This window comes from Pseudonocardia sp. DxW, from assembly GCF_058448985.1.
Genome location: NZ_JBZFLK010000015.1, coordinates 1 through 57,171, shown reverse-complemented (window position 1 = coordinate 57,171; position 57,171 = coordinate 1). Strand labels below are relative to the sequence as shown.

The 57,171-nt window shown below is 74.1% G+C and carries 54 protein-coding genes and 3 pseudogenes (1 of these 57 only partly in view); 38 read left to right on the top strand and 19 right to left on the bottom strand.

What is annotated here, in order from left to right:
- The 4 genes from hpaD to ACVJO7_RS22590 all read left to right on the top strand — a co-directional run.
- A protein-coding gene (hpaD, locus tag ACVJO7_RS22605) for a 3,4-dihydroxyphenylacetate 2,3-dioxygenase (RefSeq protein ID WP_491674529.1) crosses the window boundary here: on the top strand, positions 1-209 show its 3' end. 841 nt of this gene lie to the left of the window's left edge; the window shows 209 of its 1,050 coding nt (coding positions 842-1,050); its start codon lies off the left edge, out of view; its stop codon occupies positions 207-209.
- Between the two features lie 49 nt (positions 210-258).
- A complete protein-coding gene (locus ACVJO7_RS22600) occupies positions 259-900 on the top strand; it encodes a DedA family protein (protein ID WP_491674528.1) in 642 nt (213 codons plus the stop codon).
- Positions 901-1,043: 143 nt separating this feature from the next.
- Complete coding sequence (locus tag ACVJO7_RS22595; RefSeq protein ID WP_491674527.1) at positions 1,044-2,105, top strand: ATP-binding cassette domain-containing protein; 1,062 nt, start codon at positions 1,044-1,046, stop codon at positions 2,103-2,105.
- A complete protein-coding gene (locus ACVJO7_RS22590) occupies positions 2,102-2,830 on the top strand; it encodes a hypothetical protein (protein ID WP_344018253.1) in 729 nt (242 codons plus the stop codon). The genes ACVJO7_RS22595 and ACVJO7_RS22590 overlap by 4 nt, the downstream gene beginning before the upstream one ends.
- Positions 2,831-2,845: 15 nt before the next feature.
- Here the strand turns inward: ACVJO7_RS22590 and ACVJO7_RS22585 are convergent, their stop codons facing one another.
- Positions 2,846-3,538, bottom strand: a complete 693-nt coding sequence (locus tag ACVJO7_RS22585; protein WP_491674526.1) for a TetR/AcrR family transcriptional regulator — start codon at positions 3,536-3,538, stop codon at positions 2,846-2,848.
- A gap of 596 nt (positions 3,539-4,134) precedes the next feature.
- Between ACVJO7_RS22585 and ACVJO7_RS22580 the strand changes: the two genes are divergently transcribed.
- Positions 4,135-4,287: a hypothetical protein gene (locus ACVJO7_RS22580; RefSeq protein ID WP_491674525.1), complete on the top strand. Its 153-nt coding sequence runs from the start codon at positions 4,135-4,137 to the stop codon at positions 4,285-4,287.
- A 66-nt stretch (positions 4,288-4,353) separates the two neighbouring features.
- Here ACVJO7_RS22580 and ACVJO7_RS22575 read toward each other — a convergent pair whose 3' ends face one another.
- The gene (locus ACVJO7_RS22575; RefSeq protein WP_491674524.1) at positions 4,354-5,820 is read right to left on the bottom strand and encodes an amidase; all 1,467 of its coding nucleotides are present in this window, start codon (positions 5,818-5,820) and stop codon (positions 4,354-4,356) included.
- 135 nt (positions 5,821-5,955) lie between these two features.
- Positions 5,956-6,474: an SRPBCC family protein gene (locus tag ACVJO7_RS22570; protein ID WP_491674523.1), complete on the bottom strand. Its 519-nt coding sequence runs from the start codon at positions 6,472-6,474 to the stop codon at positions 5,956-5,958.
- Between the two features lie 323 nt (positions 6,475-6,797).
- Here ACVJO7_RS22570 and ACVJO7_RS22565 point away from each other — a divergent pair, with 323 nt between their 5' ends.
- From ACVJO7_RS22565 to ACVJO7_RS22555, 3 genes are read left to right on the top strand one after another with little or no spacing between them, the layout of a single operon-like run.
- Positions 6,798-7,160, top strand: a complete 363-nt coding sequence (locus ACVJO7_RS22565) for a GntR family transcriptional regulator (protein ID WP_344018243.1) — start codon at positions 6,798-6,800, stop codon at positions 7,158-7,160.
- A complete protein-coding gene (locus ACVJO7_RS22560; RefSeq protein WP_344018240.1) occupies positions 7,157-8,047 on the top strand; it encodes an ABC transporter ATP-binding protein in 891 nt (296 codons plus the stop codon). The genes ACVJO7_RS22565 and ACVJO7_RS22560 overlap by 4 nt, the downstream gene beginning before the upstream one ends.
- On the top strand, positions 8,044-8,793 hold the full coding sequence (locus ACVJO7_RS22555) for a hypothetical protein (protein ID WP_491674522.1): 750 nt from the start codon (positions 8,044-8,046) through the stop codon (positions 8,791-8,793). The genes ACVJO7_RS22560 and ACVJO7_RS22555 overlap by 4 nt, the downstream gene beginning before the upstream one ends.
- 92 nt (positions 8,794-8,885) lie before the next feature.
- On the opposite strand, the gene ACVJO7_RS22550 is transcribed toward ACVJO7_RS22555, so the two are convergent.
- Entirely contained in the window at positions 8,886-9,902 is a 1,017-nt protein-coding gene (locus tag ACVJO7_RS22550) for an NAD(P)-dependent alcohol dehydrogenase (RefSeq protein ID WP_491674521.1), read from the bottom strand.
- A gap of 60 nt (positions 9,903-9,962) precedes the next feature.
- Between ACVJO7_RS22550 and ACVJO7_RS22545 the strand changes: the two genes are divergently transcribed.
- On the top strand, positions 9,963-10,484 hold the full coding sequence (locus ACVJO7_RS22545) for a GNAT family N-acetyltransferase (protein WP_491674520.1): 522 nt from the start codon (positions 9,963-9,965) through the stop codon (positions 10,482-10,484).
- A gap of 41 nt (positions 10,485-10,525) precedes the next feature.
- Entirely contained in the window at positions 10,526-10,981 is a 456-nt protein-coding gene (locus ACVJO7_RS22540) for a VOC family protein (protein ID WP_344018231.1), read from the top strand.
- A gap of 1 nt (position 10,982) precedes the next feature.
- On the opposite strand, the gene ACVJO7_RS22535 is transcribed toward ACVJO7_RS22540, so the two are convergent.
- The gene (locus ACVJO7_RS22535) at positions 10,983-12,170 is read right to left on the bottom strand and encodes a class I SAM-dependent methyltransferase (RefSeq protein WP_491674519.1); all 1,188 of its coding nucleotides are present in this window, start codon (positions 12,168-12,170) and stop codon (positions 10,983-10,985) included.
- A gap of 93 nt (positions 12,171-12,263) precedes the next feature.
- Between ACVJO7_RS22535 and ACVJO7_RS22530 the strand changes: the two genes are divergently transcribed.
- Both ACVJO7_RS22530 and ACVJO7_RS22525 read left to right on the top strand, forming a co-directional pair.
- Positions 12,264-13,487 carry an MFS transporter gene (locus ACVJO7_RS22530; RefSeq protein ID WP_491674518.1) on the top strand — a complete coding sequence of 408 codons (1,224 nt, stop codon included), beginning with the start codon at positions 12,264-12,266 and terminating at the stop codon, positions 13,485-13,487.
- Positions 13,488-13,823: 336 nt separating this feature from the next.
- Positions 13,824-15,194, top strand: coding sequence for a glycoside hydrolase family 16 protein (locus ACVJO7_RS22525; protein ID WP_491674517.1), 1,371 nt, complete (start codon positions 13,824-13,826; stop codon positions 15,192-15,194).
- A 154-nt stretch (positions 15,195-15,348) separates the two neighbouring features.
- Here the strand turns inward: ACVJO7_RS22525 and ACVJO7_RS22520 are convergent, their stop codons facing one another.
- Complete coding sequence (locus tag ACVJO7_RS22520) at positions 15,349-15,696, bottom strand: tetratricopeptide repeat protein (protein WP_344018221.1); 348 nt, start codon at positions 15,694-15,696, stop codon at positions 15,349-15,351.
- Between the two features lie 139 nt (positions 15,697-15,835).
- Here ACVJO7_RS22520 and ACVJO7_RS22515 point away from each other — a divergent pair, with 139 nt between their 5' ends.
- The gene (locus ACVJO7_RS22515) at positions 15,836-17,227 is read left to right on the top strand and encodes a glycosyltransferase family 2 protein (protein ID WP_491674516.1); all 1,392 of its coding nucleotides are present in this window, start codon (positions 15,836-15,838) and stop codon (positions 17,225-17,227) included.
- A 30-nt stretch (positions 17,228-17,257) separates the two neighbouring features.
- Entirely contained in the window at positions 17,258-17,674 is a 417-nt protein-coding gene (locus ACVJO7_RS22510; RefSeq protein WP_491674515.1) for a hypothetical protein, read from the top strand.
- On the opposite strand, the gene ACVJO7_RS22505 is transcribed toward ACVJO7_RS22510, so the two are convergent.
- A complete protein-coding gene (locus ACVJO7_RS22505; protein ID WP_491674514.1) occupies positions 17,659-17,949 on the bottom strand; it encodes a DUF1540 domain-containing protein in 291 nt (96 codons plus the stop codon). The two genes, ACVJO7_RS22510 and ACVJO7_RS22505, sit on opposite strands and share 16 nt — an antisense overlap.
- Positions 17,950-18,198: 249 nt before the next feature.
- On the opposite strand from ACVJO7_RS22505, the gene ACVJO7_RS22500 reads away from it, so the two are divergent.
- Complete coding sequence (locus tag ACVJO7_RS22500; RefSeq protein WP_344018212.1) at positions 18,199-19,005, top strand: SGNH/GDSL hydrolase family protein; 807 nt, start codon at positions 18,199-18,201, stop codon at positions 19,003-19,005.
- Positions 19,006-19,028: 23 nt separating this feature from the next.
- Here the strand turns inward: ACVJO7_RS22500 and bla are convergent, their stop codons facing one another.
- Complete coding sequence (gene bla / locus ACVJO7_RS22495) at positions 19,029-19,943, bottom strand: class A beta-lactamase (RefSeq protein ID WP_491674513.1); 915 nt, start codon at positions 19,941-19,943, stop codon at positions 19,029-19,031.
- Between the two features lie 98 nt (positions 19,944-20,041).
- Positions 20,042-20,767: an SDR family oxidoreductase gene (locus ACVJO7_RS22490; RefSeq protein WP_491674512.1), complete on the bottom strand. Its 726-nt coding sequence runs from the start codon at positions 20,765-20,767 to the stop codon at positions 20,042-20,044.
- Positions 20,768-20,869: 102 nt separating this feature from the next.
- Between ACVJO7_RS22490 and ACVJO7_RS22485 the strand changes: the two genes are divergently transcribed.
- The gene (locus ACVJO7_RS22485; protein ID WP_491674511.1) at positions 20,870-21,682 is read left to right on the top strand and encodes a helix-turn-helix domain-containing protein; all 813 of its coding nucleotides are present in this window, start codon (positions 20,870-20,872) and stop codon (positions 21,680-21,682) included.
- Between the two features lie 17 nt (positions 21,683-21,699).
- On the opposite strand, the gene ACVJO7_RS22480 is transcribed toward ACVJO7_RS22485, so the two are convergent.
- Complete coding sequence (locus tag ACVJO7_RS22480) at positions 21,700-22,926, bottom strand: amidohydrolase (protein ID WP_491674510.1); 1,227 nt, start codon at positions 22,924-22,926, stop codon at positions 21,700-21,702.
- An 89-nt stretch (positions 22,927-23,015) separates the two neighbouring features.
- Here ACVJO7_RS22480 and ACVJO7_RS22475 point away from each other — a divergent pair, with 89 nt between their 5' ends.
- The 6 genes and pseudogenes from ACVJO7_RS22475 to ACVJO7_RS22450 all read left to right on the top strand — a co-directional run.
- Positions 23,016-24,113 (top strand): hypothetical protein, encoded by a 1,098-nt coding sequence (locus ACVJO7_RS22475; RefSeq protein WP_491674509.1) that lies wholly within the window; start codon positions 23,016-23,018, stop codon positions 24,111-24,113.
- Positions 24,114-24,296: 183 nt separating this feature from the next.
- Positions 24,297-25,376: an ABC transporter substrate-binding protein gene (locus ACVJO7_RS22470; RefSeq protein ID WP_491674508.1), complete on the top strand. Its 1,080-nt coding sequence runs from the start codon at positions 24,297-24,299 to the stop codon at positions 25,374-25,376.
- Positions 25,373-26,200 (top strand): ABC transporter ATP-binding protein, encoded by an 828-nt coding sequence (locus ACVJO7_RS22465; RefSeq protein ID WP_344018197.1) that lies wholly within the window; start codon positions 25,373-25,375, stop codon positions 26,198-26,200. Before ACVJO7_RS22470 ends, ACVJO7_RS22465 begins: the two co-directional genes overlap by 4 nt.
- Complete coding sequence (locus ACVJO7_RS22460; protein WP_491674507.1) at positions 26,197-26,979, top strand: ABC transporter permease; 783 nt, start codon at positions 26,197-26,199, stop codon at positions 26,977-26,979. Before ACVJO7_RS22465 ends, ACVJO7_RS22460 begins: the two co-directional genes overlap by 4 nt.
- Positions 26,976-27,866: an ABC transporter permease gene (locus ACVJO7_RS22455; RefSeq protein ID WP_491674506.1), complete on the top strand. Its 891-nt coding sequence runs from the start codon at positions 26,976-26,978 to the stop codon at positions 27,864-27,866. The genes ACVJO7_RS22460 and ACVJO7_RS22455 overlap by 4 nt, the downstream gene beginning before the upstream one ends.
- Positions 27,867-27,996: 130 nt before the next feature.
- Positions 27,997-28,167, top strand: a pseudogene (locus ACVJO7_RS22450) (helix-turn-helix transcriptional regulator); the annotation flags it as partial.
- A gap of 609 nt (positions 28,168-28,776) precedes the next feature.
- On the opposite strand, the pseudogene ACVJO7_RS22445 reads toward ACVJO7_RS22450, so the two are convergent.
- The 3 genes and pseudogenes from ACVJO7_RS22445 to ACVJO7_RS22435 form a co-directional block, all read right to left on the bottom strand.
- A pseudogene (locus ACVJO7_RS22445) lies at positions 28,777-28,851 on the bottom strand (hypothetical protein); the annotation flags it as partial.
- Between the two features lie 376 nt (positions 28,852-29,227).
- Positions 29,228-29,716, bottom strand: coding sequence for a cupin domain-containing protein (locus ACVJO7_RS22440; RefSeq protein WP_491674505.1), 489 nt, complete (start codon positions 29,714-29,716; stop codon positions 29,228-29,230).
- Between the two features lie 25 nt (positions 29,717-29,741).
- Positions 29,742-30,302, bottom strand: coding sequence for a TetR/AcrR family transcriptional regulator (locus ACVJO7_RS22435; protein ID WP_491674504.1), 561 nt, complete (start codon positions 30,300-30,302; stop codon positions 29,742-29,744).
- A gap of 340 nt (positions 30,303-30,642) precedes the next feature.
- Between ACVJO7_RS22435 and urtA the strand changes: the two genes are divergently transcribed.
- The 8 genes from urtA to atzF all read left to right on the top strand — a co-directional run bounded on the left by urtA (position 30,643) and on the right by atzF (position 41,671).
- A complete protein-coding gene (gene urtA / locus ACVJO7_RS22430) occupies positions 30,643-31,902 on the top strand; it encodes an urea ABC transporter substrate-binding protein (protein ID WP_344018181.1) in 1,260 nt (419 codons plus the stop codon).
- A gap of 86 nt (positions 31,903-31,988) precedes the next feature.
- On the top strand, positions 31,989-32,873 hold the full coding sequence (gene urtB / locus ACVJO7_RS22425; protein WP_344018179.1) for an urea ABC transporter permease subunit UrtB: 885 nt from the start codon (positions 31,989-31,991) through the stop codon (positions 32,871-32,873).
- Positions 32,870-33,976 (top strand): urea ABC transporter permease subunit UrtC, encoded by a 1,107-nt coding sequence (gene urtC / locus ACVJO7_RS22420; protein WP_491674503.1) that lies wholly within the window; start codon positions 32,870-32,872, stop codon positions 33,974-33,976. Before urtB ends, urtC begins: the two co-directional genes overlap by 4 nt.
- Entirely contained in the window at positions 33,973-34,752 is a 780-nt protein-coding gene (gene urtD, locus ACVJO7_RS22415; protein WP_344018176.1) for an urea ABC transporter ATP-binding protein UrtD, read from the top strand. The genes urtC and urtD overlap by 4 nt, the downstream gene beginning before the upstream one ends.
- Positions 34,749-35,453, top strand: coding sequence for an urea ABC transporter ATP-binding subunit UrtE (urtE, locus tag ACVJO7_RS22410; RefSeq protein WP_344018175.1), 705 nt, complete (start codon positions 34,749-34,751; stop codon positions 35,451-35,453). Before urtD ends, urtE begins: the two co-directional genes overlap by 4 nt.
- 106 nt (positions 35,454-35,559) lie before the next feature.
- The gene (locus tag ACVJO7_RS22405; protein WP_344018174.1) at positions 35,560-36,306 is read left to right on the top strand and encodes a GntR family transcriptional regulator; all 747 of its coding nucleotides are present in this window, start codon (positions 35,560-35,562) and stop codon (positions 36,304-36,306) included.
- A 23-nt stretch (positions 36,307-36,329) separates the two neighbouring features.
- Complete coding sequence (uca, locus tag ACVJO7_RS22400; protein WP_491674502.1) at positions 36,330-39,935, top strand: urea carboxylase; 3,606 nt, start codon at positions 36,330-36,332, stop codon at positions 39,933-39,935.
- Positions 39,932-41,671 (top strand): allophanate hydrolase, encoded by a 1,740-nt coding sequence (gene atzF, locus ACVJO7_RS22395; protein WP_491674501.1) that lies wholly within the window; start codon positions 39,932-39,934, stop codon positions 41,669-41,671. The genes uca and atzF overlap by 4 nt, the downstream gene beginning before the upstream one ends.
- On the opposite strand, the gene ACVJO7_RS22390 is transcribed toward atzF, so the two are convergent.
- From ACVJO7_RS22390 to ACVJO7_RS22370, 5 genes are all read right to left on the bottom strand, one after another.
- Entirely contained in the window at positions 41,644-42,657 is a 1,014-nt protein-coding gene (locus ACVJO7_RS22390) for a DUF808 domain-containing protein (protein ID WP_491674500.1), read from the bottom strand. The two genes, atzF and ACVJO7_RS22390, sit on opposite strands and share 28 nt — an antisense overlap.
- A gap of 124 nt (positions 42,658-42,781) precedes the next feature.
- Entirely contained in the window at positions 42,782-43,996 is a 1,215-nt protein-coding gene (locus ACVJO7_RS22385; protein ID WP_491674499.1) for an MFS transporter, read from the bottom strand.
- A 182-nt stretch (positions 43,997-44,178) separates the two neighbouring features.
- Complete coding sequence (locus ACVJO7_RS22380) at positions 44,179-44,847, bottom strand: SRPBCC family protein (protein ID WP_093354803.1); 669 nt, start codon at positions 44,845-44,847, stop codon at positions 44,179-44,181.
- 13 nt (positions 44,848-44,860) lie between these two features.
- A complete protein-coding gene (locus ACVJO7_RS22375) occupies positions 44,861-46,051 on the bottom strand; it encodes an FAD binding domain-containing protein (protein ID WP_491674498.1) in 1,191 nt (396 codons plus the stop codon).
- 128 nt (positions 46,052-46,179) lie between these two features.
- A complete protein-coding gene (locus ACVJO7_RS22370) occupies positions 46,180-47,817 on the bottom strand; it encodes a helix-turn-helix domain-containing protein (RefSeq protein ID WP_491674622.1) in 1,638 nt (545 codons plus the stop codon).
- Between ACVJO7_RS22370 and ACVJO7_RS22365 the strand changes: the two genes are divergently transcribed.
- From ACVJO7_RS22365 to ACVJO7_RS22330, 8 genes and pseudogenes are all read left to right on the top strand, one after another.
- Positions 47,785-47,928, top strand: coding sequence for a hypothetical protein (locus ACVJO7_RS22365; protein WP_491674624.1), 144 nt, complete (start codon positions 47,785-47,787; stop codon positions 47,926-47,928). The genes ACVJO7_RS22370 and ACVJO7_RS22365 overlap by 33 nt on opposite strands.
- 201 nt (positions 47,929-48,129) lie before the next feature.
- On the top strand, positions 48,130-49,011 hold the full coding sequence (locus tag ACVJO7_RS22360; RefSeq protein WP_491674497.1) for an FAD binding domain-containing protein: 882 nt from the start codon (positions 48,130-48,132) through the stop codon (positions 49,009-49,011).
- Positions 49,008-49,535, top strand: coding sequence for a (2Fe-2S)-binding protein (locus ACVJO7_RS22355; RefSeq protein WP_491674496.1), 528 nt, complete (start codon positions 49,008-49,010; stop codon positions 49,533-49,535). Before ACVJO7_RS22360 ends, ACVJO7_RS22355 begins: the two co-directional genes overlap by 4 nt.
- Positions 49,532-51,976 (top strand): xanthine dehydrogenase family protein molybdopterin-binding subunit, encoded by a 2,445-nt coding sequence (locus ACVJO7_RS22350; RefSeq protein ID WP_491674495.1) that lies wholly within the window; start codon positions 49,532-49,534, stop codon positions 51,974-51,976. Before ACVJO7_RS22355 ends, ACVJO7_RS22350 begins: the two co-directional genes overlap by 4 nt.
- A gap of 93 nt (positions 51,977-52,069) precedes the next feature.
- A complete protein-coding gene (locus ACVJO7_RS22345) occupies positions 52,070-52,933 on the top strand; it encodes an AAA family ATPase (protein WP_491674494.1) in 864 nt (287 codons plus the stop codon).
- Positions 52,930-54,090 carry a vWA domain-containing protein gene (locus tag ACVJO7_RS22340; protein ID WP_491674493.1) on the top strand — a complete coding sequence of 387 codons (1,161 nt, stop codon included), beginning with the start codon at positions 52,930-52,932 and terminating at the stop codon, positions 54,088-54,090. The genes ACVJO7_RS22345 and ACVJO7_RS22340 overlap by 4 nt, the downstream gene beginning before the upstream one ends.
- Before the next feature lie 22 nt (positions 54,091-54,112).
- Positions 54,113-55,246, top strand: coding sequence for a DUF3500 domain-containing protein (locus tag ACVJO7_RS22335; protein ID WP_491674492.1), 1,134 nt, complete (start codon positions 54,113-54,115; stop codon positions 55,244-55,246).
- A gap of 270 nt (positions 55,247-55,516) precedes the next feature.
- A pseudogene (locus ACVJO7_RS22330) lies at positions 55,517-55,966 on the top strand (apiosidase-like domain-containing protein); the annotation flags it as partial.
- A 113-nt stretch (positions 55,967-56,079) separates the two neighbouring features.
- Here the strand turns inward: ACVJO7_RS22330 and ACVJO7_RS22325 are convergent.
- On the bottom strand, positions 56,080-57,171 hold a 1,092-nt coding region (locus tag ACVJO7_RS22325; RefSeq protein WP_491674491.1), incomplete at its 5' end, for a tyrosine-type recombinase/integrase.

Sequence of the window (57,171 nt, the reverse complement as noted above, 5' to 3'; positions counted from 1 at the left end):
GGGACGTGCACGACGAGCAGCGTCGGGACTTCTGGGGCGGCGCCGTCGTGCCGTCCTGGTACGCCGAGGCATCGGCGGTGCTCGACCGGGACGGCATCCCCCGGCCGCTCACCGAGCGGACCGAGGCCCGCGAGGCGCAGGTGACGGTCGGCGCGGACGGTTTCGCGCACTCCGCCGCGGGCGGTTTCAAGCTGGGCGACCAGGTCTGAGCGTGCCCGGCCCGCCCGCCGATTTCCCGTCACGTGCACCATGGTGTGTGTGACGCAATGGGTGTTCGACATCGTGGACCGGCTCGGGGCGGCCGGGATCGGGTTGCTGATCTTCCTGGAGAACGTCGTCCCGCCGATCCCGTCGGAGGTCGTCCTCCCGTTGGGCGGCTTCCGTGCGTCCACCGGCGCGATGGACCCGGTCGCGGTCTGGGCGGCGGCCACGATGGGGGCCGTCGCGGGGGCGCTCGTGCTCTACGCGCTCGGCGCGATGCTGGGCTTCGACCGGGTGCACCGGCTGGCCGGGAACCGCTGGTTCATCCTCTCCAGCCAGAAGGACCTGGAGAAGGGCCTCGACCTGTTCGAGCGCTACGGCAACTGGTTCGTGCTGTGCGGCCGCTGCATCCCGATCGTGCGGAGCCTCATCTCCATCCCGGCCGGGATCGCCGGGATGCCGCTGCTGCGGTTCGTCGCGCTGTCCACCCTCGGCAGCTCCGTCTGGAACGCGCTCTTCGTCTATCTCGGGTTCGCGCTCGGGGAGCGCTGGGAGGTCGTCGAGGGCTACATGTCGCCGTTGAGCAAGATCGTCGCGGTGCTCGGCGCCCTGGTGCTGGCCTGGCTGATCTGGCGGAAGGTCCAGCAGCGCCGGGCACGCGGCGGGGTGCAGGAGAAGGACGCGCCCGCCGCGCGCTGAACACCCCGGTCACTGCGGCGGACGGGTGATCACGAACGCCCCGCGTGCCGGTCCCACCACGGGGCGTGCCGGTGTGCTACCGGCCGACGGCCGGTGATCGCCGCTGTGCGAACCTGATCGGCAGCCAGCTGACGGACGGACAGGTGGAGGTGGTCGTGCGCCTCGTCGGCATCCACCACACCCACGCGTCCGGCATCGTCGCGCTGCGCGGCGTCGACCTGGTCGTGGATCCGGCCGCGCCGACGGTGCTGCGCGGGCCGGACGGCGCCGGCAAGACCACCCTGCTGCGGGTCGCCGCGGGCGCGATCGTCCCGACCGCGGGCGAGATCGAGGACCGGCCCGACGTCGTCGGGTTCCTGCCCGACCGGTTCCCGGCCCGGATGAAGCTGCCGCCCCGGCGCTGGCTCGACCACATGGCCCGGATCCGCGGGATCGACCCGGACGACGCCGGTGACCGCGCCGACGAGCTGCTCGAGGAGCTCGGCTACGCCGGCGCCGACGACGAGCCGATGGCCGAGCTGTCCCGGTCCGACGCCCAGAAGATCGGCCTGGTGCAGGCGCTGGCCTGCGACCCGGATGTCCTGGTGCTCGACGAGCCGTGGTCCGGGCTGGACGACGACGCCGCCGACGTGCTGACCCGGTTGCTGGCCGAGCGGTCCGGCGGCCTGCTGCTCACCGACCGCACCGGCACCGCCGCCGGGTTCGCCGGCGCCCGCCTGCACCGGCTGCGGCACGGCCGGCTGGCGGCCGCCTCCGACCCGGACTCGGTGCCGCTGCGGACGGCGCCGCCGCCCGGCTCGGTGATGCGGCTCGACCTGGCCTGCGCCGGGGACCCCCGGCCGGTGCTGGAGAGCCTGCCGCCCGCCCGGGTGGAGGCGGCGGCGCCGGGGCGGCTGACCGTGCGGGTGCCCGCCCCGGAGAGCGACGCCTGGCTGATGGCCGCGCTGGCCGCGGGCTGTGCGGTGCGGTCGGTCCGGCCGGTCCGCCGGGAGAACCCGGCGTCGGCCGGGCCGGGCGACCCGTCGACGGCGGACGGCCCGGCCCGTCCGCCCCGCGAGGACAACCCGCTGGCTGACGGCCCGTCCCGCCGCCCGTCGGTGCTGGACGGCCCGCCCCGCCCGCCCCGCTCGTCCCGCCCGCCCCGGGAGCCCGCGGCACCGGAGTCGCCGCGCCGCCCCCGCGGACCGGTGGAGCCGCAGTGGTGAGGCGGGCCCGGTCGGCCGTCGCGGTGGCGATGCTGCTCGGCGAGGACCTGGCCCGTTCGGAGCGGTTCATCGCCCCGGCGGTGCTCTACGTCGGCGTGGTCGCGTTCCTGTTCTCCGGTGACGCCGGCCCGCTGCCCGAGCCGTGGGCGGCGAGCGCGCTGCTGCTCTACCCGGTGGGGGCCTGGTTCGCGCACGCGCTCGCCGAGTCCGAGGACGACGTCGCGCGGACGGTCACCCTGTCCGCCGCGGGCGGGCCGCTCCCGGTGGCGGCGGGCGTGCTGCTCGCCGCGACCGCCGGGATCGCGGCGCTCGGCCTGGTCGCCGTCGTGTGGGGGGTGGTCGCGGCCTGGGGCACGGCCACCACCGGCGGCCTGCTCGACGGGATGCTCGCCCACCTGGCCTGCGGGATCACCGGTGCGGCGGTCGGCTCGGTGTTCGCCCGGCCGCTGTTCCGCAGCGAGGGCGCCGCGCTGATCGCGGCGCTGACCTTCCTGGTCGTCACCGGGACCCGGTCCTGGCTGCCGCCGGTCGGCACCGCGGCGGCGTCGATGGGCACCGGCCGCGGCGGGCTCGGGCCGTTCGGGGACCTGCTGCTGGCCGTCCTGGTGGCGGTGGCCGCACTGGCCCTGGTGGTGCGGGCCGAGCAGGGCGGGTTCGCGGCCTGGTGGGAGCGCTGGGACCGGCTGCGGGACCGGCTGCCCGACCGGTTCCGGTCCGGCGGCTGAGCCGGGGCCGGACCGTCAGACGTGCAGTCCGACGATCCGGCCCAGCCGTTCGACGGCCGCGTCGAACGCGGTGTCGCGGTGTTCCAGCACCTTCTCGAACTGGCCGAACAGCTCGAACGACAGGTGCCCGAACAGCCCGGTCCACGCGGTGATCACGGCGAGCAGGGTCCCGTCCGGCAGGTCCGGGGTGTGCAGTGCGGCGCGCAGCCGCGCGGCGTCGTCGGCCGGGCCGGGCGGCACCGGTGTCGGGTCGACGGTGAGCAGGCCGGCGGAGTGCGCGTCGGCGAGCAGCCTGCCCAGCGGTGCGATGCCGCGGGCCGCGGCCGGGACGGTGTCGGCCGGGGCCCGGTAGCCGGGCACCGGGGAGCCGTAGATCAGCGCGTACTCGTGCGGGTTGGCGAGCGCCCAGCTGCGCACCGCACGGGCCAGCGTGCGCCAGCGGTCGACCGGATCCGGCACGCCGTCGACCGCGGCCTCCACGGCGTCGGCCAGCGCGTCGTAGCTCTGCACGATCAGCGCGGTGAGGAGGTCGTCGCGGGTCGGGAAGTAGCGGTGCAGCGCCGAGGAGACCATGCCGAGCTCGCGGGACACCGCCCGCATCGACAGGGCGGCAGCGCCGGTGTCGGCCAGCTGGCGGCGGGCGGCCGCGGTGATCTCGGCGACCAGCTCGGCCCGGGCGCGCTCGCGGGCGGTGCGGGAGGCGTTCACCCCCGCACCGTAGACCACCGCCCCTGTCGTGAAGCAACGGTCCGAAAGAAGAGCAATGCTCTTGTGACTTCTGCTCCGTGGTGAGAGCGTTGCTCTCGTCACTACGACGAGGGGGATCGGGATGGACCGGACGGGATGGGGGCTCGCGGCGCTCGGCGGCGCGGGGGTGGCGTTCGCCGCGTATCCGGCGCTGCGACCGTGGACCGACGGACCGCAGGTGTGGGCGCAGCCGCTGTGGGTGCCGTCGCACCTGCTGGGGGTGGTCGGGTTCGCGCTGCTGGTGCCGGGGCTCGCCGCGGTGTGGGCCCGGCTGCGCGGCACGCCGGGGGAGCGGGCCGGCTGGGTGGCGCTGCTGGCGGCCGGGGCGGGTGCGGCACTCGTGCTGCCGTACTACGGCGCGGAGGCCTACGCGCTGGAGCGGATCGGCCTGCCGGGCTCCGGTGTCGGCGAGGCGCAGGCCGCGGCGCTCGCCGAGGGCGTCCGGCTGGGCCCGTACGCGGCCGCGACGTTCCTGGCCGGGCTGCTGGCGGTGGCCGTCGCCGGGATCGCGGTGGCGGTGGCGGTGCGCCGCGCCGGACCGGGGGGACCGGGGGGGTGTGCTGCTCGCCGTCGCGCTGGTGGGGTACCTGCCGCAGTTCTTCGGGCCGCCGGCGCTGCGGATCGCGCACGGGGTGCTGCTGGCGGCCGGCTGCCTGCTGCTCGCGGTGGCGATGCGGCCGGCGCCGCGCGGCGCCGGCCGCACGGGCTGATCGCACCCCGTCGCCCCGGTTCGCACCGGTCGCGGCGGGTGCGAACCGGGGCCACGGGGTGTGAACTCAGCAGTCCAGTGGCGGCCGGCGGAACCCGCCGAACTCCCGTTCGACGAGCTCGGCGAAGGCGAGGGTGGTGCGGTCGCCGTACATCGGGCCGATCGCCTGCACCCCGACCGGCAGCCCGTCGGCGGCCGGGCCGACGGGCAGCGCGGTCGCCGGCAGGCCCGGCAGGGTGGCGACGCCGGCCAGCGCGAGCTGATCGAAGTAGGGGTACCCGGCGCCGTCGACGGTGATCAGCCGCCCGGCCGGGGAACTGTGGTCGTGCGGGTGCGCGGTGGTCGGCGCGACCGGCGCGATCACGACGTCGACCTCGGCGAACAGCTCCCGCCAGCCCTGCTGGACGCCGGCCCGGTGCTGCTCGGCCGCGACCCGGTCGCGGTGGCCGAGCACGGCGCCGCGGACGCGCTCGGCGGCCAGGCCGCGGTCGTCGTCGGCGAGCTCGGCGGCCCTGGCGCGGGCCCGCTCGTAGGCGTCCGGCGGGTACCCCGCGGCGAGGCCGGACTCCAGCAGCCGCATGTACACCCGGGCCGCCCCGGCCTGGTCGGGCAGCAGCGGGCTGTCGCGCAGCACCGTGGCCCCGGCCCCGGACAGCGCCTCGGCGAACGCGTCGATCGCGGCCCGCACGTCCGCCGAGCAGGGCAGCAGCGGATGCCCGTCGAGGACCAGGACGCGGTGGTGGCGGAGCTCGGTGTGCCGGGCCGGCGGGAGGGTGAGCCGGTAGGCGATGCCGTGCGTGAGCTCGTCCGGCCCGGCGAGCACGTCGAGCAGCAGGGCGAGGTCCGCGGCGGTGCGCGCCATCGGCCCGATCACCGCGAGATCGTGCTCGGCGGGCAGCAACGGCAGCCCCGGCGGCGTGTGCCCGCGCAGCGGCAGCAGGCCGAGCGACGGCTTGTGCGCGTACACGCCGCAGCTGTGCGCCGGGTTGCGCAGCGATCCGCCGATGTCCGAGCCGAGCGACAGCGTCCCGTAGCCCGCGGCCAGCGCGGCGGCCGACCCGCCCGACGATCCGCCCGGCGTGCGGTCCGGGTCCCACGGGTTGCCGGTGGTGCCGTAGACGTCGTTGAAGCTCTGCAGGTCGCCCAGGTGCAGCGGCACGTTCGTGGCGCCCAGGACGACGGCGCCGGCGGCCCGTACCCGCTGCACCGCCAGTGCGTCGGTGTCCGGGACGGCCTTCTCGTGGCCCGGGATGCCCCAGGTGGAGGGCAGTCCGGCCATGTGGAACGACTCCTTCACGGTCATCGGCACGCCGAGCAGCGGCCGCCGTTCGCCGCGGGCGAGTGCGGCGTCGGCGGCGCGGGCGGCGTCGCGCGCCCGGTCGAGGTCCGGCACGCACACCGCGTTGAGCGTCCGGTCGTGCCGCTCGATCCGGGCGATCGCCGCGTCGGTCAGCTCGACGGCCGAGACCCGGCCCGCGGCCAGGTCGGCGGTCAGCTCGACGGCACTCCGCCAGGCCGGTTCGGTGTCGCTCATCGGGCCCCCGTCGTTCCACCCCGTGGGCGCTCCGGTGGCGCGGGACGGTGTCGCCGCCCCCGGGTGCCGCCAGTGTTCAGGATTCCGGCGGGTCCCGGCGACCGGGTTGCGGTTCCGCGGGGCCGTCCCGATGGCTCAGCGCGGGTAGTGCTGCGCCGTCGCGGCCAGGGTCGCCGCCCAGTCCGGCATCGGCCCGCCGGCCAGCACGGCGGCCAGCCGGTCCAGGTACCAGTGCCAGCCCGGCCCGGCGTCGGCCGGGCTGAACGAGGCGGGCAGCACCTGCTCGAAGTGCAGCACGGTGCCGGCATCACTGCCGCTGCCGGCGCCGGGTTCCAGCGACACCGACAGCTCCCACCCGGGCCCGTCGTCCTCGGCGACCCGCACCGCCAGCCGGTGCGGCGGATCGCACTCGGTGACCAGCGTCTCGGCGGGCGGCCCGCCGCCGTCCTCGTCGCTGGTCAGGCTCAGTGCGACGGTGCCGCCGAGCCGGGCGTCGCCGGTCCAGGTGCCGAACCAGCGGGCGCACCGCACCGGGTCGGTGATCGCCGACCACACCTCGGCGACCGGGTCCGGGAAGGTGCGCCGGAACACCAGCCGGTCCCGGCCGTCGGGCCCGCGGCGGACCTCCCCGGCCGGGCCGGGCGCGGCGCTCACCGGTCGCCCGGCAGGACGCACAGCTGCTCCGGCGGGCGGGCCACGGCCTCGCCGGGACCGCCGTCGCGCGCTCGCCGGTGGATCTCGTGGGCGTCGAGCAGGTCGTTCATCCGGGTTCCCTCCTGCGGTCGCGGGCCGGTCCGGTGCCGAGTACGTCGAGCCGCTGCGACGAGGAGCCGCGCAGCCGGCGCGTCGAGCACATGCAGCTGCAGCTTATATAAGTCAGAACAGAAATAGAAGCCGGACTGGACGGCCGGGTTCTTCGGCTCTATGGTTCATTACATGACTAATGAACCATCGCACTACAACACCGGGAGGTCGCCGTGAACGACGACGGTCGCCCGCTGTTCGTGCAGATCGCGGAGGAGATCGCCTCCGCGGTGGTGGACGGGACCTACCCGGAGGAGACCCAGGTCCCGTCCAGCAACGAGCTGGCAGCGTTCCACCGGATCAATCCGGCGACCGCCGCCAAGGGGCTCAACCAGCTCGTCAGCGAGGGTGTCCTCTACAAGAGACGGGGGATCGGGATGTTCGTCGCCGAGGGGGCGCGGACCCGGCTGCTGGAGAGCCGCCGGGAGGACTTCGCCCGGCAGTACATCGCACCGCTGGTGATCGAGGCCCGCAAGATCGGGATCGACGCGGAGCAGCTCAAGAAGATGATCGACGTCTGGGGGGACGACCGATGAGCGTGATCGCCGCCGCGATGCACGGCGTCACGAAGCGCTACAGCGACGTGACCGCGCTGGACGACGTCAGCTTCACCCTGCAGGAGAACCGCATCCACGGGCTGCTGGGCCGCAACGGCGCCGGCAAGACCACCGCGATGCAGATCCTCACCGCGCAGAACTTCGCGACGTCGGGCACCGCCGAGATCTTCGGCGAGCAGCCCTACGAGAACGCACGGGCGCTGGCCCGCACCTGCTTCATCCGGGAGTCGCTGAAGTACCCGGACGACTACAAGGGCCAGCACGTGCTCACCGCCGCCTCGCACGTCTACCCGCACTGGGACCAGGCGTTCGCCGACCGGCTGGTCGAGGAGTTCGGCCTGCCGCTGAACCGGGCCTGCAAGAAGCTCTCCCGCGGCCAGCACTCGGTGGTCGGGGTGATCATCGGACTCGCCTCGCGGGCACCGCTGACCTTCTTCGACGAGCCGTACCTGGGCCTCGACGCGGTCGCCCGGCAGATGTTCTACGACCACCTGCTCGCCGACTTCGCCGAGCACCCGCGCACCGTCGTGCTCTCCACGCACCTGATCGACGAGGTGTCCGACCTGATCGAGCACGTGGTGCTGATCGACAAGGGCCGGGTGCTGATCGACGAGGAGGCCGAGGCGCTGCGCGGCCGCGCGATCGTCGTCACCGGGCCGGTCGAGACGGTCGAGCGGTTCGCCCGCGACCACGTGGAGCTGCACCGTGAGCAGCTCGGCGGGTTCCTGCGGGTCACCCTGTCCGGCGCCCGCCCGGCCAGCTCCGAGCCGAACCTGTCGTTCGAGCCGGTCTCGCTGCAGCAGCTCGTCGTCCGGACCACCCAGCAGAACTCCGGAGTCCGCCTCGACCGGGAGGTCCTGTCATGACCGCCGCCACCGCAGGGCCGACGTCGCAGCCGGTGTTCTCCGGCGCCGACCGGGTGCTCGCCGCAGCCCGGCTCAGCACCGTCGCCGTCCGGGACCGGGTGGGCGGGGCCTGGCTGATCCTCGCCGCGGTCTTCGTGATCCACCAGGCGATCTGGTGGGTGATCCGGGCCAACGTGGGGGAGGAGGCGAGCGGCTTCACCGGCGCGCTGTCGTCGTTCTACTTCATCACGGCCAGCACCTACCTGGCGCTGATGACCCAGGTCATGCCGTTCGCGCTCAGCCTGGGCATCACCCGGCGGCACTTCTACCTCGGCACCTCGCTGCTGGTGGCCGCCGAGACGCTGTTCAGCGCGGTGATCCTGACGTTGCTGCTGCACGTCGAGCGGTGGACCGGCGGCTGGGGGCTACAGGTCCAGTTCTTCGAGATGGGCTTCATGGCGCAGTCCAACCTGCTCCTGCAGGTGCTCGCCTACTGGGTGCCGCTGGTGGCGATCTCGTTCCTCTTCCTCGCGATCGGTGCGGTGTTCCGGCGCTGGGGCCAGACCGGGGTGTGGGCGGTCTGCGTCGGGATGCTCGCCGTGGTGGCCGCGGTCGTCATGTACATCACCTGGCAGAACGCGTGGCGCTCGTTCGGGGCGTTCTTCGTGGAGACGCCCACGATCCTGCTCCTCGCCGGCTACCCGCTGATCCTCGCGGCGCTGTCGGTGGTCGGCGGATACCTGGTGCTGCGCCGGGCGCAGCCCTGATCCGTCCGATGATCCACGACCGGGTGGGGGACCCGGTCGCACCGTGTGCGGTCCGGCATCACCGGGGGGTGGTGCCGGGCCGCACACGTCTGTCAGGGCCGGACCATCACCTTGACCTGCGCCGGACCGGGGTCCAGCGCGTCGCCGACGTGGTCCAGGTCGACGTGCCCGGTCACCAGCCGGTCCAGGTCCATCGACGGGGCCAGCGCGACCGCGGCCGGCCAGGTGTTCGCGTAGCGGAACGTGCCGGTCAGGGTGATCTCGCGGGACTGCAGCGCGGACACCGGCAGCGTCATCTCGTCGGCGCCCATCCCGACCAGCACCGCCGTCCCGCCCGGCCGGACCGCGGCCAGCCCGCCGAGCACCGCCGGGGCCACCCCCGAGCAGTCGACGAACACGTCGACGCCGGTCCCGGCCGCGTCGTCGGTGGCCGGATCGAGCACCGCGGTCGCCGCGAACGATCCGGCGAGCGCGCGCCGTCCGGCGTCCGGGTCGCTGACCAGCACCTCGGTCGCCCCCTGCACCGCGGCGACCCGGGCGACGAGCAGCCCGATCGGGCCGGCTCCGGCGACCAGCACCCGCGACCCGGGCCCGGTCCCGGCGCGCCGGTGCGCCCACAGCGCCACCGACAGCGGCTCCAGCAGGGCGGCGGCGTCGTCGGAGACGTGATCGGGCACCGGATGCGCGAAGTCGTCGGCGATCGCGACGTACTCGGCGAACGCGCCGTCCACCGGCGGGGTCGCGAAGAACGTCATGTCCGGGCACAGGTTGTAGGCGCCGGTGTGGCAGTACCGGCAGCGCCGGCACGGCACGCCCGGCTCCAGCGACACCCGCTGCCCGATCCGCGCGGCGTCCACCCCGGTGCCGACCGCGACGATCCGGCCGGCCGGCTCGTGCCCCAGCACCAGCGGATCGCGCACGACGAAACCGCCGATCCGGCCGTGCCGGAAGTAGTGCACGTCGGAGCCGCAGGTGCCGACGGCGGCGATCCGGACCAGCACCTCCCGGTGCCCCGGCCGGGGCACCGGCCGCTCCTGCACCTCCAGCTCTCCGGCGGTGCGCAGCACGCTGCACCGCATCGACTCCGGCACCTCGACGCTCGCGGTCACAGCGCCGACCGTGGCACGGGCGGCGGCAATCCGCTCGCCCGGCGGGCGATGATGGTCGGCGTGGACGTGCGGATCGACCCGCTCGACGAGCGCGGGCTCGCGGAGCTGCTCGACGCGGCCGTCGCCGGTGCGGACCCGGGCGAGGTGATGCCCGCCGGGCCCGGTGCGGTCTGGGACGACCGGCTGCGCTCCGGCTTCCTCGCGTTCCACCGGCGCCGGTCGCTCGGGCCGGACCCGGTGGAACGCACCTGGGTGGTGCGGGTGGACGGCCGCGCCGCCGGTGCGGTGCGCCTGGAGCCGGGCCCGGACGGCACCGAGTTCGGGATCTGGCTCGCCCACGGGGCGCGCGGCCGCGGCGCCGGGACGGCCGCCGTCCGGCTGCTGACGGCCACGGCCGGGCCCGGATCGGGTGGACCGCTCGTCGCGCGGACCACCGCGTCGAACGTCGCCGCACTGGGTCTGCTGCGCGCGCTCGGCGCCCGCTGGGCACCCGGTGGGGAGGGCGCCGTGGCGCTGCCGACGGGCACGGTCGATCATGTGCAGCGGCGCGGACCTGGACACGGGGTCGGCCCGACCGATTGACTTCAGGCCGTACGTGACGGCCGGACGAGGAGAAGGTGCCGATGGGTGCGGGCATCGAACGACCGGCCGTCACCGGCTTCCACCACGTGTCGGCGGTCGTGTCCGACGTGGAGTCGAGCGCGACCTGGTACCAGCGGGTGCTCGGGTTGCAGCGGCTGCCGATGACCTTCCCGCACCACGGCGTCGGCGGCGCCCGCTATCCGGTGCCGGACCCGGACAAGGCCGCCCTGCTGCTCGACTCGGCGACCGGGGTCATGATCGAGCTGCACGCGCCGACCGGCGGCGACGGCGGCCCGGACCGCGGCGCGCTCGACCATCTCGCGTTCGGCGTCGCCACCCGGGACACGCTCGACAGCTGGGCGGCCTGGCTGGACACCCTGTCGGTGCCGCACGAGGGCGTCGTCGACCGGACCGACCCGACCGACTACGCGACGCTGGAGTTCCGCGACCCGGACGGCATCGCGCTGGAGTTCATCTACTTCCCCGGCCGCGGCTGACTCACGGGTCCACGCAGACCAGGCCCCACGGCCGGTCGCCGACCCGGGTCATCACGACCGTCGCCCGCCGCGATCCGCGCCCGCGCAGCCGCCGGGCGAGCGCGTCGACGTCGCCGGCCAGTCCGCGGCGCCGCACGTCCACCGCGCCGACGTCGAGCTCGCGCAGCAGCCGGGGCAGCCGCTTCTGGTCCCACGGCCGGGAGTCGATCACCCGCAGGGTCCGGGCGAACGGCGTGCCGGGCGGCTCGTCGTCGGCGGTCAGGAAGGCGATCCGCCGGTCGATCCGGGACGTCCCGGTGCGCCCGGCCAGCGCCGTCACCAGCCCGGCCCGGGTGACGGCCGGGTTCGGGTCGAGCAGCCAGCGGCCCGGTTCGACGACCGGGACGCCGGTGTCGCCGTCGTCCGGATCGGGCTCGCCGGCCAGCGCGTGCGCGGTGCCGTCGGCGTCCAGGACGGTCGCCCTGGTCCGCGCCCCGGCCAGCGCGGGCGACCACAGCGCGGCCTCCTTCAGCTCCCGGCCGAGCGCGACGAACTCCAGCTCCCAGCCGGGCGGCGCCGCGGCGTGGTCGACGCCCGGCGCGGCCTTGATCCCGACGGCGTCGGTCCGCTCGGTGAGCCCGACGCACCAGTCCAGCGGGGGCTCGGAGTCGCCGGTGCGCATCCGCCCGCCGGTCGAGCGGCGGGCCGGGTCGACGAACACCCCGTCCGTCCCGGACAGGTCGGCGTCGCGCACGTCGCACCGCACCGGGTGCAGGGTCCCTCCGTGCACCGCGACGTTGCGCCGGGCCATCCACAGGTGCACCGGGTCCAGGTCGACGCCGGTCACCTCGCGCCCGTCGGCGAGCGCGATCGCGTCCCCGCCGATCCCGCAGCACAGGTCCGTCAGCCGGCCGCGGCCGCGGTAGCGGGCGGCCCGGTGCCGGGCGATCACCTCCGACGACGCCTGCTCCAGCCCGTCCCGGGTGAACCACATCGACCCGGCGCGGGCGAACTTGGCGGCGGCCCGGTCGCGCAGGTCGGCGAGCGCCATCGCGTCGGCGACCAGCGCGGCGTCGTACTCGCGGCGCAGCGCGGTGCCGATCCGCAGCGCCGCCGCACCGGACCGGTCGGTGCCGGCCAGCCGGTCCAGCAGTGCGGTCCCCTCCGGCCCGGTGAGCCGGGCCGCCCGGGCGATCTCCTCGTGCTCCACACCGACACCATTCCGGACGGCCGGGTACCGGTTGCGGCCCGGGTTCCGGCCCGGGCGTACCGTCGGTACGGGTACCGGGGAACAGGGGGGATCGTGGTCGAGCAGGACGGCCGCGTCCCCGGCGTACCGGCGCGCGGCGCCGCCCTGCCCCGCGAGATCCACGTGCTGGTCGGGGCCTCGTTCGCGATCGCCATCGGGTTCGGGCTGGTCGCGCCGGTGCTGCCGGCGTTCGTCCGGTCGTTCGACGTCGGGATCACCGCCGCGTCCGCGGTGATCAGCGTGTTCGCGTTCTCCCGGCTGGTGTTCGCGCCGCTGTCCGGGACGGTGGTCGGCCGGTTCGGCGAGCTGCCGGTGTTCGTGTGGGGTCTGGCGGTGGTCGCCGTGACCACCGGCGGGCTGGCGTTCGCGACGGCCTACTGGCAGCTGATCGCGCTGCGGCTGGTCGCCGGGATCGGCTCCACCATGTTCACGATCTCGGCGGTGTCGCTGCTGGTCCGGCTCGCCCCGGCGCACCTGCGCGGGCGCGCCACCAGCCTCTGGGCGACCGGGTTCCTGCTCGGCAACATCGCCGGCCCGCTGCTCGGCGGCACGCTCGCCGCGATCGACGTCCGCGCCCCGTTCCTCGTCTACGCCGGGCTGCTGGTGCTGGTGCTCGCCGTCGGCGGATGGCTGCTGCGCAGCCCGGACGGACCGGCCACGGAGGAACCGGCGCCGAGCGCGCGGTTCCGGGACGCGCTGCCGCACCGGGCCTACCGGGCGGCGCTGGTGGGGAACTTCGCGAACGGCTGGACGGTGTTCGGCGTCCGGATCGCGCTGGTGCCGCTGGTGGTGGTCGAGTCGCTGGGCCGCGAGGACGCCTTCGGTGGCGTCGCGCTCGCCGTGTTCGCCGCCGGGAACGCGCTGACCCTGCTGCCCGGCGGCCGGATCGCCGACCGGCTGGGGCGGCGACCACCGCTGATCGCCGGGCTCGCCGTGTCCGGTGCGGCGACCGCACTGCTCGGCTACACCGCGTCGCCGTGGCTGTTCCTGGCCCTGTCGCTGGTCGCCGGGCTGGGCAGCGGCATGCTGAACCCGCCGCTGAACGCGGCGGTGGCCGACGTGATCGGCGACCGCGCCCGCGGTGGGTCGGTGCTCGCCGGGTTCCAGATGTCGGCCGATCTCGGCGCGATCACCGGGCCGCTGATCGCGGGCGCCCTGGCCGAGGGGGCCGGGTACGGGCCGGCGTTCGCGGTGACCGGCGTGCTGTCGCTGGTCGCGGCGCTGGTGTGGTGGCGGGCGCCGGAGACGCTGCCCGGCCGGGACACCGCCGCCCGCTGAGCCGGCCCGCCGGTCCGGTCACGCACGGCGCAGCGGCGTCCACCCGGACGGGTTCCACCACGTGCCTCCCGCCGTTCACAACCGTTCACCCCGGTCCCCGGGTTCCCGTCCGCCCCGCACCGGCGACCGCTCACCGACGCCATGGGCCGCCGCGGCCGCGGATCGGGGGACGCCCGTCCGGGTGGGGTCACCGCACCGTCGGGTGGCTCGCGTGGTCGGTGGGTGCGGTCCGCACATAGCGTCCGCCATATCGGACAAGCCGGACACGGACGGGGACGGATCGGAGCCATGAGGCGCGGACTCGCACGACGCACAGTGATCGGCACGACGGCGGTGGTGACGGCGAGTGTTCTCGCCTTCACCGGGGGCGGGATGGCCTTCGCCGACGGGGCGGCTGCCCAGCCGGAGCGGACACCCGCCGTGTCCGGGGAGTGGTCCGGTGACGGCGCGGAGTCGGGGATCCCGGCGTCGGCGCTGCGTGGGGGTTCCTGGCGGTGGGGTGCCGAGTCGGCGGGTCCCGATCCGGCTGCGGACCCGGCCCCGGGTCCCGCCGAACCGGCTTCGGGGGCCGCCGAGCCCGCCGAGCCCGCGGATCCGGCTGATCCGGCCCCGGTCACCGATCCGGCTGATCCGGCTGCGGCCACCGTGCCCGCGGATCCGGCTGACCCAGACCCGGCCACCGAGCCTGCGGCCCCGGCCACCGAGCCCGCGGGTCCGGCTGATCCGGCTGCGGACCCGGCCGTCGAACCGGCGGACCCGGCCGATCCGGCCGACCCGGCCACCGAGCCCGCCGACCCGGCCGACCCGGCCGACCCGGCCGATCCGGCCGACCCGGCCACCGAGCCCGCCGACCCGGCCGTCGAACCGGCGGACCCGGCCGATCCGGCCGACCCGGCCACCGAGCCCGCCGACCCGGCTGCCGACCCGGCCGACGAGCCCGCGGCCGGGCAGGACCCCGACGACCCCACCGCCGACCCCGCCCAGGACCCGGCCGACGAGCCCGCCGACACCGCGGCCGAGCGGCACGGCTGGGGCACCCCGCTCCCGGCGTCCGACGAGTTCGACTACGTCGGCCCGCCGGACCCGGAGCGCTGGCACCACGCCGGCGAGTGCTGGCCGGGGCACGACGGCAACGGCGGCCGGTGCGCCAGCCGCTCCACGGTCGACGGCGAGAAGCTCGTCCAGACCGGCCTCGCGAACGGCGACTCGGCCTGGATCGCGTCGCGGTTCAACCAGCAGTACGGCCGCTGGGAGGCCCGGGTCCGGTCCGAGGAGAACGGGCCGAACAACGGCCGCCAGTACCACCCGCTGCTGATCATCTGGCCGGAGTCGAACCGCTGGCCGCAGGACGGCGAGTACGACTTCCTGGAGAACATGGCGCCGGGCGAGGACTGCGTCGAGGCGTTCATCCACTACCCGCACGCGCCCGGCCCGGTGCAGCAGGAGTTCGTCCGCGAGCAGGACTGCGGGGAACCGCTCACCGAGTGGCACAACATCGGCTTCGAGTGGACCCCGGACCACGTCAAGGGCTTCATCGACGGCGAGGAGTGGTTCAGCTTCTCCGGCGGTGCCGGCGGCGGCAGGCAGAACATCCAGGACATGCCCAGCGGGCACCTGACGATCCAGCTGGACAACTTCTACGGCGGGAACATGCAGCCCGCGACCTACGAGATCGAGTGGGTCCGCATCTACTCGCTCGACGACTGAGCCCGGCCGAGCCCGGCCGAGCCCGACTGAGCCCGGCTGAGCCCGGCCGAGCCCGACTGAGCCCGGCTGAGCCCGGCTGAGCCCGGCTGACGCAGGGTCCCGGCCGGACGACGGACCCGCCCGTGCGCATGGTCGCGCGCGGGCGGTCCGGTTGTCAGCTCCCGAGTGCGGAGGCCAGCCGCAGGTGCGGCGCGGCCTCGTCGTGCCGGGAACGCCGCTGCAGGGTGCGGCCGAGCAGCAGGTGCGCGTACCCGTCGGACGGGGTCCGCTCCAGCAGCTCACGCAGCACCGACTCGGCGCGGCCGAGCTGGGCCGAGTGGTAGTAGGCCCGGGCCAGCAGCAGCCGGACGGCGGTGGCGTCCGGCTCGGCGTCGGCCAGCTCGGCGAGCAGCCGGGCCGCGGACACGTGGTCGCCGGAGTCGAACAGGTACGTCGCGCGCTCCCACCGGACGGCGGGTGCGGTCGCCTCGCCGGCCGTCCAGGGCAGGGTCTCGAGGTTCATCGGTCCGGCCTCCCTCCGCATTCAGTTGATACGTCAACCACAACCGCGGAGGGGTCCGGTCTGTTCCCGTGACCAGCGTGACAGCGACACCGTGCCGCATCTCAGCGTCGTCACAGCGAGTCACTTGCACCATGGTCACATGGCGACGACACCGGACGAACCGACCTGGGTGGGCGAGCTGGACCGGCTTGCCCCGGCGCGCGACCTGGTGGTCGATCCGCGCTTCGGCGCCGCCCGTCTGCTCGTGACGGTCGGCGGCACCCCGCAGGGCCAGGTCACGGTGCCGCTGCGCGGCGGCCGGGCCGCCGCGGCCGAGCTCGACACCGCGATGTCCACCCTCGGCCCGGCCGGCACCGTCGATCGCGCGCCGGTCGCGGCGGACCCGGTCACCGTGGTGATCGCGACCCGCAACCGGGCGGACTCGCTGGCCCGCTGCCTGGCCGCGGTGCTCGCCTCCGACCACCCGGCGCTGTCGGTGATCGTGGTCGACAACGACCCGGACGACGAGTGCACCGAGCGCGTCGTCGCCGCGGCCGGCTCGTCCCGGGTGCGCTACGTCCGGGAGGCCCGTCGCGGGGCGTCGGTCGGCCGCAACCGCGGCCTGGCCGAGGCCCGCACCGAGATCGTCGCCTTCACCGACGACGACACCGAGGTCGACCCGGCCTGGGCGTCCCGGCTGGCCGGCGCGTTCGCCGCCGATCCGGAGCTGGCCTGCGTGTCCGGCCCGGTCCTGGCCGCCCGGCTGGGCAGCGCCGAGGAGCGCGCCGCCGACGTCGCACTCGCCTGGAACAAGGGCTTCACCGCGCGCCGGTTCTCCCTCGACGACCCGCCCGCCGACTCGCCGATCTTCCCGTTCGCGCCCGGCCTGTTCGGCATCGGCGCGAACCTCGCGGTGCGCGCCGCGGCCGCCCGCTCGGTCGGCGGCTTCGACGAGGCGATGGGTCCCGGCACCCCCACCCATGGCGGCGAGGACTGCGAGTTCCTGGTCCGGATGATCCTGGCCGGGCACGTCCTGGGCTACGCGCCCGGCGCCTACCTGTGGCACCACCACCGCCCCGACCAGCAGGCGCTCGCCTCGCAGATGGAGGGCTACTCGATCGGGCTCGGCAGCTTCCTCACCAAGGTCGCGCTGTCCCCGCAGGGCCGCTCCGTCGCGCTGCGCCGGCTGCCCGCCGCGCTGGCCCGGCTGCGGCACATCTCGGCCCGCGAGGCCGGCGCGGGCGACGCGATGCCCGAGGCCGGTGCGGTGCAGCGCGGCTCCCGGCTCGCCCGCGGCGGCTGGGCCTACCTGCGGAAGAGCCGCGCCGTCCGGCGCACCGGCGGTGCGGTTCCGCCGCTGCTGCTGCCCGAGCGTCCGCGGTCGGTCCCCGGCAACGTCCGGCGGGCCGCCGCGCGGGCGAACGCGGAGCAGGCCGACCGGGTCTCCCGCGCGTCGGTCGCCACCATGCCGGGGCCGCGCCCCGCGCCGTCTCCCGCGAGGCCCAGCCGGCCTGAGGTCGCGACCCTTCACCTCGCCGTGACGAACGGTTAGCCTGGCCTGGGTACCGGTGAGGGAGGGCTCATGTCGCTGCGCCTGCCGACCGGCAGCGTCACCGTGCTGCTCGGTCCGTCCGTGCACCGCCGTCGCACGATGAACCGGCTCGACGACACCACCGGCCGCGATCCGGTCGGCCGGCGCGCCGCCGTGCTGCGCATCCGGGCCCGCGAGGCGGATCCGGTCGCGGATCGCCTGGCGACCGTCGCTTCGGTGCGGGGCGGGAGCGCCGCGGTGGTCCTGGTCGACCGGCTCACCGACGGGCTCGGCTCCCGCGACCGTGGCCGGGTGCTGGCCGCGCTGCGCGGGGTCGCCGCCGACGGGACGGCCGTCCTGGTGGACGACGTCGATCCGGTCGCCGCGCTCGCCGTCGCCGACGGCGCGCTGCGGGTCGACGACCGGGGCGGGATCGAGCCCGAGGAGCTGGCCTACCTCGCCTCGTAGGTGAGGCAGTCCGCGGCGTCGGCGCCGGCGCCGATGTTCACCGACGACGCGGTGCACTCGAGCTTCTCGTTGAACCGGCAGTCCGCGCGGTGGCAGGCCCCGACGAGGCCGTTGCCCCCGGAGCCGCCGCGGAACGAGATCTCCACGAAGGTGCCGCAGTGCGCGTGGTCACCGGAGATCGTGATCGCGCCCGCGTGGCAGCTGTCGTCGGAGTTGTACGAACAGGTCGAGGCGGAGCACTGCTGAACCTGGGGCATGTCCTGAGCGTTCGTCATGACGGTGAGGGTGGACCGGTCCCCGGCGGCCTGTCAGGCAACGGAGGCTGCCCTGACCGGCGGTGCGGTGATCCTGAGATCCCTGTTCCACCTGGGAACGGACGGATCGAAACAGCACTTCACTGTGACGTGGGCCACTCGCAGGTGCAGCTGTCCGGGTGACGGGCGCCGACGGTGCGCGGCGCGCTGCAGCACCCCGGCGATCAGCGCCGGGCGGGTGGGGCGGCATGCTCGGACCGGGAGGGGATCGTGGACGACGAGCTGATGTACCGGTTGATCCGCTACGCCGACCTGACCGCGTGGCCGGCCTTCGCCGCGTTCGGGGTGCAGGAGGAGGCGATCGACCGGCTGCTCGCCGGCACCGCCGGCCTGAACCCGGCCGACGTGGCCGGGGTGCGCGACGGGCTCGCGGCGCGGGTGCGCGCCGACGCCGCCGCTCTGCTCACCGAACGGCCGGTCGCGGCCGGACTGCACCGGATGGCGCTGCGCCCCGGCGAGCGGGTCGTCGTCGTCGGCGACTCGATCTCGGCGGACCGGCTGAGCTGGGCCCGGCTGCTCGCCGAGCTGGTGCCGCGGGTGCAGCGGGACGCGTCGGTGGAGGTGCTGGCCCTGTCCGGGCGCACCAGCTCCGAGGCGCTCGCGCTCGGCCCGGTGCTGGTCTCCCGGATGCCGACCCGGGTGCTGGTGCTGCTGGGCAGCAACGACGTCCGGCGGGAGGGCGGCACCACCGGCGTCCGGATGGTGTCGGCGCCGGAGACGGTGCGGAACCTGCGCGCCCTGCGCCTGCTGCTGGAGACCGAGTCCGGCGCCCGCGTCCGGTTCCTGGTCCCGCCGCCGGTCGATCCGGCCCGGGTCGGGCTGACCCGCGAGCTCACCGGGGAGTGGTGGGACGCCGCCGACTTCCCCGAGCTGGTCTCCGTGGTCCGCGAGGTCGATCCGGACGCGATCGACCTGAGCACCGTCCCGGTCCGCCCGGAGTTCTGGGAGGACGACGGCCTGCACCCCAGCCCGGTCGGGCAGGTCGTGCTGCTGCGCGCCGTGCTGTCCGCCATGTGACCCGCCATGTGACCCGGACGGGCTCAGCCGCGCAGCGCCGCCAGCGTCGTGCGGGTGGCCGCGGCGACCGCCGCCTCGCCGCGGTCCGGGTCCTCGTCCGGGTCGTCGGGCACGGTGAACACGGTGAGCACCACCGGCGCGCTGTGGGGCGGGAACAGCACGCCCGAGTCGTTGCGCTCGCCGAGCGGCCCGCTGCCGGTCTTGTCCCCGACCTGCCAGCCGGCCGGCACGCCGGCCCGGATCTGCCGGTCGCCGGTGGTGTTGGCGCGCAGCCAGCCGAGCAGCCGGTCGCGCTGCGCGCCCGGCAGCGCGTCGCCGGTGGTCAGCACCCGCAGGGTCGCGGCGAGCGCGGCCGGGGTGCTGGTGTCGAGATCGCCGTCGCGCTCGTTCAGCGCGGTCTCGGGACGGTCCGCGCGGGTCACGTCGTCGCCGAGCCCGCGCAGCCAGCCGGTCAGCTCGGCGGGCGGGCCGACCTCGCGCAGCAGCAGGTTCTGCGCGGTGTTGTCGGAGACGGTGACGGCCGCGTCGCACAGCTGCTCCACGGTCAGCCCGGTCGCCAGGTGCCGCTCGGTCACCGGCGCGTACTCCAGCAGGTCGGCCCGGTCCCAGCGGACCGGACGGGCGAGCAGCCCCGGCTCCTGCACCGAGCGGTGCAGCACGAACGCGGCGGTCAGCGCCTTCACCACCGAGCACATCAGGAACCGTTCGCCGTCCCGGTGCCCGACGGCGGCGCCGGTGCCGGTGTCCAGCGCGTGCACCCCGATCCGCCTGCCGAACTCGCGCTCGACGTCGGGGAGCCCGGGCACCGGCCCGGTCGGCGCGGGTGCCGGCGGGGCGGCCGGAGCGGCTGCCGGCGGGGCTGCGGTACAGCCGACGGTGCCGCCCGCCAGGGCGGCACCCAGGCCGGCGGCGAGCAGCGAACGGCGGGAGAGCGTCACCCGCCCATCGCAGCAGGCCGGCGGCGAGCAGCGAACGGCGGGAGAGCGTCACCCGCCCATCGCAGCAGGCCGCCGGCGGGACGGGCGAACCGGCCGTCCTACCGCTGCCGGACCGGCCGCACGACGATCTCGTTGACGTCTACCTCCGCGGGCTGCGACACCGCGTAGGCGACCGCGTCCGCGATCGCCTCCGGCCCGATGGCGTGCGCCCGGTAGGTGGCCATCGCCTCCTGCGCGAGCGGATCGGAGATGCCCTCCGCGAGCTCGGAGGTGACGACGCCGGGGGAGACGATGGTGACCCGGATCCCGGGCGGGGACTCCTGCCGCAGTCCCTCGGTGATCGCCCAGGCGGCGAACTTGGTGCCGCAGTAGACGGCCGCGGTCGGGCTGACCGCGTACGCGCCGACCGAGGCGACGGTGACCACGTGGCCGCTCCCGGCGCGGGTGAAGTGCGGCAGGACGGCGTCGATCCCGTGCAGCAGGCCGCGGACGTTCACGTCGATCATCCGGTCCCACTCCTCGACCAGGCCGGCGTCGAGCCGGGCCAGCGGCATCACCCCGGCGTTGGCGACGAGCAGGTCGATCCGGCCGTGCCGGGCGACGACGCCGTCCACGGCGGCGCGGACGGCGGCGTGGTCGGTGACGTCCAGCTCGTGGGGCTCGATCCGGCCGGCCGGGGCGGATGCGGCGAGCTCGGCGAGGCGGTCGGCGCGGCGGGCCGCGGCTACGACCATCGTGCCGTCGGCGGCGAGCCGGGTGGCGACCGCCCGGCCGATCCCGCTGCTGGCGCCGGTCACGATGGCGACGGGCTTCTCGTTCGTCATGGGGATCAGTCGACCTCCGCCGCGGCCCGGGCGGCAGGCCGCGCCGATCGGGGGAGTGCCACACCCACCCACCCGCCGCCGTCCCGGGGGATGATCGGTGTCATGACGCCACTCGGCGAGTACCTCCGCGCCCGCCGCGCCCAGGTCACCCCCACCGAGGCCGGTCTGCCCGGCGGCAGCAGGCGCCGGGTCCCCGGGCTGCGCCGCGAGGAGGTCGCGCTGCTCGCCGGGGTGAGCGCCGACTACTACGTCCGGCTGGAGCAGGGGCGGGAGCGGAACCCGTCGGTGCAGGTCCTGGACGCGCTCGCGGACGTCCTGCGGCTCGGCGACGACGCCCGCACCCACCTGCTGCACCTGGCGGGCGCCACGCCCCGCCCGCGCCGCCCCGGCACCCGGGAGCGGGTGGACCCGCAGCTGCGGATGCTGATGGACGCCTGGGAGGCCCAGCCCGCGATCGTCCTGGGCCGGGCCTACGACGTGCTCGCCGCGAACGCGCTCGGCGACGCCCTGTTCGCCGTCGGCTCCAACCTGCTGGTCAGCGTGTTCTGCGATCCGGCGGCGCGGACGTTCCAGCACGACTGGGAGCGCGCCGCGCACGCCGTCACCGCCGGGTTCCGGCTGCTGCACGGCGCCGCGCCGGACGATCCGCGGATCCGCGAGGTGCTCGACGAGGTGCTGTCCCGCAGCCCCGAGTTCGCCCGGTTGTGGGCCCGGCACGACGTCCGTGGCAAGACCGCCGAGCCGAAGATCCTGGTGCATCCGCAGGTCGGCGAGCTGGAGCTGCGGATGGAGAGCTTCGACGTGCGCTCCGCACCCGGGCAGCAGCTCGTCGTGTACCACGCCGAACCCGGCTCGCCGACCGCAGAGAACCTGACGCTGCTCGGCGCCCTGGTCGCCACCGGCGCCCGGGACTGATCCGGCGCCGGGCCGGTTCAGGGCACCGGCAGCCACTCCCGGGCCACGGCGACCAGCGCGGCGACCCCGGTCGACAGCGTCGGCTCGATCACCGGGGCGTAGCGCGGCGAGTGGTTCGACGGCAGCCCGGTGACCCGGGCCCGGATCGCGTCGACGGTCGCGGCGCCCTCGAACGCGGCCGGATCGGCCCCGCCGAGCAGCCAGTAGACGCACGGCGCCCCGGCCGCGACGGCGAACTGGCCGACGTCCTCGCTGCCGGTGACCGGCCCCGGATCGACGACCGGCAGCGGCGTGGCCGTCGCCAGCGCGGCCCGGGTGCGCTCGACCGCGGCCGGGTCGTTGACCACCGGCGGGAACGTCTCGACGACCCGGATCTCCGGGTCCCGCGGGGCGCCAGCGGTCGCGGCCTCGCCGCGCACGATCCGCTCGATCGAGCCGAGCATCCGGTCGCGGACGACGTCGGTGTAGGAGCGCACCGTCAGCCCCAGCTCGGCCGAGTCGGGGATGACGTTCTCCTTCGTGCCGGCCCGCAGCAGCCCGACCGTGAGCACCGCGGTGTCGGTGGCGGCCACCTCCCGGGAGACCACCGTGTGCAGCCGCTGCACGGTCGACGCGGCCAGCAGCACCGGGTCCACCGTGGTCTCCGGCCGGGAACCGTGCCCGCCGGAGCCGTGCAGCTTCACCTGCACGGTGTCGCTGCCGGCGAACGCCGGGCCGGGGGTCACGGCGAGCAGCCCGGCGGGCAGCGGCGCGACGTGCTGGCCGAGCACCACGTCCGGGGTGCCGAACCGGGCGTACAGGTCGTCGTCGAGCATCGCCCGCGCGCCACCGCCGATCTCCTCGGCCGGTTGGAACACCACCAGCAGGGTGCCCGACCAGGTGTCCGGTGTGGACGCCAGACCGGCCGCCGCCCCGAGCAGGCAGGTGACGTGCATGTCGTGCCCGCAGGCGTGCGCGACAGCGGTGTCCTCGCCGTCCGGTGTCCGCCCGCGGGCGGTGCTCGCGTAGCCCAGTCCGGTGTCCTCGGCGACCGGCAGCGCGTCCATGTCGGCGCGCAGCAGCGCCACCGGCCCGTCGCCGTTGCGCAGCACGCCGACCACCCCGGTCCGGCCGACCTGCTCGGTGACCTCGTACCCGGCCGCGCGCAACCGGCCCGCCGCGATCGCGGCGGTCCGGGTCTCGGCGAACGAGAGCTCCGGATGGCGGTGCAGGTCGCGGTACAACTCGGCGAGATCGGCGGTCACGGGGCCGGACGCTAGCGGGGTTTCCACCCGTCCGGGGTGCCGCCGCGCTGCTACGTTCGCCCGGCACGTCCGGCACCGGGGGAGACACGATGTCGCTGAGCCGCCGCACCCTGCTCGGTGCCGCCGCCGTCCTGTTCGGAGCGGCCGCCTGCTCGGCGTCCGCGGTCGACCGGATCACCGGCGCGCCGCCCGCCCCGCCGGACCCGGACGACCCGTTCGGCAGCTTCTTCGAGCGGCTGGCGGCCGCCCCGCAGGGCTGGTCGCTGCACCTCGACGACGGCCGCGGCGGCGTCCTCGAACACCGCGCCGACGAGCTCTCGCCGCTCGCCTCGGCGTCGACCGTGGTGCACCTCGCCGCGTACGCGCGGGCGGTCGCGGCGGGTTTCCCCGCCGACGCGCCGGTCCCGGTCGCCGAGTGGGCGCGCTGGCACGTGCCCGGCACCGACGGCGGTGCCCACCAGCGGGCGCTGGCGACGCTCGGCGCGACCGCGGAGAGCACCGTGACCTGGACCGACGTCGTCGACGCGATGCTGCTGCACGGTGACGTCGCCGCCGCCGACCTGCTCCGCGAGACCTTCGGCGACGACCCGCTGACCGAGGCCGCCGCGGCCGTCGGCCTGCCCGGCCCGGACCTGCCGTGCTTCGCGGGCGAGACCCTGCGATCCTGGTCGGCGCCGGTCGACCCGGCCAGCCGGCGGGCCGACGCGCTGGCCGCCGGGCAGGAGTACGCGGCGTCGCCGCAGCGCCGCGCCGAGGTCGCCGACCGGATGGCCGCGGCCGGCGCGAAGACGACCCGGGCGCTCGCCGATCCCGGCTACTGGGCCGGCTCACCCGGCGGCACCGCGCGCGGGCTGGCCGCCGCGCACCGGGCCTGCGCGAGCGGCGACCTCGGGGTGCCCGGCGCCGGGCGGGTCGCCCGCGGCCACCTGGAGCGGGTGCCCACCGGGAAGCTCCCGGACGGCGCGGGCGCGGTCGGGGTGACCGACGGCAGCCTGCCCGGGGTGCTCGCCGCCGGCCTCTACCAGCGGCACGACGACGGCACCGTCGCGACCGCGGCGCTGCTGCTCACCGGGGCGGTGCTGGACCCGGACGGGACGGACGCCCGGTCCCGGACCGCGGTGGCGGCGCCGCTGCGGGCGCTGCGCTCGCCGCAGACGTGGGACCGGTTCGCGGCGCTCGCCGGGTGAGCGCGGGCGGCCGGCGGCCACCGACTGGTTGATCTGGCTGTTACCGCGCGGCAACCGGCAATCGCGCGCGAATTCCTAGATTCGGCGGATCGTCGGTGTCGGGGGACCGGACGGGGTGGGGGGAGTCGACCACGCCTGCGGTCGGCCGACGATCCGTCGTCGCCGTCGTCAGGAGCACCGTCCATGCGTTCCGCTCGCCCCTACACCCCGTCCCGCCGGGACGTCCTCCGCCTCGCCGGGATCGGCGCCGGTCTCGGCGCGGCCGGCCTGGTTCTCGGCGCCTGTGGCTCCGGCGGGTCCGAGCCGGCCGAGGCCGCGGCCGGCGAGTTCGGGGACATCGCGATCCAGCTGTCCTGGATCAAGAACATCGAGTTCGGCGGCGAGTACATGGCCGACTCCCGCGGCTACTACACCGAGGCGGGCTTCTCGAACGTCGAGCTGGTCAGCGGCCCGGTGGACAGCGCCGACGCGCTCGTGCTGGCCGGCAACGTCGACATCGGCATCACCGCCCCGGATGCCACCGCCCGGTTCATCACCGAGCAGGGCGCCCCGCTGAAGGTCATCGGCAGCACCTTCCAGCGCAACCCGTTCTGCATCCTGTCGCTGGAGGACGGCACCCCGATCCGCACCCTGGCCGATCTCGCGGGCAAGCGCATCGGCATCCAGGCCGGCACCAACCAGCAGATCTTCGCCGGGCTGCTCGCCGCCAACGACATCGACCCGTCGACGATCGAGCAGGTCGTCGTCCAGTACGAGCCGGCCCCGCTGGTGGAGGGCACCGTCGACGGCTTCATGGCGTTCCTGACCAACGAGCCGTTCCTGGTCGCCGCCGACGGGCACACGCCGGTCACGCTGTCGTTCGCCGACAACGGCCTGCCGCTGACGTCGGAGGTGTTCACCGTGCTGCAGGAGACGATCGACGAGCGCCGGGACATGCTCAAGGCGTTCCTGAGGGCCGAGATCCGCGGCTGGACCGACGCCGTCGCCGAGCCCGCCGAGTCCGCCCGGCTGGCCGTCGAGGTGTACGGCGCCGATCTCGGCCTGGACATCCCCGGGCAGACCGAGCAGGCGATCGCGCAGAACGACCTGATCGTCACCGACGACACCCGGGCCAACGGGCTGTTCACCTCCACCCCGGAGGCGCTGGAGCGGACGATCGGCGCGATCGGCGACATGGGCATCTCGATCACCGCCGAGGAGCTGTTCGACCTGTCGCTGCTCGACGAGGTCTACGCCGAGAACCCGGACCTGGTCACGGCATGACCGAGACGGCAGCCGGCCGGATCGCCACGACCGACCCGGCGGCCCATCCGGCCGCCGCGACCGGGATCAACATCCGAGGCCTGACCAGGACGTTCAGCATGGGGCGGCAGTCGGTGCAGGCGCTGTCCGAGGTGGACCTGGGCACCGCGCAGAACTCGTTCCTGTCGCTGCTCGGGCCGTCCGGCTGCGGCAAGTCGACGATCCTGCGGATCCTGGCCGGGCTGGACACGCCGTCGTCCGGGGAGGCATTGATCAACGGCAGGTCCACCCGGGAGATCCAGCGTGACCACGAGCTCGGCATCGCCTTCCAGGAGGCGGCGCTGCTGCCGTGGCGCAGCGTCACGGCGAACATCGCGCTGCCGCTGGAGGTCGCCGGGATCACCCCGGAGAAGGGCCTGATCGACGGCCTGGTGGAGCTGGTCGGGCTCACCGGGTTCGAGAAGGCGAAGCCGGCGCAGCTCTCCGGCGGGATGCGGCAGCGGGTCGCGATCGCCCGCTGCCTGGTCGTGCAGCCCACCGTGATGCTGCTCGACGAGCCGTTCGGGGCGCTGGACGACATGACCCGCCAGCGATTGAACGTGGAGCTGCTGCGGATCTGGACCGAGCGCCCGGCGACCACCCTGATGGTCACCCACGGCATCTCGGAAGCGGTGTTCCTGTCCGACGTCGTCGCCGTGATGAGCGCCCGGCCCGGCCGGATCGTCGAGGTCGTCGAGATCGACCTGCCGCGCCCCCGGGCGCCGCAGCTGACCCGCACGCCGGAGTTCCACGGCTACGTCGACCGGCTCTCGGAGATCCTGTTCGGCGGGGGTGCGGCGGAGTGAACGCCCGCGTCGGCGGCGCGATCGGGGTGCTGGTCATCCTCGGCGTGTGGTGGCTCGCGTCGGTCACCCTGTTCACCGGGAGCGGCGCCATCCCGACCCCGGGCGCCGTGCTGGCCGAGATGCTCTCGCCGCAGCGGTGGGCCTCGACGCTGCGCAACTCGGTGTCCACGGTGACCGCGGCGACCCAGGGCTACCTGCTCGGCAACGGGCTGGCGGTGCTGCTCGCCGTCGTCGTGATCCTGGTGCCGCGGTTCGAGCCGCTGGCCCACCAGATCGCGATCGTCACCTACTGCATCCCGCCGGTGGCGATCGGGCCGGTGATCGTCATCGTGGCCGGCCGGGACGCGCCGTCCGGGGCGTCGGTGGTGCTCGCCGCACTGCTCTGCTTCTTCACCACGGTGGTCGGCTGCCTGGTCGGGCTGCGCGCCGCCCCGCGGGCCGGGCTGGACCTGGTGCGTGCCTACGGCGGCTCGTCCTGGACGGTGCTGCGCAAGGTGCAGCTGATCTCCGCGCTGCCCAGCCTGTTCGCCGCGCTGAAGATCGCCGCGCCGTCGGCGTTCCTCGGCGCGATCCTCGCCGAGTACCTGGGCAGCGGCGGCGAGCAGACCCTCGGGCGCGCGCTGATCGCCGCCCAGACCCAGGCCGACGCGCCGCTGCTCTGGTACCTCGCCCTGGTCAGCGGCCTGTTCTCCGGGGTCGCCTACCTGCTCGTCGGGCTGGTTGCGCGGGTCGTGACACCGTGGTCCTCGGGCACCGACGTCATGGCGGGTGCCCGGTGACCGCCGTCCTCGCCGCCGGGACCACGACCGGCGCCGGGCTCGGCTCGGTGGCCGCCGCGGTGGCCCGCCGGGCCGCCAGGGCCGCGCTCACCGTCGCCGTCGCGCTGGTCGCGCTGGTGATCCTGTGGACCGTGCTGCTGTGGGTGTTCGACGTGCCCTCGTTCGTCGGAAAGCCCCCCTGGGAGGTGCTGCAGTACCTGTTCGCCGAGGACCCGGCGCGCGGGGTGCGGCCGGCGTCGCTGTCCGCGGCCGACGCCCGCGCGCAGAGCTTCGGGGCGCTGTGGGTGACGCTGGGCAACGCCGCGCTCGGCTTCGTCACCGGGATGGGACTGGCCACCGTCACTGCCGTGCTGTTCGTGCTGTTCCGGCCGTTCGAGCTGGCGTTCATGCCGATCGCGATGCTGCTGCGGTCGGTGCCGCTGGTCGCGATGGCGCCGCTGCTGCTGCTGATCTTCGGGCAGGGCCCGCTCGGGATCGCGGTGATCGCCGCGATCGTGGTGCTGTTCCCGGTGCTGGTGAACGTGGTGCTCGGGCTGAACTCGGTGCCCGCGCAGACGGTAGACCTGATCCGGGTCAACGGCGGATCGGCGTGGACGGTGATGGTCAAGGCGCGCCTGCCCTCGGCGCTGCCGCAGCTGCTCGCGTCCGCCCGGATCTCGGTGCCGGGCGCGATCGTCGGCGCAATGCTGGCCGAGTGGCTGTCCGGGTTCGTCGGGATGGGCGGGGTGCTGTCCGGGTACAACGGCTCCGGCAACTACGGCGGCGTCTGGACGATCGTGGCGCTCGCGGTGCTGGTGTCGATCGTGCTCTACGAGGTGATGACCGTCGTGGAGACCGCGGCGCTGGCGAGCTGGGGGCCGGACGCCGGGCGGCCGCCGCAGGGGTGACGCGGCCGGCTGCGGTGTCGTCGTTGCCGCGGCGGGATCCACGGGTGATTCAGCTGCCGGGCTATGGCGCTGCGGTCCGGGCGCTGTGGTCCCACCGGGGTGGCTCGCCCGCGCGAGGAGAAGGGTGCAGATGTCGCGCGAGATCGGGGTTCGCATCGACCGGGCCCGCGCCGCCGCCGGTCTGAGCCGGCGGCGCCTCGCGGCCACGGCCGGGCTCGCCCAGGCCACGCTGTCCCGGATCGTCGCGGGCAGCCGCCCCCCGACCGTCCCGGAGCTGGTGGCCATCGCCGACGCGACCGGGACGACGCTGTCCGCGCTGACCGGCGAAGGGGTGGAGGCCCGGGTGCACTGTGTCGCGCGCGCGACGAACGGATCGGAGATGGCCGCGATGCGGTCGGCGCTCCTGCACTGCCTCGCGGTGAGGCCCGGATCGGCCCGGTCGCGGGGGGCGCGGGCCGGGCGGGGTGAGCACGCGCACGATCCCGGCGCCGGTGTCGCCGTGGGCGTCCGGCCGGCCGAGCACGACGATCCGGCCGGCCGGCCGGCCGGCGGCTGCCCGGCAGGCACGACGTCGGGCTCCGTCGGACGCTCGGACCGACGCATGCTGCAGGACGAGATCCGGCAGCGCCGCACCGACCTCCGAACGCTGTCGGTCGGAACGATGACACGTCCGCCACAGACACGCGACCCGGCGACTGAGTTCGTCCGGGGTGATGGTCGGTGGGCCGTCACCTTCCCCCACGGCGAACGACGCCCGGGTGAGCGCCTGCCGGACCCCGGGCACGACGTGGTGAACAGCCGTGGACCATGCCCTGACGGGCGCGGTGAACTCGCCGCCCGTCAGGTCGGCCACGTCGTCGAGGCCGAGTGCACGTGTCATCTGGACCAGCAGCTCGAGGGAGTTCAGCGGGCGGATACCGGTCTCGATCTTCTTGAGCCAGTCGCTGCTCCGGCCGACGAGGCCAGCCCGTACGGGACGCGACATCCCCCGAGCCTCACGTGCAGCCCGGATGCGCTCGCCGGTGCTCGGCGCGTTCACCTGCTCCTCAGTCGCATGGCCGGTCACGGTAGCGTCGACGACCGGCATCCGAAGGCTCCGTGACGGGCCGGGTGGGCCGGTGGTCCGGATGGAGCCTGTGGAAGGAAGCGAGCCATGACGGTCGTCGGCGTCACCGGGCACGGCAACCTCACCCCCGACGCGCTGGACCCGGTCCGGCGCGCACTGCGCGACCACCTCCGTCCACTGCGGACCGGGCTGGTCGGCGTCAGCTGCATCGCCCGCGGCGCCGACCAGGTCTTCGCCGACGTGGTCCTGGCGCTCGGCGGCGCGCTCGAGCTGGTGCTGCCCGCGGCTGACGGGGTCAGCGGCGCGGCGCCGGGAGCGCGGCGAGCAGCCGCCACAGTGGACGCTGCAGCGCCTCCGGCACGCCCTGCAGCACGAAGCTCAGGTCGTGCTCGACGTTGATCCGGGCCAGCCGGCGCAGCGGCGGCAGCCGGCCCGCGTCGGCGAGGGCCCGGAACTGCTCCTCCAGCGGACCGGCCGGGCTCTCCACGGTGCGGATCCGGACCGGCCCGGAGGTCGGGTTCGCGAACGCGTGCACCACGCCGGGTGGCACGGTCACCGACTCGCCGGGGCCGATGACGCGGCTGTCCCGGCCGATCCGGACCCGCAGCTCGCCGTCGACCACGGTGAACGTCTCGGTCTCGAACCGGTGCCGGTGTGCGGGCGGCCCGGCCAGCCCGGGCGGGATGACGGCCTCGACCTCGAAGGCGGCGCCGCCGGTGCCCGATCCGGTGCGCAGGAAGGTCAGCGTCTCGCCGGTCGGCATGATCAGGCGGTCGAGGCTCATCGTGTCGGCTCCGGGGTGGGAGGGGTCAGGATGGCAGCGCCAGCGCGGTGAGGTCGGCCATCGCCGCGTCCGCCTCGGTGAACTCGCCGGTGACCAGTGCGTCGTGCAGCAGGCCGCGGGCGGCACCGATCACGAGCCGGGCCCGGGTACGGGCGGCCGCCGGTGCCAGGCCGCCCCGTTCGAGCAGCGCGCCGAGCGGCGCGATCCAGGGTGCGACGAGGGTCTCCCGCAGCCGGGCGGCGTGCGCCCGGCCCTGCATGGCCTGCGCGGACAGCTCGAAGAACAGCGGGCCGTAGCGCCGGGCCCCGGCCGAGACGGTCACCCAGAACCGGTCGACGACCTCCCGCGGGCCGGCCGCCGGATCGGCGGTGAGCGCGGCCAGGGCCGCCTGCTGGCCCGCCTCCACGGCCGCGACGACCTCGGTGAGCAGCCCCTCCCGGGAGCCGAAGTGGTAGATCAGCATCCGGTGGCTGGTGCCGGTCGCGGTGGCGAGCGCGCGCAGGCTGCGGTCCGCGATCCCCTGCCCGGCGAGCTGCTCGACGACCGTCTGCAGCAGCCGGTCCCTGGCCGGTCCGGCACCTGTCACGTACCGGATGGTACGTCTCGCTCGACCGGGCTCCCATGGCGTCCTCCGCGGGCCGTACCGATTGGTACAGACTGTGTACCAGATGGTACGTGCGGCGGCCAGGGAGTGCCCGTGTCACCCGATCGTGTTTCGGGCGGATGACGCCGGAGCGGGTGTCGCGGGGGTCTCCGGAAACGGCCCGGCAACGGCGATCGTGCTGTCGCCGCAATACGGCGTTCCTACGGTACTCACCGCCGGATCCACGGATGTATCCAGCAGTTCAGGCCGGGTACCGGGCAACGGGACCCGGCCCGGCCGAGCCCCGGGGACGTCCTCCGGTGCGCTTCACGGAGGCGTTGTGATGAGAAGTGCGAAGCGGCTGCGCCGCGCCCTGGCGGGGGTCGCCCTGCTGTCGATGGGGTTGGGGATCGCCGCCTGCGGTGCCCGGGTCGACGACGAGGCGGACGCCGGTGCCGCCGCGGCGTCCTGCGTCGACACCAGCGGGGACAGCGTCAAGATCGGCTTCCTGAACTCGCGCTCGGGCACGATGGCGATCAGCGAGAACACCGTCTACAACAGCCTCGCGATGGCCGCCGAGGAGATCAACGAGGCCGGCGGCGTGCTGGGCAAGCAGCTGGAGGTCGTCGCCGAGGACGGCGCCTCCGAGCCCACGATCTTCGCCGAGAAGGCCGAGAAGCTGATCCGGGCCGACTGCGTGGCCGCGGTGTTCGGCGGCTGGACCTCGTCCTCCCGCAAGGCGATGCTGCCGGTCTTCGAGTCGAACGACGCGCTGCTGTTCTACCCGGTGCAGTACGAGGGCCTGGAGTCCTCGGAGAACATCTTCTACTCGGGCGCGACCACCAACCAGCAGATCGTCCCGGCCCTGGACTACCTCAAGGAACAGGGCGCGACCAGCCTGTTCCTGGTCGGCAGCGACTACGTCTTCCCGCAGACCGCCAACAAGATCATCAAGGCGTACGCCGAGGCGAACGGCATCGAGATCCTGGGCGAGGAGTACGCCCCGCTCGGGCACACCGACTTCTCCACGATCGTCTCCAAGGTCCGCGACGCGGGCGCCGACGCCGTGTTCAACACCCTCAACGGCGACTCCAACGTGGCGTTCTTCAAGGAGTACAAGAGCCTCGGCCTGACCCCGGACACGATGCCGGTGCTGAGCGTGTCGATCGCCGAGGAGGAGGTCGGCGGCATCGGCGTCGACAACATCGTCGGCCAGCCGGTGGCCTGGAACTACTACCAGACCATCGACAGCCCGGAGAACGCCGAGTTCGTCGCCGCCTTCAAGGCGCGCTACGGCGACGACAAGGTCACCTCCGACCCGATGGAGGCCGCCTACACCTCGCTGTACCTCTGGAAGGCGATGGTCGAGAAGGCCGACTCGTTCGCCGTGCCGGACGTGCAGGCGGCCGCCGACGGCGTCACCTTCGACGCCCCCGAGGGCACCGTCACCGTCAACGGCGACAACCACCACATCGCCAAGACCGCGCTGATCGGCAAGATCGGGCCGGACGGCCTGATCTACACCGAGTGGTCCTCCGGTGAGCCGATCGAGCCGGACCCGTACCTGGAGTCCTACCCCTGGGCGAGCGGGCTCGCCGGCTGATCCGCACCGCCCGACCATCCCGGGCGGGTGGCCCGGCGCGCCGCGACGGCGCGCCGGGCCATCGCCGCCGGTCCTCCGGAGGACGCATGGAAACCCTCGTCACACAGGTCTTCAACGGCCTGTCCGTCGGCTCGATCCTGCTGCTCGCGGCACTGGGTCTGGCCCTGACGTTCGGTCAGATGGGCGTCATCAACATGGCGCACGGTGAGTTCATCATGGCCGGCGCCTACACCGCGTTCGTCGTCCAGCAGGCGCTCGGCGCGGCCGGGCTCTCGCTGCTGGCGTCGCTGCCGCTGGCGTTCGTCATCGGCGGCCTGCTCGGCGTGGTGCTGGAGCTGACCCTGCTGCGCCGCATGTACCACCGGCCGCTGGACACCCTGCTGGTGACCTGGGGCGTGGCGCTGGTCCTGCAGCAGCTCGCCCGGGACATCTTCGGCACCGCCGGGGTGGACGTCGCGGCGCCCGCCTGGCTGGCCGGGCCGGTGCAGATCCTCGGCTTCTCCTTCCCGCGGTCCCGGCTGTTCATCCTGGTGCTCGCGGTCCTGTCGGTCACCGCGGTGGTGCTGCTGCTGCGCTACACCTCGCTCGGCCGCCGGATCCGGGCGACCGTGCAGAACCGGCAGCTCGCCGAGTCCTCCGGCATCTCCACCCGCCGCACCGACATGCTGACCTTCTTCATCGGCTCCGGCCTGGCCGGGGTCGCCGGCGTCGCGCTCACCCTGATGGGGTCGATCTCGCCGAACCTGGGCAGCAGCTACATCGTCGACGCCTTCCTGGTCGTCATCGTCGGCGGGCTCGGCCAGCTCAAGGGCGCCATCATCGCCGCCTTCTCGCTCGGCGTCGCCCAGTCCTGGATCGAGTACACGACCTCGGCGTCGATCGCGAAGGTGCTGGTGCTCGCGCTCGTCGTCGCCTTCCTGCAGTTCCGCCCACAGGGGATCTTCGCGCTGCGGACGAGGAGTCTGGTGTGACCACACTGCTGCGGAGCCGCTACGCGGTCGGGCTCGGGTTCCTGGCCGCGGCGGTCGTCCTGTTCGCCGTCGCCCCGCTGGTGCTGTCCGACTTCCGGCTGAACCTGCTCGGCAAGTACCTCTGCTACGCCATGGTCGCCGTCGGCATCGGCCTGGCCTGGGGCCGCGGCGGCATGCTCACCCTGGGCCAGGGGGTGTTCTTCGGCATCGGCGCCTACCTGATGGCGATGCACCTCAAGCTCGCCGACGCCGGGCCCGGCGGGGCCCCCGACTTCATGACGCTGATCTCCTCGGACGGCGTCCCGTGGTGGTGGGAGCCGTTCCGCTCCGGCGCCGTCACCGTCGTCGCGATCCTGGTGCTGCCCGCGCTGCTGGCGACCGTGCTCGGCCTGGCGACGTTCCGGCGCCGGGTGCGCGGCGCCTACTTCGCGATCCTGTCCCAGGCGCTGGCCGCCGCGTTCGCGATCCTGCTCGTCGGCAACCCGGCCACCACCGGCGGCTCGACCGGGCTGAACAACTTCCGCGGCTTCTTCGGGTTCTCGCTGCGGGACCCGGCGAACCGGCTGATGCTCTACTTCATCGCGGCCGGCGTGCTGCTCGCGATGCTGCTGGTCGCCCGCCAGCTGATGGTCAGCCGGTACGGCGAGCTGCTGGTCGCCTGCCGCGACTCCGAGGAGCGGGTCCGCTTCCTCGGCTACGACCCGGCGACGGTGAAGACCGTCGCGTTCGCCGTCGCCGCCCTGATGGCCGGCATCGGCGGGGCGCTGTTCGTCCCGATCGTCGGGATCATCTCGCCGAACGACGTCGGCGTCGTCCCGTCGATCGGGCTGCTCATCGGCGTCGCGATCGGCGGCCGCACCACCCTCGCCGGGCCCGCGCTCGGCGCGATCGCGGTGGCCTGGGCGGCGTCGTCGCTGTCCGAGCAGTTCCCGTCCGGCTGGACCTACGTCCAGGGCCTGATGTTCATGCTCGTCGTCGCGTTCCTGCCGGGCGGCATCGCCTCGCTGGTGACGCTGCGCCGGCGCCGCCGCGCCGGACCGCCCGCGGACGACGGACCGGCGGACCGATCCGTACCCGAACCGGCCGGAGGGGCCCAGCGATGACCGACGACCTCGAACTGACCGATCTCACCGTGACCTTCGACGGCTTCGTCGCGGTCGATCACGTCGACCTCACCGTCGGGGCGGGCGACCTGCGGTTCCTGATCGGGCCGAACGGCGCCGGCAAGACCACCCTGATCGACGCCGTCTCCGGCCTGGTGCCCGCCACCGGCACCGCCCGGTTCGCCGGGGCCGACCTGCTCGGGCGCAAGGTGCACGCGGTCGCCCGGCTCGGGATCGGCCGCACCTTCCAGACGGCGACCGTGTTCGAGCAGCTCACCGTGCTGCAGAACCTGGACATCGCGGCCGGCGCCGGCCGCTCCCCGTGGACGCTGCTGCGCCGCAGGCGCAGCACCCCGGCGGTGGTGACCGAGGCGCTGGAGACGGTCGGGCTGACCGCGCTGGCCGACGCCCCCGCGGGGACCCTGGCGCACGGCCAGAAGCAGTGGCTGGAGATCGGGATGCTGCTCGTGCAGGACGCCCGGCTGCTGATGCTCGACGAACCGGTCGCCGGGATGAGCGCGGAGGAGAAGGACGAGACCGGCCGGCTGCTGCAGCGGATCAGCGGCGACCACACGGTCGTCGTCGTCGAGCACGACATGGACTTCATGCGGTCCTTCGCCCGGTCGGTGACCGTGCTGCACGCCGGCCGGGTGCTCTCCGAGGGCACGGTCGCGCAGGTGCAGGCCGACCCGAAGGTGCAGGAGGTCTACCTCGGGCCCGGGCACCACACCGCCGAGGAGGCCGCGATCGTGCTCGGTGCGGAGGTGGCCGGATGAGTGGGCCGATGCTGCTCGTCGACGGCGTCGACGTCGCCTACGGCCGGACGACGGTCGTGCACGGCGTGACCGTCGAGGTGCCCGCCGACGGCGTCACCTCGGTGCTCGGGCACAACGGCGCCGGCAAGACCACCCTGCTGCGCGCGGCCGCCGGGCTGCTGCCGGCCTCGGCCGGCCGGGTGCTGCTCGACGGCGAGGACGTCACCGCGCTCCCGCCGAACCGGCGGGTGGCCCGCGGGCTCGCCTACGTGCCGCAGGGCCAGCAGTCGTTCGGGCAGCTGACCACCTGGGAGAACCTGCAGGTCGTCGCGGACGGCCGGCGCCGCGGCCGGGCGCTGATCGACGAGTCGCTGGACCTGTTCCCGGCGCTGCGCGAGCTGCTCGGCCGGGCCGCGGGCCTGCTGTCCGGCGGGCAGCGCCAGCAGCTCGCCATCGCCCGCGCGCTGATCACCGAGCCGCGGCTGCTGATCCTGGACGAGCCCACCGAGGGCATCCAGCCCTCGGTGGTCACCGAGATCGAGCGCACCATCGTCGATCTCACCCGGCGCGGCGGGCTGTCGGTGCTGCTGGTCGAACAGCACGTCGGCTTCGCGCTGGACGTCGCGGGCGGCTACTACGTGCTGGCCTCGGGCCGGGTGCGGGCGTCCGGCGCGGGCGGCGGCGCAGCGGCCGTCGACGTGCGGTCGGCGATGGCGATCTGACGATGGAGGGCTGCGGGGCGGGGACCGGCAGGCCGGGAACCAGCAGGCCGGGAACCAGCAGGCCGGGAACCAGCACCGTGGCGGCCCGACCCGGAACCATGGACCCGTGGACGAGCAGAGCACGGTCATGTCGTCGGCCGCGGTGATCCCGGGCGGGGAGCAGCCGCCGCCGTTGCGCGAGCAGGTCTACGTCGCCATCCGCGACGCCGTCCTGAACGGCGATTTCCCGGCCGGCGAGCGGCTCACCGAGCCGAAGCTGGCGAAGCGGTACGGGATGTCCCGGACCCCGGTCCGGGACGCGGTGACCCGGCTGCTCGCCGACGGCCTGCTGAACCGGGAGGAGTACGGCTACTCGGTGGTCGTGCCCAGCGTGTCCCGGGTCCGCGACCTCTACGAGGTGCGGATCGCGGTCGAGCTGCGCGGCATCGCCCGGTGCATCGAGAACCCGGGCGTCCGGCACGACACCGGGGCGCTGGAGACCGAGCTGGCGTACTGGCACGACCTGCGGGCCGCCCCGCCCCAGCCGGCGCCGGAGTTCGTGCTCGCCGACGAGCGGTACCACGCGGCGCTGCTGTCGGCGTCCGGCAACGCCGAGCTGGTCGCCGTGCTGACCGACGTGAACAGCCGGATCCGCCGGGTCCGGATGTACGACTTCATCATCCCCGGCCGCATCGAGACCTCCATCGACGAGCACATCGAGATCGTCGAGCGGGTGCTGGACGGCAGGCTGGAGACCGCGCACCGGCTGCTGCACGAGCACATCGGCGCCTCGCTGGAGATCGTCGTCGAGCGGGCCACCCGGGCGCTGGTCGCGATGAACGCCCGGGAGTCGGGCCTGCCGCCACGGCCCTGACCCCGATCCTGACCTGGAGTCCCGTGTTCGACACCCTGCTGGTCGCCAACCGCGGCGAGATCGCCCGCCGGATCATCCGCTCCGCCCGCGGGCTCGGCCTGCGCACGGTCGCCGTGTACTCCGACGCCGACTCCGACGCGCTGCACGTGCTGGAGGCCGATCACGCGGTGCGGCTCGGCCCGGCGCCGCCCGCGGAGTCCTACCTGCGGGCCGACGCCGTGCTCGGCGCGGCCACCGCCACCGGAGCCGGCGCCGTGCATCCCGGGTACGGCTTCCTCGCCGAGAACGCCGGGTTCGCCGAGTCCTGCGAGCGGGCCGGGCTGCGGTTCGTCGGCCCCACCCCCGGGCAGCTGCGGGCCTTCGGCGACAAGCACGCGGCCCGCACCGCGGCCCGCGCCGCCGGGGTGCCGGTACAGCCCGGGTCCGGGCTGCTCGGTTCCGCGGCCGAGGCGGTCGCGGCGGCCGCCGGGATCGGGTACCCGGTGGTGCTGAAGGCGGTCGGCGGCGGCGGCGGGATCGGCATGCGGGTCTGCCACCGGCCGGACGAGGTGCCCGCCGCGTTCGCCTCGGTGACCCGCACCGCGGCCGCCCAGTTCGGCTCGTCCGGGGTGTTCTGCGAGCGCTACGTGACCCGGGCCCGGCACGTCGAGGTCCAGCTGTTCGGCGACGGCGCGGGCCGGGTGGTCAGCCTGGGCACCCGGGACTGCACGCTGCAGCGGCGGCACCAGAAGGTGGTCGAGGAGGCACCGGCGCCCGATCTGCCGCCCGCGGTGGCAGCGACGGTCACCGCGACGGCCAGGGCGCTGGCCCGGTCGGTCGCCTACCGCTCGGCCGGGACCGTCGAGTTCGTCTACGACGCCGACCGGTGCACCGCCTCGTTCCTGGAGGTGAACACCCGGCTCCAGGTGGAGCACCCGGTCACCGAGCTGGTCACCGGGATCGACCTGGTCGGCTGGATGCTGCGGCTGGCCCGCGGCGAGCACGACCTGCTCGACGGCGTCCCGGACACCGGGCCGCCGGTGACCGGGGTGGCCGTGGAGGCGCGGATCTGTGCGGAGGACCCGGCGCGGGACCACCGGCCGTCGTCCGGGCTGCTCACCCGGGTCGCGTTCGGGCCGGGCGTGCGGGTGGACGGCTGGGTGGAGACCGGCACCGTGGTCGGCCACCACTACGACCCGATGCTGGCCAAGGTCGTCGCGCACCGGCCGACCCGGGCGGCCGCGCTCGACGCGCTCGGCGCCGCCCTGGACGCGACCGCGGTCGACGGCGTGTGCACCAACCTCGACCAGCTGCGGGCCGCCGTGCGGGAACCGGCGGTGCGCCGGGCCCGGCACACCACCGCGACGCTGGCCGCCGGTCCCGGCGGATCGGCCGCCCGGATCGACGTGCTCCGCGGCGGCACCATGACCACCGTGCAGGACCTGCCCGGCCGCACCGGGCTGTGGGAGGTCGGGATCCCGCCGTCCGGGCCGATGGACGACCTCTCGTTCCGGCTGGCCAACCGGTGCCTCGGCAATCCCGACGGCACGCCGGCGCTGGAGGCGACGCTGACCGGGCCGGCGCTGCGGTTCACCCGGCCCGGCCGGGTGTGCGTCACCGGCGCCGGCGCCCCGGTCACCGTCGACGGCGATCCGGTCCCGATGTGGACCGGGGTGGACGTGCCCGCCGGGGGCCTGCTCGACGTCGGCGCCCCGACCGGCGCCGGCCTGCGCACCTACGTCGCGCTCGCCGGCGGGCTGGACGTGCCGTCGTTCCAGGGCAGCGCGTCCACCTTCACCCTCGGCGGGTTCGGCGGGTACACCGGCCGCGCGCTCGCCACCGGCGACGTGCTGGCACCCGGCAGCTGCCCGGCGGGCGAGCCCGCTCCGGCCGGGACCCGGCCGGAGATCGGCCACGAGTGGGAGCTCGCGGTCACCGAGGGCCCGCAGCCGGCGCCGGACTACTTCACCCCGGACGACATGCGGCAGTTCTACGGCACCGCGTGGACCGTGCAGAGCCACGCCAACCGGACCGGCATCCGGCTGTCCGGGCCGCGCCCGCGCTGGGCCCGGCCCGACGGCGCCGACGCCGGGCTGCACCCGTCGAACCTGCACGACAACGCCTACAGCGTCGGCGCGCTCAACGTCTCCGGGGACACCCCGATCCTGCTCGGCCCGGACGGACCCAGCCTGGGTGGGTTCGCCTGCCCGCTCACCGTGGTCAGCGGGCACCGCTGGAAGCTCGGCCAGATCCGGCCCGGCGACACCGTCCGGTTCGTGCCGGTCGGCACGGCCGCGGCCGGCCGGATCCGCGCCGAGGACGGCGTCCGGTCCCGCGCCCGGCTGCCGGCCGGGCTGCGCACCGGCCCGGACGGCGACGACGGCGTGCTCGCCCGCCGGCCGGCCGGTCCGGACGCCCCGGCGGTGGCCTACCGGCGCGGCGGCGACGACAACCTGCTCGTCGAGTACGGCGAGCAGGTGCTCGATCTCGGGCTGCGGCTGCGGGTGCACGCGCTGGCCGCCGCGCTGCGCGAGCACGCCCCGGCCGGGCTGGTCGATCTCACCCCCGGCGTCCGGTCGCTGCACGTGCACGTCGATCCGGACGTGCTGCCGGTGCGCCGGCTCGCCGGGCTGCTCGCCGCGATCGAGGACGGGCTGCCCGCCACCGACGAGCTCGCCGTGCCGAGCCGCACCATCCGGCTGCCGCTGTCGTTCGACGACCCGGTCGTCCGGACCGCGATCGAGCGGTACTCGGCCGGCGTCCGGCCGGACGCGCCGTGGCTGCCGTCGAACATCGAGTTCGTCCGCCGGATCAACGGCCTGGACCGGCCGGACGACGTCGAGCGGATCATGTTCGACGCCGAGTACCTGGTGCTCGGCCTGGGCGACGTCTACCTCGGCGCGCCGCTGGCCGTCCCGGTCGACCCGCGACACCGGCTGGTCACCACCAAGTACAACCCGGCCCGGACCTGGACCGCCGCCGACACCGTCGGGCTCGGCGGCTCCTACCTGTGCGTCTACGGCATGGAGTCGCCGGGCGGCTACCAGCTCGTCGGCCGGACCGTGCCGATCTGGTCCGGCTACCGGCAGCGGCCGCCGTTCGAGGACGGCGTGCCGTGGCTGCTCCGGTTCTTCGACCGGATCCGCTGGTACCCGGTCACCCCGGACGAGCTCGCCGAGCAGCGGACCGCGTTCGCGGCCGGCCGGTTCCAGCCGGAGATCGGGCACGGCGAGTTCACCCTCGCCGCGCACCGCGCGTTCCTGGCCCGCAACGCCGGCTCCATCGCGGCGTTCGAGCGGCGCCGGGCCGCGGCCTTCGCCGCCGAGCGGGACGCCTGGCGGGCCTCCGGCGAGCTCGGCCGGGTCGCCACCGGAACCCCCGCAGCCGCACCGCGGGCCACCGCCGGGATCGACGTCCCGCCCGGCGCGCGGGTGGTCGAGGCGCCGATGGCGGCCGGGGTGTGGCGGATGCACGTCACCGCGGGCGACCGGGTCACCGAGGGCGAGCCGCTGCTCACCCTGGAGGCGATGAAGCTGGAGATGGACGTCCCGGCCCCGGTCAGCGGCACCGTCCTGTCGGTGCACGTCGCGCCGGGCGACCAGGTGGGCAGCGGCCATTCGCTGGCCGTGATCGGGGAAAGGGCAGCATGACCGACAGCCACGTCGCCGCCGGGATCGAGCGGGGGCTCCCGCCGGTCGAGCGGGTCCGCGAGGCCTACCGGCGGATCGCCGCGGCGGACCGGCCGGAGGTGTGGATCACGCTGCGGCCGGAGCGCGACGTGCTCGCCGACGCCGCGGCCGTGCAGCGCAGGCTGGCCGCCGGCGAGCAGCTGCCGCTGGCCGGGCTGCTGACCGCGGTGAAGGACAACATCGACGTCGCCGGGGTGCGCACCACGGCGGCCTGCCCGGAGTACGCCTACCTCCCGCACACCGACGCGACGGCGGTCGCCCGGCTGCGCGCGGCCGGTGCGGTGATCGTCGGCAAGACCAACCTGGACCAGTTCGCGACCGGCCTGGTCGGCACCCGCAGCCCGTACGGCGCGGTCCGCTGCTCCTGGGACCCGGACCGGATCTCCGGCGGCTCGTCGTCCGGGTCGGCGGTCGCGGTCGGGCTCGGGCTGGCCGATCTGGCGCTCGGCACCGACACCGCCGGGTCCGGCCGGGTCCCGGCCGCCTTCCAGGGCATCGTCGGGGTGAAGGCGACGCCCGGCGTGGTGCCCTCCACCGGGGTGGTGCCCGCCTGCGCCGACTACGACTGCGTCTCCGTGCTCGCCGCCGACCTGCGCACCGCCCGGCGGGCGATGGCGGTGCTCAGCGGCTTCGACCCGGCGGACCCGCGCAGCCGGGTCTGGCCCGCCGACCTACCGCTCGCCGCGCCGGACCGGCCCCGCGTCGTCGTCCCGCGGGCGGCCGACCTGGCCGCGCTCACCGCCGGCTACCGGCGGGCGTTCGCCAGGGCCGTCGCCGGGCTGCGCGCCCGCGGCGCGGACACCGTCGAGGCCGACGTGTCGGTGCTGCTCGACGCCGCGACCCTGCTCTACGACGGCGCGCTGGTCGCCGAGCGGTACACCGCGGTCGGCGGCTTCCTCGACGGCCGCCCGGCCGGGGCCGATCCGGTGGTCGCCGGGATCGTGCGGGCCGCCGCCGAGCCGCGGGCGCACGACTTCGCGGCCGACCTGGACCGGGTCGCCCGCGCCCGCAGGTACGCCCGTCACCTGCTCGACGGCAGCGCGGCGCTGCTGCTGCCCACCACCACCGAGCACCCCACCCTGGCCGAGGTCGGCGCCGACCCGGTCGGGGTCAACCGGCGGCTCGGGACCTACACCAACTTCGCCAACCTGCTCGACATGCCGGCGGTCGCGGTGCCCGCCGGCTGCGCCGACGGCGGGCCGTTCGGGGTGACGGTGCTGTCCCCGAGCATGCACGACCACGTCGCGCTGGACGTCGCGGCGCTGATCACCGGCGGCGCGCCGGGGCCGCTGCTGACCGTGGACGTCTGCACCGTGCTGGTGGTCGGCGCGCACCTGCGCGGCGAGCCGCTCAACCCGCAGCTGCGGGTGCTCGGCGCCCGGTTCCGCGGCGAGGTCACCACCTCCGACGCCTACCGGCTGGTCGCGCTCGCCTCGGTGCCCGCGAAACCCGGCCTGGTCCGCTGCGGGCCGGGCCGGGGCGCGCCGATCGCGGGCGAGCTGTGGGACCTCCCGGCCGCCGGGCTCGGCCGGTTCCTGGCCGGGCTGCCGTCACCGATGTCGCTGGGGAAGGTCGAGCTGTCCGACGGCCGCTGGGTGGTCGGGTTCGGCTGCGCCGCCGACGCGGGGGCGGACGGCGCCGACATCACCGAGCACGGCGGCTGGCGGCGCTACCTGCTGGCGTCCGCCGGGTCCTGACCGTCCTGGCTGTCGTGGCCGTGGCCGTGGCCGTGGTCGCCGGTGCCGGCCGCCCTCCGCCTCGGCACCAGGTGCGCCACGGCCACCACGAGCGCGCCCACCACGGCACCGACGATCGCCGAGCCGACCGTGTTGGTGAGCCAGCCGAGGAACCCGCCGAGCGCCCCGGTCGCGTCGTGCACCAGCAGCTCGACGTGGTGCACCAGCGCGTAGGGCGCGTGCAGGCCCAGCTCGTCCGCGCCGACCAGCAGGATGTGCCCGCCGACCCACAGCATCGCCGCGATGCCGACCACCGACAGCACCGACAGCACGATCGGCATCGCCCGGACCAGCCCGCGGCCCAGCGCGCTGACCGCTCCGGCGTCCCGCGCGGCCAGCGCGAGGCCGGCGTCGTCCATCTTCACGATCAGCGCGACGACGCCGTAGACCAGCACGGTGATCGCGACCGCGACCACCGCGAGGATCACGGCGCGGGACACGAACCCCTCGGCGGCGACCTCGTTGAGCGCGATCACCATGATCTCGGCGGAGAGGATGAAGTCGGTGCGCACCGCGCCGGAGACGACGCTCCGCTCGTGGCCCTCCGGATCGGCCGCGGCGGCCTCGTCCTTGGCCTCCGGATCGGGTTCGTGGCCGGACAGCTTCTCCCAGATCTTCTCCGCGCCCTCGTAGCAGAGGTAGAGCCCGCCGAGCATCAGGATCGGGGTGAGCAGCCACGGCGCGAACTGGCTCAGCAGCAGCGCCACCGGCAGGATGATCAGGAGCTTGTTCCGCAGCGATCCCTTGGCGATCCGCCAGATGATCGACAGCTCCCGCTCCGGGCGCAGGCCCTGCACGTAGCGGGGCGTCACGGCGGCGTCGTCGACGACCACCCCGGCGGCCTTCGTGCCGGCCCGCCCGGCGGCGCCCGCGACGTCGTCCAGCGACGACGCGGTCAGCCGGACGAGGGCGGCCACGTCGTCCAGCAGTGCGAAGAGCCCGCTCACCGGGCGTCCGAGGTCGGCACCCGGCCGAGCCTACGGCTCCGGTGTCGCGACGCAACGGCCACCGGCCGGTGCGGCACGAGATCCCGGCCGCGAGACCGTGTCCGCGCTCCGGGTCGTCGGCGGGTCAGCGGCCCGGACGCTCGGGTTCGGTCCCGCTGTCGTCAGCGGGGAACGCCCGACCGTCCGACGGTGCGCGGGGACGCACCGGTCGAGTACGCGCTCCGAAGGTCCGCAGCACCACGCCGAGAGCCACCACGATGACCACCGCCAGCAGCGCGGACACGAGGAGCGTGCTCGTGACCGTGCCCGTGAGCTCGGAGCCGACGCCGATGACGACGACCGGGACCGACATGCCCAGGTAGCCGGCGAGGAAGAAGGCGGAGACCACGGCTGCGCGGCGGTCGGCGGAAACGAGGCGATTGAGCTCGGCCAGACCGCCGCGGAAGATGAAGCCGATCGCGACACCGCTGGCGACGGTGGCCAGCAGGAACAGCCAGAGCGCCGTGATGACGAGCGCGGAGTCCAGTGCGGCCAGGCCGAGTAGCAGCAGCACGAGTCCCGTCGCCGCCGAACGCCTGCTGGGCAGCCGAGCAGAGACCGCCTGGCCGATCGCACCTGCAGCGAAGATCAGGAACGACACCGCACCGACGACCGCCAGATTCCGGACCCCGAATCCGTCTGTCAGGAATGTCGGTGTCAGGCTGCTGAAGAGACCGAGGAGCGTGAACGCGGCGAAGATCCCGAGGGCGGCTCCGGCCATCACCGACCGCAGGTCTGCGGGAACCCCGACGTCCGGTGTGAGCACGACGACCCCGTCCCGCCCGACGGCCGTCTCCGGTACCACCACGAGCGCACAGGCGGCCAGGAGCAGCAGGCCGAGATAGACCCAGAACACGGTCGTCGTGGGCCCCGGGACGTACTGGGCGAGCGCACCCGCCAGCAGCGGCCCCAGGCCCAGACCGGTCAGATTGGCGCCCGACGCGACGACGGCGGCAGCATCTTGATCCCCGCGAGGATGGAGCTCGGCGATGGCGGCGGTGGCGGTTCCGGTGGCGAGGCCGACCGCGATACCGCTCAGCACCCGGGCCACGATCAGGAGCGGCACCGCGGATGCGACGAGGAACACCACCGTACTGGCAGCGGCCACGACGACCGTGCCGGCCAGAACCTTCTTTCGTCCGATGTGGTCACTGATGCCGCCGAGGAACAACAGGGCGAGGAGCGTCCCCCCGGCGTAGGCGGCGAACACGATGGTGATCGTCAACTCGCCGAAACCGATCTGTTGCCGGTACAGCCCGTACAGCGGAGCCGGGATGGTCCCACCCAGCATCATCAGCAACAAGACACCTGCCATGAGGGAGTACGCAGCCCTCGATCGTCCGGAGTGCGTGCTCGACCTCGTCGCCCCGCTCGCCATCGGCTCCCTCGATCCACTCCCGTACACGGAGCCTTTCCGGCATCGGCCCGTTGATCCGGCGATGTTCTGGAGGAGATCCGTCCAGCGGTCCGTGCCGGTTCGTGTCAGCTGCGGCGGCGGGCCAGGCCCACCACGAGTGCGAGGAGGACTGCGACGCCGACGGCCGGACCCCATCTCCGGATCCAGGCCGGAGCCATCGACGACAGCAGGTCACCGACGTCGAGTGCTTCCTGCGATGTCGCCGAGGATGCGGGCTGTACGGGACGAGCGGAGATCCCAGAAGCCGGCGCGGTCGCCGGGCCCGGTCCGGGTGCAGCGGGAGCGTCGTCCTGCGCGAGGGTGGTCGCGAGGCACGTCGCGAACTGCCCGATCATCTTGTCGGCGACATCCGAGATCACGCCGCGGCCGAACTGGGCCGGCCTGCCGGTGACGGCCATGTCCGTCGTCATCCGAACCTCGCTGCGTCCGGGGCCTGCCTCCGAGACCGTGCCGGTGACCTGGGCCTTGGCCGTTCCGTTCCCACGGGAGTCGCGGCCGGTCGCGGAGATGAGGACCCGCCGTGCGGCGTCGTCGCGCTCGACGTAGACGCCCTCGCCCTTGTAGGTCAGCGAGATCGGACCGAGCTTGACCTTCACGATGCCCGCGAAGGTGTCCCCGGTGAACTCGGTCAGAGCGGCGCCGGGGAAGCAGGGAGCGACGAGCTCCGGGTCGTTCAACGCCTTCCATGCATCCTCGACGGGGACGTCGATGACGAAGCTGTTCTGCAGGATCATGTGTGGTCCGTTCTCAGACGCCCGGGGCGTAGAGCCCGAAGCGGAGCTCCGGGTCGCCCGGGGTCCAGGTGTTGGTGAACTGCGAGCGGGCGCCCATCGCGGCCACTCGGTCGATCAGCTGGTTGCCGAGCTCGAGCCGGCCCGGTTCCCACTGCTCGAGGGCGTCCCGGACGTCGGTCGCCGCGCCGAGGTGCTCGTAGAGCTTCCACGCGTCAGCGGCGGCCTTCGCCGAGCCCGCGGCCGCGTGCGGGCGGGCGGCGAACGCCGCGTCCCCGATGATCGCGACCCGCCCGTCGACCATGCCCGGGATCCGGGTGTCGAACACGACCTGGATGTAGGGCTCATCGGTCCGGGTGACGACCTCGGCCGGCCCGGGAGCCAGATCGCGGACGGCGGCCTCCCGCAGCTCGTCGACGTAGCGCTGCTGGACCGTCCCCGGATGGATCGAGACCGGGCACTCGAACCCGCGGGTGTCGGTGGTGAGCTCGTGCAGCTCGCGGCCCGGCGCCACGTTGCGGTACCAGACGTAGTTGATCAGCCGCCTGCCCTCGGTGAGCTCGCCGTCCATGCCGGGGATCGTGTAGAGCACGATGTGGCTGTGGTCAGCGACGTTGTAGTTCAGGGCGTCGTCGAGGAGCGCGCGGGTCCCGGAGCTGACCCGGTCCTCGCGGACGGTGCCGCGCCAGCCGACGTAGCCGGAGTACTCGCGCTCCAGGTCGGGGAACATCCGCCGGCGGCCGGTGGAGGTGATGCCGTCGGCGAACACCACCAGGTCGGCGCGCTCCCGGCGGCCCGAGACGAAGCGCAGGTCGACCCCGTCGGCGTCCTGGTCGAAACCGGCGCAGAACTCGCCCAGGTGGTAGTGCTCGGTTCCGAAGTCGGCCAGCAACGCGCGGTAGACGGAGCCCCACGAGGTGTACCGCCACTGGGCGGGTTCCTCGAACACGATCTCGTTGCGGGCACCGATGTAGCGCAGCTTGCTCGAACGGGTGCTGAGGTCCTCGATGCGGTGCGCGCTGTGCTCGTGGAACCACTTCATGGTGATCGGCTGCAGCACGATGCCGCCACCGCGGTGGTCCAGCTGCTCGGGTGTTCGCTCGACGACGTCGACCGAGAAGCCGAGTCGGCGCAGCAGCAGCGCACTGGTGAGGCCACCGATCGAGCCCCCGACCACAACGGCGCGCAAGCCGGTGTACTGATTCACGGCCAGTCCTCCCTGACGTGGTGCGACCGACCCAGCCTGACAAGCCACGCCCCGTTCCTCGCTGTGTGAGAACACAGCGAGAAACGGATCCCTTGGGGATTTCCCCAGTGGCTGCAGGGCGACGCCTCTCAGGTGACGGGCTCCCGGTCGGCACCGAGGACGTCGGAGGCCATGAGGGCCACCGTGAAGTGGAGCAGGGATTCCGAACGCGCCAGCACCATCCCGGTCAGCTCCTCGATCCGTTTGAGGCGCAGGCTGATCGTGTTGGGGTGGACGTAGAGGTCCTCGGCCGTGCGCGCGACGCTCGCGCCCCGGTCGAGGTATGCCCGGATCGTCTGCACCAGCTGCGCACCCCGGCGGTCGTCGTGCTCGCGCAGCGGTGCCAGCACGTGCTGCGCGAAGCGGCGCAGCTCCTCGGGGTCGTCGAGCTGGAGCAACAGCCCGTAGACACCCAGCTCCGGCAGGGAGACGGTCCGGTCCTGACCGCGGAGCAGCGCGAGGTTCAGCGCCCCGCGCGCCGTCCGGACGGCCGGGGGCAGCTCCGCCGCCCGCTCACGCCGGTGCCCAACGACGACCGTCGCAGTGCCGCCGTCGAACGCACGACGCGCCGAGACCCGGATCAGTTCGGCGGCCTCGGCCGCCGACGGCCCGCCGGTGGTCCCGGGCCACAGCACGACGATGTGGCCTCCCGACGAGGTCACGAGGGGCCGGGGCTCGCAGCGGTCCGCTATGGACTGCGCGACGCCCAGGAGCGCCCGGACGGTGTCGGTGCCTGCGTCCGGCGCGGCGACGAGGACGGTGTGTGGGGAGTTCAGGTCGTGTCCCAGCGGCGCGGCCCGGGCCGCGATCGACTCGGCGTCGATGCCTGCCAGCAGGTCGGTCAGCAACTCGCCCCGGAGTCGCCACTCCACGTCCACGGCGGTCCGGCGGCGGAGGAACTCCAGCGCGCAGACGACGGCCGCGTGCTCGATCGCCCGGCGCTCCAGTTCGCCGAGGCCGCCGACCCTGCCGGGGAGCCACAGCTGCGCGATCACATCTTCCCCGAGCAGCACCGGTGCGAGCACCCGCTCCGGATCGTCGTGCTGGGTGATCCCGGACGCCGACGGCGATGCCTGCGCAGGGAAGGGCCCGTCCAGTGCCCGTCGCCCAGCGCGGGCGTCGGCCACGACCGCGCCGTTCCGGTCGGTGACCACGACCGGCCGGCCGAGTAGCCGGGCCAGCGCTTCGGCGACCCCTTGCACTCCGCCGCCCCGCAGGGCGACCGCGGTGAACTCGCGGTGGATGTCCTCGGCCTGCTCGAGCATGCGCCGTTGCTCGGTCAGCGAGGTGATCAGCCGAGCGCTCTGCAGGGCGCTGGCCGCCTGGTTGGCCAGCGTGGCCAGCAGCGACAGCTCGTCCGGCCCGTACTCGTGCACGGCGCGCCGGTAACAGTTGAGCGTGCCGACCGACTCGCCGCCCACCAGCAGCGGAACGGCGGCGATCGAGCGGTGCCCGTACCCGCTCGCGAGGCTCGCCCACGGCTCGAACGACACGTCGGCCAGGATGTCGGGAATCGGCACCGGCCTGCGGTCCAGGAAAGCGCGCGTCGACGGGCCGTCCGCCAGCGGACCGGACCCCAGCGCGATGGTGTGGCGGTCGTTCACGGCGGCCACGTACTCCTCGGACAGTCCGTGCGAGCCGCAGATCACCAGTTGCCGCCGGTCGTCGTCGGCCAGCAGCACGCCACTCGCCTCGTGACCCGTGAGCTGACAGGCCGTCTCGGCGATGAGATCCAGCAGATGCGGGAGGGAGAGGCTGGCGTTCACCGCGCTCGCGATCCGGCCGACGCCGCCGAGCCAACGCCGCAGTTCATCACCACGGGCGGCCTCACCCGATGACGCCCGACCTTCGTCCGTCCGCTCCGACACGCCAGCGAACGATACTGGATTTCGCCACAGCCGATGACGGCAGCACTGTGGGTTGCGCCAGTTCTACCTGTGGTGGCCACGATTACCGTCCGGGACAGCCGGGTCCCCGGCGCGCCCTCATCCACCACGCACGACCGGCTGGTCGTGTACCGAACGACGATCGGACAGGCAATGAAGCCGCCACGGTTCCAGTACCGCGATCCCGACACGCTGGCGGACGCGGTCGCACTCAAGGCACGACACGGTTCCGACGCACTGATCCTCGCCGGGGGCCAGAGCCTGATGCCGATGCTCAACATGCGGCTCGCCGCGCCCTCCGTCGTGATCGACATCAACGGCGTCACGGACCTGCAGCAGATCACCCGCAACGGCGACGTCGTCGAGATCGGCGCCGGCGTACGCCAGTCGGCTCTCGAGACCGACCCGCTCATCTGCGAGGCCCTGCCGCTGCTGGCCCGGGCCGTGCCCCACATCGGGCACATCGAGAACAGGCACCGCGGAACGGTCGGCGGCAGCCTCGCGCACGCCGACGCCTCGGCCGAGCTGCCCTGCACCGCCGTCGTCTCCGATGCCGTCGTCGTGCTGCAGGGCCGGAACGGCCGCCGGGAGATCCCGGCGTCGTCGTTCTTCGACGGTTTCATGACCAACGCCTGCGCCGATGACGAACTCGTCGTCGCGGTCCGTTACCCGGTCACCCCGGCCGGAGCAGGTACCGCCTTCGTCGAGGTCGCCCGCCGCGCCGGCGACTTCGCACTCGCCGCCGCCGGCGTGATCGCCGAGGTGGACGGCGACGGCCGCTTCACGCGGCTCGCCGTCGGTGTCGCCGGGGTGGCGTCGGTCCCGCTGCGTGCGACCGACGTGGAACAGGAGCTGCTCGGCCGGCCGGTCGACCCGGCCACGATCGAGTCCGCTGCCGAGCGCGTCGAGGCGGCGGTGACCACCGGCGACGACATCCATGCGACGTCGGACTATCGCAAGCATCTCGCGGCGACCGTCGTCTCACGTGCCGTGCTGGCCGCGGCCACGGAAGCCAGGAACGGAGGGAACCGGTGACCGCCACCGAGCACCGGGCAGTCGCGGCCGACGCCGAGACCCGGACGATCACGCTGCGCGTCAACGGTCGCGAGGTGAGCCGCACCGTCGAGACCCGCACCACGCTCGCCGACTTCCTGCGCGACGACCTGGACCTGGTCAGCGTGCACCTCGGCTGCGAGCACGGTGTCTGCGGCTGCTGCACGATCCTGCTGGACGGCGAGTCCGTCCGCTCCTGCCTGATGCTGGCGGTGCAGGCTCGCGGGCACGAGATCGAGACCGTGGAGTCATTGTCGGCCGACCAGGACGCACTGCACCCGATCCAGGAGGCCTTCGCCGAGGAGCAGGGCCTGCAGTGCGGCTTCTGCACCCCGGCGATGGTGCTGCGCTGCAAGGAGATCATCGAGGACGGCAAGGCTCGCACCGACGACGAGGTCCGGCACGAGATATCCGGCATCCTGTGCCGCTGCACCGGCTACCAGAACATCGTCAATGCGGTCCAGAACGCGAGCCGCAAGCTCGGCGGCAAGGAGGCCGGCGCGTGACCACCACACAAGATCCCGTCGTGGGCAGCTCCGACAGGCCCGCGGCCGGATACAAGTACATCGGCGCCGACCGCAAGCGGGTCGAGGACCCCCGCCTGCTCGTCGGCCGGGGCGGCTACATCGCCGACATGAAGATGCAGGGCCTCCTGCACGCCGCGATCCTGCGCAGTCCGGTCCCGCACGCCCGGATCGACTCGATCGACACCAGCAGCGCCGAGCGGATCCCGGGGGTCGTCGCCGTCCTCACCGGCGAGGACTGCAAGGCGCACATGAACCCGTGCATGAACTTCGGCCCGCCGACCATCGCGCAGTATCCGATCGCTGTCGACAAGGTCCGCTACGTCGGCGAGGCGGTCGCGGTCGTCGTGGCGGAGAGCCGCTACATCGCCGAGGACGGCGTCGACGCACTCGATGTGGAGTTCTCCGACCTCCCGCTGGTATCCGACCCGAAGGCGGCGCTGGAGCCCGGCGCCGCACCGCTTCACGACGAGCACGGCAGCAATCTCGCCTACGAACGTACGTTCGAGTTCGGCGACATCGCCGCCGCGATGGAGGAGGCGGACCTCGTCGTCTCCGACACCCTGCACTGGGGCCGCTCGGCCGGAATGCCGATGGAGACCTCCGGCGCGATCGCCCGTCCCGGGAACAACGGCGTGCTCGAGGTCTACTGCAACTCACTGAACTTCAGCTACCTGCAGTTCCTGGTCGCCGGGGCGTTGAGGATCCCGTCGAACAAGCTCAAGATGCAGCCCGTCGCCGCGGGCGGCAGCTTCGGCAGCAAGTTCACCGCGCACAAGGTGCCGACGCTGACCGCGTTCCTGGCCCTGCGCACCGGACGGCCCGTGTCCTACATCGAGGACCGCCTCGACCACCTGATGAACTCCGACCACCACGCCTCGGACCGGTACTACGAGGCACGGATGGGCCTCACCGCGGACGGGATGATCACCGGCCTGGACATCGACGTCCTCGACGACTACGGCGCCTACCTGCAGTTCGGGACGGGGACCCACGGGAACGCACTCTCCCAGCTGACCGGGCCGTACCGGTTCCGCAACGCCCGCTACGCGCTGCGCGCCGCCCTGACCAACAAGTGCCAGCAGGGGGCCTACCGCGGGTTCGGCTCCGAGGTGCACAACTGGGTGCTGGAGAGGCTCGTCGACCAGGCGGCGAAGAAGCTCGGTCTCGCACCGGAGGACATCCGGCGCCGCAACTTCATTCTTCCCGAGGAGTTCCCCTACAAGATCCCGGGCGGGAACCTCTACGACAGCGGCAACTATCCCGCCGTGCTCGACAAGGCACTCGGAATGATCGACCTCGAGCACTGGCGGAAGGAGAAGGCCCGTCTGCGGGAGGAGGAGGGCCGCTACATCGGGATCGGGCTCGCGACCACCCAGGAACGGTCGGTGTTCTCCTCGACCGAGTTCTGGTTCTGGTTCGACGAGCCGGCCTTCCCGATCACCTCCAGCCCGGAGAGCGCCACGATCACGATCGATCCGGCCGGTGCGTTCCAGCTGCAGCTGCACTGCCAGGCGATGTGGGGCAACAGCCCGGAGACGGTCGCGACCACGGTGCTGGCCGAAGAATTCGGCGTCGAGCCGGACACCGTCAACGTCTCCTACGCCGACACCTCCCGGGCGCTGCCCGGCACCGGCCCCGGGGGCAGCCGATTCACGGTGATGGTGGCCGGTGCGGTCCGAGGTGCATCGCGCAAGCTCAAGAAGAAGCTGATCGACATCGCGGCGCACAGCCTCGAGGTCTCGGCCGACGATCTGGAGCTCGTGGACGGCCGGGTGCAGGTCGTCGGGGCGCCGGAGCGGTCGCTCGGGATCCCCGAGCTGGCCGGGTCGGCGTACTTCTTCGCGCTCAGCCTGCCCCCCGGGATGGCGAGCGGTCTCGAGGAGAGCCACACCTACGACCACCCATACACCACGCTGCCGGCGGCGGACCGCTCCGATCTCGGGGTCTTCTACCCGATCATGGGGCACGCCTGTCACATCGCGGTCATGGAGGTCGACCCGGACACCGGCCAGACGAGCTTCCTCGACTACGTGGCGGTGCACGACGCCGGCACCGTGGTGAACCCCAAGAGCCTGGGCGGGCACGTCACCGGCGGCGCGGCCCAGGGCCTCGGCTCCACGCTGTACGAGGAGCTGGCCTACGACGCCGAGGGGCAGTTCAAGTCCTCGACGTTCCTGGACTACCTGGTCCCCACGGCGAACGAGGTGCCGCCGTTCCGGATCGGGCACGTCGAGACCCCGTCGCCGTACACCGAGTTCGGGATCAAGGGCGGGGGCGAGGGCGGCCGGATGGTCACCCCGTCCGTGGTCTCCTCGGCCATCGACGATGCGCTGGCCGAGTACGGCATGCACATCCAGCAGCTGCCCGTCAAACCGGCGGACATCGTCGAGACCGTGCAGAACGCCCGCGTCGACGAGTAGCCGTCCCCCGGTCCGGCCCGGCCCGGCAGCGCCGCCACGGCGCGATGCCGCCGGGCCGGGCCGGCTCCATCCATCCGCGCGGAGGAACCCGACGTGCCCCACCCCTTCCGTTCACCGGCCGAGCTCTCCGAGGGACTCGGATCGGTCGGCTACCTTGCCGACGAGGCGCTCTCGATGGCGGCCTACCTCGCGCTGGGCCTGAACCGCCCGTTGCTGCTGGAGGGCGCCAACGGCGTGGGCAAGACCGAGATCGCCAAGGCACTGGCCGACCTGCTCGGCCGCGACCTGGTCCGGTTGCAGTGCTACGAGGGCATCGACGCCTCCCAGGCACTCTACGACTGGCACTACGCGCGCCAGCTGATCGACGTCCGAGCGCACGAGTCGACCGGCTCCGCCGACGTGTTCACGCGCGACTACCTGCTGTCCCGGCCCTTGCTCACGGCCCTGGAGGCCGGCGACCGCGCGGTGCTGTTGATCGACGAGATCGACCGGGCCGACGACGAGTTCGAGGCGTTCCTGCTGGAGCTGCTGTCCGACTTCGCCGTCACGATCCCCGAGATCGGCCGGATCGCGACGGCCTCGCCGCCGCTGGTCGTGCTTACCTCGAACCGCACCCGGGACCTGCACTCCGCGCTGCGCCGCCGGTGCCTGTACCACTGGGTCGGGCACCCCGACGCCGAACGCGAGTTCCAGATCCTGCGGGTGCGTGCCCCACACATCCCGGCCGCGCTGGCCAAGCAGGTCGCCGACGCCGTGCAGCGGATCCGGGCGCTCTCGCTCGGCAGCCCGCCCGGGGTCGGCGAGGGGATCGACTGGGCCGGGGCGCTGCACATGGTCGGCGCCGAGACACTGTCCCCCGAGGACGCGGTGGCCACGCTCAGCGCGCTGGTCAAGGACGTCGACGACCAGCAGCGGGTCGCCGAGATCGTCGACGACCTGGTACCCCGCGCGTCGTGACAGCCGCGGCCGAGGCGCCGTTCGAGGTGACGGCGACGACCTGCACCGGGTTCGCCGCGGAGCTGCGCAGGCACGGTGTCCCGGTCGGGCCCGGACAGACGACCGCGCTGTACGCGGCCCTGCACCAGATCGGAAGGGTACGGTTGCGCGACCTGTACTGGGCCGGACGGATCACGCTGGTGGGCGGCCGCGAGCAGTTCGCGGCCTACGACGCGGCGTTCCGCGCGTTCTTCACCGCCGGGACCGACGGCGACATCGTCGCGCTGCCCGCACCGCGGACGACCGCGCCGCAGGTCGACCGGGACACTTCGAACTCGGCGAGCACGCCGAGCGCCCGGCCGTCGGAGGCCCGGGAGGACGAGGTCGACCAGGCCCGGCTGACGCCGTCGGACGTGCGGGTGCTGAAGGAGAAGTCCTTCGCGCGGATGGACGCCGTCGAGCGTCGACGGGCCGCCGCGCTGGTACGGCGTCTGGGCGCCGAACTTCCCCGCCGACGCAGCCGCCGCAGGGTCCCGGCACCCCGCGGGCGGCACCTGGACCCCCGGGCCCTGCTGCGCTCGGCGCTGCGCACCGACGGCGAACCGGTCCGGCTGCCCCGCCGGCACAACCCGCTGCAGGAGCGTCCACTGACCCTGGTGGTCGACGTGTCCGGGTCGATGGCGCCCTACGCGACGGCGTTGCTGTGGTTCGCCCACGCCATGCTGCGTGCAGGGCATCCGGTCGAGGTGTTCACCGTCGGCGTCGAACCGACCCGGATCACCGACGAGCTCCGCAGGCCATCGCTGGACGTCGCGCTCGCCCGGGTCGCCGCCGCCGTCGGCGACTGGGACGGCGGCACCCGCCTCGGCACGTCGTTCGCCACCGTCCTCGAACGCTACGGCGGGCACCGTGCGCTGCGCGGCGCCGTCGTCGTGATCTGCTCGGACGGACTGGATCGCGACGAGCCCGAGATCCTCGGCGACGCCATGCGCTCGCTGCACCGCGTCGCCCACGGCACCGTCTGGCTCAACCCGCTCAAGGGCGACAGCCGCTACCGGCCCGTGCAGCGGGCGATGGCGGCGGCCCTGCCCCACATCGACGTCTTCCTGCCCGGCCACAACGTGGCCGCGGTCGAGCAGCTCTGCGCTGCACTCGCCGCCTCCCACCGGGCGGCGTGACCCCGCCCCAGAGGAGGAGCACGTGCCTCACCCGAACCCCGCCCAGCGGATGGTCGACGCCGCCCGGGCGTGGCTGGACGGCCTCGACGAACAACAGCGAGACGCCGCGCAGCTGCCCTGGCCGTCCGACGAGGAGCGGCGGCTGTGGTTCTACACCCCCACCGACCACGGTGGGCTGGCGCTGCAGGCGATGCGTCCCGCCCAGCAGGGCCGTGCGATGCAGCTGCTGCACAGTGGGCTCTCGGCTGCCGGCTACGTCACCGCCTCGACGATCATGGGCCTGGAGAACGTGCTCGACCACGTCGAGGGATTCACCGTCGACTGGGGACGCGAACGCGGGCGCGACCCCCAGCTGTACTGGATGCGCGTGTTCGGCGAGCCGACCCTGCACGGCCCCTGGTCGTGGCGGTTCGGTGGGCACCACGTGTCGGTGCAGCACCTCGTGCTCGACGGCCGGGTGCAGGCAAGCACCCCGTGCTTCCTCGGAGCCGACCCGGCCGAGTCGCCGCTGCTGGGCCCACACCCGTTACGGCCCCTCGGAGGTGCCGAGGACCTGGGCCGGGACCTGGTCCGGTCCCTCGACGAGGGCCCGCTCGGCCGGGCCCTGCTCACCCCGGTCGCTCCCGTCGACATCGTCGGGGGCAACCGGTCCCGGGTCGGTGACACCGACCACGGGCTCCGCCCGCTGTGGGACACCTTCCGCGGACGTTTCACCGAGAAGCGCCTCGCCGACCGGGTCGTGACGATGCACGAGCGCGCCGAGGAGAAGGCCGGGGTGCGGCCCTCCGATGACGAAGCAGTCACGCTCACCCCCGCCCCCAAGGGGATCCCGGCCGCCGACCTCACCATCGACCAGCAGCAGATGCTGCGCGCGTTGCTGGAGGTCTACACCGGGCGGATCCCGGACGAGCTCGCCGAGGCGGAGGTGGAGAAGTTCCGCGGTGACAAGCTGCTCGACGTGCACTTCGCCTGGGCCGGCGGGACCGAGCGGGGACAGCCGCACTACTACCGTATCCAGGGCCCACGCTTCCTCGCCGAGTACGACAACACCCAGCGCGACGTGAACCACATCCACTCCGTGTGGCGGGACCCGGAGGGCGACTTCGGCGAGGACGTCCTCGCACAGCACCGGGCACGGTTCCACCGCGACGGCTGAGCAGGGCGGTGTTCTGCCCACCCCTCGGCACCGCCGGGTTCTTCCGCGACACGGGGCCCGGTGCCATCGGGAGAGTCGCCGGTGCGCCGGAAACCGCGGCCGGGGCGCCGGTGACGAGCGGCGGCCGGTGCGGCGCCGCGTCACACGCTTCCGTGATCGGGGTGTCCGGCCCGGACCTCCCACCGGACGGGTAGATTCGGACGATCACCGGGCGGGGTCGGCGTGCGCGCCACCGGATCCGCCGGGACGTCGAGGCCGTGCGGAGGGACCATGCCACGCCGGGCACCGTGGACCAGCAGGAAGGCGCTGCTGACCGTCGGCCTCGCGATGGCCGTCGGCGTCCTCGTCGCGGCCGGCGCCACCGGGCCGGGCCCGGTCCGCACGTCGTGGTCCCAGGACTCCGCGCCGGAGCCCGCGCAGCAGCAGCCGCCGCCCGCCGAGCCGGCCGTGACCGGGCCGCCGCGGATGGAGATCGAGGGCCGGTTCTTCACCGCGGGCGGCGAGCCGCTGTTCTGGCTGGGCGACACCGCGTGGGCGCTGCTGGGCAAGCTGGACCGCGCGGACACCGTGCGCTATCTCGACGCCCGCAGCGAGCAGGGCTACAACGTGATCCAGGCGGTGGCGATCTTCCCGCAGGCCGGTGCGAACCGGCCGATCCGCGGCGACGTGCGCAGCGCACCCGAGCACGGGGCCTTCTGGGACAACGTCGACTTCGTGATCGACGCCGCCGCCGAGCGCGGCATGTACCTGGCCGTCCACCCGGTGTGGGGGGACAAGCAGACCGGCTCTTTACTGCAGTTGATCTTGAACTTCGGGGAGCCGGAGGGCTCCGGTCAGCGTCCCGGGGCGGCGGTCAGCAGCGGCCCGGGGAGGCTGTCGAGGAGTTGCTTGACCTGGTCGCGTTTGTCGCGCAGGTGCCGGACGGTGAGGTGGAGCTGTTCGACGTCGCCGAGCCAGGAGTTGGTCTCGGCCTCGGCGATGCGGGCGTGCAGGTTGTCTTCAATGGCGTCGAGCTGCGTGATCTCACCGGGGTCGACTTGGAGGAAGTTGCATCGCAGGCAGGCGTGTTCGTGTGCGCAGTCGGAGCCGTAGGGGCGGCGGCAGGAGCCGAGGGCGATACGGCGGCGTGAGAAGTGCTCGTGGAATTCGTCCCACTCCTGCTGGGTGGGTTCGCGGTATTCGACGGCCGGGCGTAGCTCGCGGCGGGCGGTGATGAACCGGTCGTAGGCGGCGAAGACCTCGTGCTGGTAGACGGCGGTGTAGCCGCGGGTGGTGTCGATGTGCTGGTGCCCGGCGAGCTGGGCGGCTAGGTGGATGGGGAACCCCTCGGTGACCAGGTCGGTGATGAACATGCGGCGGAAGTCGTGTGGGGTCAGCCGCAGTGGGGAGCCGTCGGTGTCGAGCAGGCCGGCGTCGGTGGCCAGGTCGGCGACGTAGTCCTGGATGGTGGCGCTGCTCATGGCACGGGGGCGGGGACCGCGCCGGATCTGGAACAGGAACGGCATCGGTGCCGAGTGCTCCCTCTCGTAGTGGTCGTAGCGCACGCTGAGCGGGATGGTGCCGTCGGTGCTGAGCAGGCGGGTGACGATCTGGGCGAGCACGGCGGTGAGCTGGGGGCTGCAGGGGATGATCCGTTCGCAGTCAGTCTTGCTGGGCGCGATCTGCAGTAGTGGAACGGTCTCACCGTCGGGTTTGGTGAACTGGCGGATGCTCAGGTGGGTGAGCTCTTTGAGCTCCTCGAGCCGCATCCCGGAGTGGCGCAGCGTCTCCACGATGGCCCAGGTCCAGAACGCGCGTTCCTCGTGCAGGATCGGATCGATCCGCTTGTCCTGACCGACGACGCTGACTCGGATGGCGCCGGGCTGCGCTTGCTTGGTGAGCTGGAGGCGGCGATACCGGGTGTTGTCGTGGTCGAACTCGTCGCC

Coding starts and splice junctions, on each gene's coding strand:
- urtA (WP_344018181.1), top strand. CDS start 30,643: ATGAGAAGTGCGAAGCGGCTGCGCCGCGCCCTGGCGGGGGTCGCCCTG.
- ACVJO7_RS22380 (WP_093354803.1), bottom strand. CDS start 44,847: ATGATCCTGCAGAACAGCTTCGTCATCGACGTCCCCGTCGAGGATGCA.
- ACVJO7_RS22515 (WP_491674516.1), top strand. CDS start 15,836: ATGGCGACGACACCGGACGAACCGACCTGGGTGGGCGAGCTGGACCGG.
- atzF (WP_491674501.1), top strand. CDS start 39,932: ATGACCGACAGCCACGTCGCCGCCGGGATCGAGCGGGGGCTCCCGCCG.
- ACVJO7_RS22475 (WP_491674509.1), top strand. CDS start 23,016: ATGTCGCTGAGCCGCCGCACCCTGCTCGGTGCCGCCGCCGTCCTGTTC.
- ACVJO7_RS22485 (WP_491674511.1), top strand. CDS start 20,870: ATGACGCCACTCGGCGAGTACCTCCGCGCCCGCCGCGCCCAGGTCACC.
- ACVJO7_RS22560 (WP_344018240.1), top strand. CDS start 7,157: ATGAGCGTGATCGCCGCCGCGATGCACGGCGTCACGAAGCGCTACAGC.
- ACVJO7_RS22470 (WP_491674508.1), top strand. CDS start 24,297: ATGCGTTCCGCTCGCCCCTACACCCCGTCCCGCCGGGACGTCCTCCGC.
- urtB (WP_344018179.1), top strand. CDS start 31,989: ATGGAAACCCTCGTCACACAGGTCTTCAACGGCCTGTCCGTCGGCTCG.
- ACVJO7_RS22575 (WP_491674524.1), bottom strand. CDS start 5,820: ATGAGCGACACCGAACCGGCCTGGCGGAGTGCCGTCGAGCTGACCGCC.
- ACVJO7_RS22520 (WP_344018221.1), bottom strand. CDS start 15,696: ATGAACCTCGAGACCCTGCCCTGGACGGCCGGCGAGGCGACCGCACCC.
- ACVJO7_RS22540 (WP_344018231.1), top strand. CDS start 10,526: ATGGGTGCGGGCATCGAACGACCGGCCGTCACCGGCTTCCACCACGTG.
- ACVJO7_RS22440 (WP_491674505.1), bottom strand. CDS start 29,716: ATGAGCCTCGACCGCCTGATCATGCCGACCGGCGAGACGCTGACCTTC.
- urtE (WP_344018175.1), top strand. CDS start 34,749: ATGAGTGGGCCGATGCTGCTCGTCGACGGCGTCGACGTCGCCTACGGC.
- urtD (WP_344018176.1), top strand. CDS start 33,973: ATGACCGACGACCTCGAACTGACCGATCTCACCGTGACCTTCGACGGC.
- ACVJO7_RS22465 (WP_344018197.1), top strand. CDS start 25,373: ATGACCGAGACGGCAGCCGGCCGGATCGCCACGACCGACCCGGCGGCC.
- ACVJO7_RS22510 (WP_491674515.1), top strand. CDS start 17,258: ATGTCGCTGCGCCTGCCGACCGGCAGCGTCACCGTGCTGCTCGGTCCG.
- ACVJO7_RS22490 (WP_491674512.1), bottom strand. CDS start 20,767: ATGACGAACGAGAAGCCCGTCGCCATCGTGACCGGCGCCAGCAGCGGG.
- ACVJO7_RS22555 (WP_491674522.1), top strand. CDS start 8,044: ATGACCGCCGCCACCGCAGGGCCGACGTCGCAGCCGGTGTTCTCCGGC.
- ACVJO7_RS22505 (WP_491674514.1), bottom strand. CDS start 17,949: ATGACGAACGCTCAGGACATGCCCCAGGTTCAGCAGTGCTCCGCCTCG.
- ACVJO7_RS22360 (WP_491674497.1), top strand. CDS start 48,130: ATGAAGCCGCCACGGTTCCAGTACCGCGATCCCGACACGCTGGCGGAC.